The organism is Thiomicrospira cyclica ALM1 (genome assembly GCF_000214825.1).
GTDB lineage: Bacteria > Pseudomonadota > Gammaproteobacteria > Thiomicrospirales > Thiomicrospiraceae > Thiomicrospira > Thiomicrospira cyclica.
This window is the reverse complement of the sequence record NC_015581.1, coordinates 922,744-980,414: the sequence shown is the minus strand read 5'-3', so window position 1 is coordinate 980,414 and position 57,671 is coordinate 922,744. Positions and strand designations below refer to the sequence as shown.

56 protein-coding genes (2 of these 56 only partly in view) are annotated in these 57,671 nt (G+C 44.8%); 32 read left to right on the top strand and 24 right to left on the bottom strand.

Annotated features, from left to right (window positions below; translation table 11 throughout):
- The 3 genes from THICY_RS04295 to THICY_RS04285 all read left to right on the top strand — a co-directional run.
- A protein-coding gene (locus THICY_RS04295) for a SulP family inorganic anion transporter (protein ID WP_013835382.1) crosses the window boundary here: on the top strand, positions 1–1,077 show its 3' portion. Its footprint begins 417 nt before the window's first position; the window shows 1,077 of its 1,494 coding nt (coding positions 418–1,494); its start codon lies off the left edge, out of view; its stop codon occupies positions 1,075–1,077.
- Positions 1,077–1,955: a universal stress protein gene (locus tag THICY_RS04290; RefSeq protein ID WP_013835381.1), complete on the top strand. Its 879-nt coding sequence runs from the start codon at positions 1,077–1,079 to the stop codon at positions 1,953–1,955. Before THICY_RS04295 ends, THICY_RS04290 begins: the two co-directional genes overlap by 1 nt.
- Positions 1,956–2,059: 104 nt before the next feature.
- Positions 2,060–2,605, top strand: a complete 546-nt coding sequence (locus THICY_RS04285; protein WP_013835380.1) for a hypothetical protein — start codon at positions 2,060–2,062, stop codon at positions 2,603–2,605.
- A 27-nt stretch (positions 2,606–2,632) separates the two neighbouring features.
- Here the strand turns inward: THICY_RS04285 and THICY_RS04280 are convergent, their stop codons facing one another.
- On the bottom strand, positions 2,633–3,148 hold the full coding sequence (locus THICY_RS04280) for a DUF5610 domain-containing protein (protein ID WP_013835379.1): 516 nt from the start codon (positions 3,146–3,148) through the stop codon (positions 2,633–2,635).
- A gap of 259 nt (positions 3,149–3,407) precedes the next feature.
- On the opposite strand from THICY_RS04280, the gene prfB reads away from it, so the two are divergent.
- The 5 genes from prfB to THICY_RS04255 all read left to right on the top strand — a co-directional run bounded on the left by prfB (position 3,408) and on the right by THICY_RS04255 (position 9,205).
- A protein-coding gene (prfB, locus tag THICY_RS04275; protein WP_013835378.1) for a peptide chain release factor 2 occupies positions 3,408–4,503 on the top strand; the annotation gives its coding sequence in 2 pieces (ribosomal slippage) (positions 3,408–3,479 and positions 3,481–4,503; 1,095 coding nt in all).
- A gap of 138 nt (positions 4,504–4,641) precedes the next feature.
- The gene (gene lysS / locus THICY_RS04270) at positions 4,642–6,162 is read left to right on the top strand and encodes a lysine--tRNA ligase (protein WP_013835377.1); all 1,521 of its coding nucleotides are present in this window, start codon (positions 4,642–4,644) and stop codon (positions 6,160–6,162) included.
- An 87-nt stretch (positions 6,163–6,249) separates the two neighbouring features.
- The gene (locus THICY_RS04265) at positions 6,250–8,571 is read left to right on the top strand and encodes a Tex family protein (RefSeq protein ID WP_013835376.1); all 2,322 of its coding nucleotides are present in this window, start codon (positions 6,250–6,252) and stop codon (positions 8,569–8,571) included.
- A gap of 74 nt (positions 8,572–8,645) precedes the next feature.
- Complete coding sequence (locus THICY_RS04260) at positions 8,646–8,891, top strand: type II toxin-antitoxin system CcdA family antitoxin (RefSeq protein ID WP_013835375.1); 246 nt, start codon at positions 8,646–8,648, stop codon at positions 8,889–8,891.
- Entirely contained in the window at positions 8,891–9,205 is a 315-nt protein-coding gene (locus THICY_RS04255) for a CcdB family protein (protein ID WP_013835374.1), read from the top strand. Before THICY_RS04260 ends, THICY_RS04255 begins: the two co-directional genes overlap by 1 nt.
- A gap of 38 nt (positions 9,206–9,243) precedes the next feature.
- Here THICY_RS04255 and THICY_RS04250 read toward each other — a convergent pair whose 3' ends face one another.
- From THICY_RS04250 to ubiG, 3 genes are read right to left on the bottom strand one after another with little or no spacing between them, the layout of a single operon-like run.
- A complete protein-coding gene (locus tag THICY_RS04250; protein WP_013835373.1) occupies positions 9,244–9,975 on the bottom strand; it encodes an SDR family NAD(P)-dependent oxidoreductase in 732 nt (243 codons plus the stop codon).
- Entirely contained in the window at positions 9,975–10,643 is a 669-nt protein-coding gene (locus THICY_RS04245) for an HAD family hydrolase (RefSeq protein ID WP_013835372.1), read from the bottom strand. The genes THICY_RS04250 and THICY_RS04245 overlap by 1 nt, the downstream gene beginning before the upstream one ends.
- 9 nt (positions 10,644–10,652) lie before the next feature.
- Positions 10,653–11,372 carry a bifunctional 2-polyprenyl-6-hydroxyphenol methylase/3-demethylubiquinol 3-O-methyltransferase UbiG gene (ubiG, locus tag THICY_RS04240; RefSeq protein ID WP_013835371.1) on the bottom strand — a complete coding sequence of 240 codons (720 nt, stop codon included), beginning with the start codon at positions 11,370–11,372 and terminating at the stop codon, positions 10,653–10,655.
- A 147-nt stretch (positions 11,373–11,519) separates the two neighbouring features.
- Here ubiG and gyrA point away from each other — a divergent pair, with 147 nt between their 5' ends.
- From gyrA to THICY_RS04140, 20 genes are all read left to right on the top strand, one after another.
- Entirely contained in the window at positions 11,520–14,156 is a 2,637-nt protein-coding gene (gyrA, locus tag THICY_RS04235) for a DNA gyrase subunit A (RefSeq protein WP_013835370.1), read from the top strand.
- A 2-nt stretch (positions 14,157–14,158) separates the two neighbouring features.
- Positions 14,159–15,232 (top strand): 3-phosphoserine/phosphohydroxythreonine transaminase, encoded by a 1,074-nt coding sequence (serC, locus tag THICY_RS04230; protein WP_013835369.1) that lies wholly within the window; start codon positions 14,159–14,161, stop codon positions 15,230–15,232.
- A gap of 10 nt (positions 15,233–15,242) precedes the next feature.
- Entirely contained in the window at positions 15,243–16,337 is a 1,095-nt protein-coding gene (pheA, locus tag THICY_RS04225; RefSeq protein WP_013835368.1) for a prephenate dehydratase, read from the top strand.
- A gap of 18 nt (positions 16,338–16,355) precedes the next feature.
- Positions 16,356–17,447: a histidinol-phosphate transaminase gene (gene hisC, locus THICY_RS04220; protein ID WP_013835367.1), complete on the top strand. Its 1,092-nt coding sequence runs from the start codon at positions 16,356–16,358 to the stop codon at positions 17,445–17,447.
- Entirely contained in the window at positions 17,448–18,323 is an 876-nt protein-coding gene (locus tag THICY_RS04215) for a prephenate dehydrogenase (RefSeq protein ID WP_013835366.1), read from the top strand. It begins immediately after the preceding gene.
- 37 nt (positions 18,324–18,360) lie between these two features.
- Positions 18,361–19,695, top strand: coding sequence for a 3-phosphoshikimate 1-carboxyvinyltransferase (aroA, locus tag THICY_RS04210; RefSeq protein ID WP_013835365.1), 1,335 nt, complete (start codon positions 18,361–18,363; stop codon positions 19,693–19,695).
- Positions 19,695–20,354: a (d)CMP kinase gene (cmk, locus tag THICY_RS04205; RefSeq protein ID WP_013835364.1), complete on the top strand. Its 660-nt coding sequence runs from the start codon at positions 19,695–19,697 to the stop codon at positions 20,352–20,354. Before aroA ends, cmk begins: the two co-directional genes overlap by 1 nt.
- Before the next feature lie 109 nt (positions 20,355–20,463).
- The gene (gene rpsA, locus THICY_RS04200) at positions 20,464–22,122 is read left to right on the top strand and encodes a 30S ribosomal protein S1 (RefSeq protein WP_013835363.1); all 1,659 of its coding nucleotides are present in this window, start codon (positions 20,464–20,466) and stop codon (positions 22,120–22,122) included.
- Between the two features lie 99 nt (positions 22,123–22,221).
- A complete protein-coding gene (locus THICY_RS04195; protein ID WP_013835362.1) occupies positions 22,222–22,527 on the top strand; it encodes an integration host factor subunit beta in 306 nt (101 codons plus the stop codon).
- A gap of 13 nt (positions 22,528–22,540) precedes the next feature.
- Entirely contained in the window at positions 22,541–22,900 is a 360-nt protein-coding gene (locus tag THICY_RS04190) for a LapA family protein (protein WP_013835361.1), read from the top strand.
- 46 nt (positions 22,901–22,946) lie between these two features.
- Complete coding sequence (pyrF, locus tag THICY_RS04185; RefSeq protein WP_013835360.1) at positions 22,947–23,666, top strand: orotidine-5'-phosphate decarboxylase; 720 nt, start codon at positions 22,947–22,949, stop codon at positions 23,664–23,666.
- 146 nt (positions 23,667–23,812) lie between these two features.
- Positions 23,813–24,160, top strand: coding sequence for a 30S ribosomal protein S6 (gene rpsF, locus THICY_RS04180; protein WP_013835359.1), 348 nt, complete (start codon positions 23,813–23,815; stop codon positions 24,158–24,160).
- An 18-nt stretch (positions 24,161–24,178) separates the two neighbouring features.
- On the top strand, positions 24,179–24,406 hold the full coding sequence (gene rpsR, locus THICY_RS04175; RefSeq protein ID WP_006460283.1) for a 30S ribosomal protein S18: 228 nt from the start codon (positions 24,179–24,181) through the stop codon (positions 24,404–24,406).
- A 14-nt stretch (positions 24,407–24,420) separates the two neighbouring features.
- A complete protein-coding gene (locus THICY_RS04170) occupies positions 24,421–25,317 on the top strand; it encodes a DUF2232 domain-containing protein (protein ID WP_013835358.1) in 897 nt (298 codons plus the stop codon).
- An 11-nt stretch (positions 25,318–25,328) separates the two neighbouring features.
- The gene (gene rplI, locus THICY_RS04165; RefSeq protein WP_013835357.1) at positions 25,329–25,775 is read left to right on the top strand and encodes a 50S ribosomal protein L9; all 447 of its coding nucleotides are present in this window, start codon (positions 25,329–25,331) and stop codon (positions 25,773–25,775) included.
- Between the two features lie 97 nt (positions 25,776–25,872).
- Positions 25,873–27,306 (top strand): replicative DNA helicase, encoded by a 1,434-nt coding sequence (dnaB, locus tag THICY_RS04160; RefSeq protein WP_013835356.1) that lies wholly within the window; start codon positions 25,873–25,875, stop codon positions 27,304–27,306.
- 11 nt (positions 27,307–27,317) lie between these two features.
- Positions 27,318–28,397 carry an alanine racemase gene (gene alr / locus THICY_RS04155; protein ID WP_013835355.1) on the top strand — a complete coding sequence of 360 codons (1,080 nt, stop codon included), beginning with the start codon at positions 27,318–27,320 and terminating at the stop codon, positions 28,395–28,397.
- Entirely contained in the window at positions 28,387–28,980 is a 594-nt protein-coding gene (locus THICY_RS04150; RefSeq protein WP_013835354.1) for an NUDIX domain-containing protein, read from the top strand. Before alr ends, THICY_RS04150 begins: the two co-directional genes overlap by 11 nt.
- A gap of 3 nt (positions 28,981–28,983) precedes the next feature.
- The gene (locus THICY_RS04145; RefSeq protein ID WP_013835353.1) at positions 28,984–29,382 is read left to right on the top strand and encodes a hypothetical protein; all 399 of its coding nucleotides are present in this window, start codon (positions 28,984–28,986) and stop codon (positions 29,380–29,382) included.
- 2 nt (positions 29,383–29,384) lie between these two features.
- On the top strand, positions 29,385–30,737 hold the full coding sequence (locus THICY_RS04140; RefSeq protein ID WP_013835352.1) for an MATE family efflux transporter: 1,353 nt from the start codon (positions 29,385–29,387) through the stop codon (positions 30,735–30,737).
- Here the strand turns inward: THICY_RS04140 and THICY_RS04135 are convergent.
- From THICY_RS04135 to THICY_RS04115, 5 genes are all read right to left on the bottom strand, one after another.
- The gene (locus tag THICY_RS04135) at positions 30,734–30,952 is read right to left on the bottom strand and encodes a hypothetical protein (protein ID WP_013835351.1); all 219 of its coding nucleotides are present in this window, start codon (positions 30,950–30,952) and stop codon (positions 30,734–30,736) included. The two genes, THICY_RS04140 and THICY_RS04135, sit on opposite strands and share 4 nt — an antisense overlap.
- Positions 30,953–31,027: 75 nt before the next feature.
- Positions 31,028–32,575 (bottom strand): sensor histidine kinase, encoded by a 1,548-nt coding sequence (locus THICY_RS04130; RefSeq protein ID WP_245534988.1) that lies wholly within the window; start codon positions 32,573–32,575, stop codon positions 31,028–31,030.
- Positions 32,576–32,598: 23 nt separating this feature from the next.
- Entirely contained in the window at positions 32,599–33,312 is a 714-nt protein-coding gene (locus THICY_RS04125) for a response regulator transcription factor (protein ID WP_245534987.1), read from the bottom strand.
- Positions 33,313–33,320: 8 nt separating this feature from the next.
- Positions 33,321–34,253 (bottom strand): cupin domain-containing protein, encoded by a 933-nt coding sequence (locus THICY_RS04120; protein WP_013835348.1) that lies wholly within the window; start codon positions 34,251–34,253, stop codon positions 33,321–33,323.
- 32 nt (positions 34,254–34,285) lie between these two features.
- Entirely contained in the window at positions 34,286–35,821 is a 1,536-nt protein-coding gene (locus THICY_RS04115; protein WP_013835347.1) for an RNA polymerase factor sigma-54, read from the bottom strand.
- 153 nt (positions 35,822–35,974) lie between these two features.
- Between THICY_RS04115 and THICY_RS04110 the strand changes: the two genes are divergently transcribed.
- Positions 35,975–36,424: a hypothetical protein gene (locus THICY_RS04110; protein ID WP_013835346.1), complete on the top strand. Its 450-nt coding sequence runs from the start codon at positions 35,975–35,977 to the stop codon at positions 36,422–36,424.
- 116 nt (positions 36,425–36,540) lie between these two features.
- Here the strand turns inward: THICY_RS04110 and xseB are convergent, their stop codons facing one another.
- The 3 genes from xseB to dusA are packed head-to-tail and all read right to left on the bottom strand — an operon-like array spanning position 36,541 to position 39,404.
- The gene (gene xseB, locus THICY_RS04105; protein ID WP_013835345.1) at positions 36,541–36,765 is read right to left on the bottom strand and encodes an exodeoxyribonuclease VII small subunit; all 225 of its coding nucleotides are present in this window, start codon (positions 36,763–36,765) and stop codon (positions 36,541–36,543) included.
- A 13-nt stretch (positions 36,766–36,778) separates the two neighbouring features.
- A complete protein-coding gene (gene xseA, locus THICY_RS04100) occupies positions 36,779–38,362 on the bottom strand; it encodes an exodeoxyribonuclease VII large subunit (RefSeq protein WP_013835344.1) in 1,584 nt (527 codons plus the stop codon).
- Positions 38,349–39,404 carry a tRNA dihydrouridine(20/20a) synthase DusA gene (gene dusA, locus THICY_RS04095; protein WP_245534986.1) on the bottom strand — a complete coding sequence of 352 codons (1,056 nt, stop codon included), beginning with the start codon at positions 39,402–39,404 and terminating at the stop codon, positions 38,349–38,351. Before dusA ends, xseA begins: the two co-directional genes overlap by 14 nt.
- Before the next feature lie 152 nt (positions 39,405–39,556).
- Between dusA and THICY_RS04090 the strand changes: the two genes are divergently transcribed.
- From THICY_RS04090 to THICY_RS04080, 3 genes are read left to right on the top strand one after another with little or no spacing between them, the layout of a single operon-like run.
- A complete protein-coding gene (locus tag THICY_RS04090; RefSeq protein WP_013835342.1) occupies positions 39,557–39,847 on the top strand; it encodes a (2Fe-2S)-binding protein in 291 nt (96 codons plus the stop codon).
- Entirely contained in the window at positions 39,847–41,217 is a 1,371-nt protein-coding gene (locus THICY_RS04085) for a ribonuclease J (RefSeq protein ID WP_013835341.1), read from the top strand. Before THICY_RS04090 ends, THICY_RS04085 begins: the two co-directional genes overlap by 1 nt.
- Positions 41,217–41,729, top strand: a complete 513-nt coding sequence (locus THICY_RS04080; protein ID WP_013835340.1) for a flavodoxin domain-containing protein — start codon at positions 41,217–41,219, stop codon at positions 41,727–41,729. Before THICY_RS04085 ends, THICY_RS04080 begins: the two co-directional genes overlap by 1 nt.
- On the opposite strand, the gene mobA is transcribed toward THICY_RS04080, so the two are convergent.
- From mobA to THICY_RS04020, 12 genes are all read right to left on the bottom strand, one after another.
- Complete coding sequence (gene mobA / locus THICY_RS08595; RefSeq protein ID WP_013835339.1) at positions 41,698–42,339, bottom strand: molybdenum cofactor guanylyltransferase; 642 nt, start codon at positions 42,337–42,339, stop codon at positions 41,698–41,700. The genes THICY_RS04080 and mobA overlap by 32 nt on opposite strands.
- Positions 42,336–43,637 carry a molybdopterin molybdotransferase MoeA gene (locus tag THICY_RS04070; RefSeq protein WP_013835338.1) on the bottom strand — a complete coding sequence of 434 codons (1,302 nt, stop codon included), beginning with the start codon at positions 43,635–43,637 and terminating at the stop codon, positions 42,336–42,338. The genes mobA and THICY_RS04070 overlap by 4 nt, the downstream gene beginning before the upstream one ends.
- Positions 43,630–44,607 carry a glycosyl transferase family protein gene (locus THICY_RS04065; protein ID WP_013835337.1) on the bottom strand — a complete coding sequence of 326 codons (978 nt, stop codon included), beginning with the start codon at positions 44,605–44,607 and terminating at the stop codon, positions 43,630–43,632. Before THICY_RS04065 ends, THICY_RS04070 begins: the two co-directional genes overlap by 8 nt.
- Positions 44,600–46,024, bottom strand: a complete 1,425-nt coding sequence (gene cysG, locus THICY_RS04060) for a siroheme synthase CysG (protein WP_013835336.1) — start codon at positions 46,022–46,024, stop codon at positions 44,600–44,602. The genes THICY_RS04065 and cysG overlap by 8 nt, the downstream gene beginning before the upstream one ends.
- A gap of 1 nt (position 46,025) precedes the next feature.
- Positions 46,026–48,719: a nitrate reductase gene (locus THICY_RS04055; RefSeq protein WP_013835335.1), complete on the bottom strand. Its 2,694-nt coding sequence runs from the start codon at positions 48,717–48,719 to the stop codon at positions 46,026–46,028.
- Positions 48,701–49,036, bottom strand: coding sequence for a nitrite reductase small subunit NirD (nirD, locus tag THICY_RS04050; RefSeq protein ID WP_013835334.1), 336 nt, complete (start codon positions 49,034–49,036; stop codon positions 48,701–48,703). Before nirD ends, THICY_RS04055 begins: the two co-directional genes overlap by 19 nt.
- A gap of 8 nt (positions 49,037–49,044) precedes the next feature.
- The gene (gene nirB / locus THICY_RS04045) at positions 49,045–51,576 is read right to left on the bottom strand and encodes a nitrite reductase large subunit NirB (protein WP_013835333.1); all 2,532 of its coding nucleotides are present in this window, start codon (positions 51,574–51,576) and stop codon (positions 49,045–49,047) included.
- Positions 51,573–52,805: an NAD(P)/FAD-dependent oxidoreductase gene (locus THICY_RS04040; protein WP_013835332.1), complete on the bottom strand. Its 1,233-nt coding sequence runs from the start codon at positions 52,803–52,805 to the stop codon at positions 51,573–51,575. Before THICY_RS04040 ends, nirB begins: the two co-directional genes overlap by 4 nt.
- Positions 52,806–53,062: 257 nt before the next feature.
- Complete coding sequence (locus THICY_RS04035; RefSeq protein ID WP_013835331.1) at positions 53,063–53,851, bottom strand: ABC transporter ATP-binding protein; 789 nt, start codon at positions 53,849–53,851, stop codon at positions 53,063–53,065.
- A gap of 15 nt (positions 53,852–53,866) precedes the next feature.
- Entirely contained in the window at positions 53,867–54,859 is a 993-nt protein-coding gene (locus THICY_RS04030; RefSeq protein WP_013835330.1) for an ABC transporter permease, read from the bottom strand.
- Between the two features lie 47 nt (positions 54,860–54,906).
- Positions 54,907–56,301: a CmpA/NrtA family ABC transporter substrate-binding protein gene (locus THICY_RS04025; protein WP_013835329.1), complete on the bottom strand. Its 1,395-nt coding sequence runs from the start codon at positions 56,299–56,301 to the stop codon at positions 54,907–54,909.
- 312 nt (positions 56,302–56,613) lie between these two features.
- On the bottom strand, positions 56,614–57,671 hold the 3' portion of the coding sequence (locus tag THICY_RS04020) for a nitrate regulatory protein (RefSeq protein WP_013835328.1). 172 nt of this gene lie beyond the right edge of the window; 1,058 of the gene's 1,230 nt are visible here — the last part of the coding sequence; the start codon falls outside the window, past its right edge — the gene reads right to left on this strand; the stop codon is at positions 56,614–56,616.

Sequence of the window (57,671 nt, the reverse complement as noted above, 5' to 3'; positions counted from 1 at the left end):
CTTACCAATGTGACTTGGCATGTCTATGCATTAACGGCATTAGGTTTGGTCATTGTGTACTTGTTCCCTTATATTCCGCGTGTAGGTCAGATGGTACCATCGCCTTTAATTGTCATTATTGTTTTGACAGCGATTGTATTTGCAATGGGAATCGATGTTCGAACGATTGGTGATATGGGAGATTTGCCAGATAGTATTCCAGTCTTTTTGATTCCTAATGTGCCGTTTAATTTTGAAACCTTATGGATTATTTTGCCTTATTCGGTGGCGATTGCGATAGTTGGCTTGTTGGAATCGTTAATGACCGCACAGGTTTTAGATGAAATGACCGATACGGATTCCGATAAAGCACGTGAATGTAAAGGTCAAGGTGTTGCCAATATTGCCTCTAGCTTTACTGGCGGTATGGCGGGCTGTGCGATGATTGGTCAGTCGGTCATTAATATTAAATCGGGAGGGCGAGGGCGTTTATCAACCTTTACCGCCGGTGTTGTGTTATTAATCATGGTCGTTTTTGTCGCCGATTATTTGTCCTTGGTGCCAATGGCTGCGTTAGTCGCGATCATGATTATGGTGTCTATTGGTACCTTTAGTTGGGTTTCAATTCCTGAAATGCGCACCAACCCCTGGTCGGCTACAGTGGTGATGCTAACTACCGTTATTATTACGTTATGGACCCACAATCTTGCCTTTGGTGTCATTGCAGGTGTGATTTTAGCGGCACTCTTTATGGCTTATCGTATGACCCAGTTTATGAGCGTTGCTAGTGATTTTGATAGTGACACTAATACTCGCACCTATTATGTCATTGGTGATGTATTTTTTAACTCAACTGATAAGTTCATTAGCTATTTTGATTTTAAGGAAGCCGTTGATAAGGTTATTATTGACGTTAAGAACGCGCATTTTTGGGATATTAGTGCCACCTATGCATTGGATAAAGTGGTGATTAAGCTGCGTCGAGAAGGGGCGGATGTTGAGGTGATCGGTTTAAACGAGGCTAGCCAAAGTTTGGTTAATCGTTATGCGGTTCACCAGGATCCAAAAAAATCTGCAAAACTAATGGGAGATCACTAATGGACGCCTTAAAAACAAAATGGGTTATGGCCTGCGTTGATGGCTCACCTTTAACCGACACTGTCGTCGATTATGCCGCTTGGATTGCCGAAACAGTCGGTTCACCATTGGAACTAATGCATACGATTGAACCTACAATGCTGTTGGATAATGTAAACTTTTCCGCACGCCAAACCCCGAATATGCGTGAAGCCACGATGCAAAACTTGTCGGAGCAAGAGCGAGCTGAGAACAAGCGTCAGATTACTCTGGGCAAGGATTTGTTAGAGGCACAAAAAAACCGTTTGGTAGGCAAGGTATTACCAGATATTCTGCTAAAACAACGACACGGTGATTTAGCCACAGCCTTAACCGATATTGAGGATAGTATCCGCGTATTAGTGATTGGCCTGCGTGGTCAGGGGCATCAAGACTCTGATCACCAAGACGGTGCCGTTATCGGTGAACAACTAGAAGCTACCATTAAAGCATTGCACAAGCCCATTTTTATAGTAAACGGCGATTTTGTTATTCCTAAACAAGTAATGCTGGCTTATAACGATACGGCGGCGGCACGTAAAGCCTTAGCGTTTATATGTGAAAGTCCGCTCTATGCTGATATGACAATTCATCTTGTGCATGTTAACGATAAACCCCATATAGGTCAGCCTATCTTGGATGCGGCCGCGGTGTCTTTACAGCGTGCTGGGCGAACTTATCAAACAACCTTGTTATCAGGCGATGCGCAAACCGCTCTGTTGACCTATCAACAAACTCACAATATTGAACTTATTGTGATGGGCGCATTAACTCACGGGGCTCTGCACCAATTATTTTTTGGTAGCATGGCATTAAAAATTTTGCAGCATACAAAAACATCGGTGCTTTTAATCCGCTAATAATTTGAGGTGTCAGTATCTACATTATTAAACATTTAGTAAAATTTAAGATTGTTCAGAGTATTTATGACTCACTGGTAGGCGGTTTTTTCCTGATTTTAGCATTGTATTATGTAACAAATCCTAATATTGCAGACGAAAACAATCTATACGAGAACATTCAACTAGCCTTTCTTATTATTGCTTGGTTTTTGAGTTTGATAGGTTTAATCAAGGCTAAAAGCTTTGAGTACAGGTATTTATTGGTTGGTTTTTTCCTTTTGACCTTTGCATTTTTATTGCGAGAGATGGACTTCAGAGACACCCAAATTACTGGTATTCTTTATTATCTAACAACTCCTGATGGCGCTTTATATACAACGTTAATCGTTTTTTTTCCCTATATAATATATAGCTTTTATCGTATTTCATCTATATTTCCTGTTGTAGTAGCGTTTTTACAAACTTATAACTTCTATAGATTTACCTTAGCAGCTATATTGTTGATTATTGCTGGTATCTTTGATCGTGGCTGGATTACATCCGTGCATAGTTTATTTTTAGAAGAGTTTCTTGAGACCATCGCTTGGTATGTTTATTTGATCGCAATGTATTACATGTTACCTCATAAAAACTTTATGCAATACTCAGTATTTTATAAGGCAAATTGAAATTAGAAGACTTGAATGACTATTAAGTTATTCAGTCCGCATTTTATCAAGCTGCTGCGCTCTAAAGTCTTGCAAACCCTGCTGCACCAACTTATAAGTTTTTTCCGCATTATCTTTAATGCCAGCATCAAAAACGCCAAAACCAGTTAAGATGTCTCTGGCTTGTTGAAAGCCTTGTTCAATACCACCACCAATATCCTTTATAAAACGGTCGAGGGCTGCCTCATCATCCAATTTAGGATTAGTCGTTCTAAAAGCTTCAAACATGGCGGTGGTGCCTTGTACAATTCGTCCAGCGGTATTTTCCGGAGACCAATAGTCCTTGCAACCTTGTTCAGCCAGCTTTTCGGCACTAATCGCATCAGGTCCTAAATCTGCTTCAAGGGCTTGGTTAATTTGATCAATCGCCTCTTGAAATAGAATTTTTAACGCGTTCTGATCAACTTTGCTTTTATCGCCAAACAAGTGTTGAACAATGCTTACTTGTGCTTGAATACGCGCGTTTTCTTTTGAGGCTTGTTGCTCCATATCGCCAACATTCATAACCAGGCCTGGTGCTTGACCAGCGGATTTTTCTTGTGCTTGATTTAAGCTTTTTTTGCTGGACTGTTGGCGCTAGCACTGGAATTATTTTGTGCTAAGCTGGGAAGAGCTTTTGAAACGGGATTAATACTGGTCATTTTTCTATCCTCAGCAATGAATTTGGTCTCTAAGGATTACGGTCATTCCGGTTGAATCCTTAGGACAAAATAGCAGAAAAGTGCTATCATTCGCGCTTTAAAAATAGTTATAAAGTTAAGCTATGGAACTGAATCCGCTATACAACCGCATTCAAGATTACACCGACCGCAGTCAAGTGCTTAGGGGGTATCTTTGACTATGAAACCAAGTCAGAACGCCTGGTAGAAGTGAGTCGCGAACTCGAAGATCCCAAAATTTGGGATAACCCAGGGCGTGCCCAATCCTTGGGTAAAGAAAAAGTTCAGCTAGACAATATTGTTGGCACTTTAGATGATCTCATCGGTGGTTTGGACGCTTGTAAAGAGTTGCTTGAAATGGCTCAAATGGATCAAGATGAAGCCATGGTTGGCGAGGTTGAAAACGAGCTTGCTGATTTACAGCAAAAACTCGATGAATTAGAGTTTCAGCGTATGTTCTCCGGTGAAATGGATGCCAATAACTGTTATTTGGAAATCCAGTCAGGTTCAGGTGGTACCGAAGCGCAAGATTGGGCGAGTATGTTGTTACGCATGTATTTGCGCTGGATTGAGTCAAAAGGCTTTAAGGCAGAGGTGTTAGAAGTGTCTGACGGTGAAGTGGCCGGCATTAAAGGCGCGACCATTCATGTGGTGGGTGACTATGCCTATGGCTGGATGCGTACCGAAACCGGTGTTCATCGTTTGGTGCGGAAATCCCCGTTTGACTCGGGCAATCGGCGTCATACCTCGTTTGCATCGGTGTTTATTTCACCAGAAGTGGACGATAACGTAGAGATCGATATTAACCCGGCTGACCTGCGCATTGATGTTTACCGCGCCAGTGGCGCGGGTGGTCAGCACGTTAACAAAACCGAATCTGCAGTGCGTATTACCCATTTGCCAACCAATACCGTGGTGCAATGTCAAAATGGCCGCTCGCAACATCAGAATAAAGACGAAGCTTTCAAACAATTGCGTGCCAAGCTGTATGAATTGGAAATGCAAAAACGCAATAGTGAAAAACAGACGCTGGAAGACTCGAAGTCGGATATCGGTTGGGGCAGTCAAATTCGCTCTTATGTACTCGATTCTGGACGGATTAAAGATCTGCGCACCAGCGTTGAAACCGGCAATACCACGGCCGTACTGGATGGCGATTTAGATCAGTTTATTGAAGCCAGCTTAAAGGCCGGTTTGTAGTTAAATAGGTAACTAGAGCGATACGAGGTCAGACTTGTGCTTCCATTTTGTACTTTCGCCTTACTCAAGGCGAAAGCACCAAAGATTGAATATCATCGTATCCCTGTAGTGAACAACAGACAAAATTAGGAATGGAACATGTCAGAACAGCAATCAACATCTTCAAACACGCCTGAGCTAGACGAAAACAAAATCATTGCCGAGCGCCGCGCCAAATTAGACGGCTTGCGTCAAGCAGGGCAGGCTTATCCGAATACCTTCCGTCGTGATGTGTTAGCACAGGATTTACAAAGCACCTACGGCGATAAAACCAAAGATGAGTTAGCCGCCATGGAGCCGGTGCGTGTAAAGGTTGCCGGCCGCATGATGTTGCGTCGCATTATGGGTAAAGCCAGCTTTGCCACCTTGCAAGATATGAGCGGTCGTATTCAAGCCTATGTTACTCGTGATGAATTGCCGGAAGGTTTTTACAACGAGCAATTTAAAAGATGGGATTTGGGCGACATCGTTGGAGTGAGTGGGTATTTGTTTAAAACCAATACTGATGAATTATCGATTCACGTTGAATCGATTGAGCTGATAACCAAGGCTTTGCGCCCACTACCGGATAAGTTCCATGGTTTGCAAGATCAAGAAGTCCGTTATCGCCAGCGTTACCTAGACTTGATTATGTCTGAGCAAAGCCGCAGAACCTTTGAAACCCGCTCAAAAGTGATTCATGCGATGCGTGAATTTTTTGTGCGTAAAGGCTTTATGGAAGTCGAAACCCCAATGATGCAGGTGATTCCGGGCGGCGCATCGGCGAAGCCCTTTGTGACCCACCACAATGCGTTGGATATGCCGCTGTATTTGCGTATTGCGCCAGAGCTTTACCTTAAGCGTTTGTTGGTCGGTGGCTTTGAAAAGGTGTTTGAGATTAACCGTAATTTCCGCAATGAAGGCTTGTCCACCCGCCATAACCCGGAGTTCACCATGGTCGAGTTTTATGAGGCCTATGCCGACTACATCGATATGATGGATTACACCGAAGAGATGTTTAAAGAATTGGCTCAGATGGTACTGGGTTCTGGCCAGGTTCCTTATCAAGGTCAAGTATTTCACTTTGATAAGCCGTTTGCCCGAATCACCATGAAAGATTCGATTGCCCTGTATAACGAAGGTGTGAAGGTTGAAGACCTTGATGACATCGAATATTGCATTTCGTTAGCGGAAAAACTAAAAATCGACATCAGGCCTGGTTATGGCTTAGGCAAAATTCAAACCGAGATTTTCGAAGAAACCGTTGAACATCGTTTAATGGACCCGACCTTTATCACCGAGTATCCAGCGGAAGTATCACCGCTTGCACGTCGTAATGACGCGAATCCGTTTGTTACCGACCGTTTTGAATTGTTTATCGGTGGGCGTGAACTGGCCAATGGGTTCTCTGAATTAAACGATGCCGAAGACCAAGCCGAGCGTTTTATGGATCAAGTTCGCGCTAAGGATGCCGGCGATGATGAAGCCATGCATTACGATGCCGACTTTATCACTGCATTAGAGCACGGTATGCCACCGGCGGCCGGACAGGGCATCGGTATCGACCGGCTGGTGATGCTGTTCACCGACGCGGCGAGCATCAAGGATGTTTTATTATTTCCGCATATGCGTCCGGCTTAATAGTCGCATTACGCTGAACAGAAACGACGCAGATTGCGTTAACTTAAAACCCCGTTTTTACGGGGTTTTTGTTATCAAAGGACACCTATGGACCATTTAAATTTTGCGCAAATTATTGCCGAGGAATTAAAGGTAAAACCCAATCAAGTGGCGGCAGCGATTGCCTTACTCAGCGAGGGCGCAACGGTGCCGTTTATCGCGCGCTATCGTAAAGAAGTCACCCAAGGCTTGGACGATAATCAGTTACGTCAGCTCGAAATTCGTTTGGGGTATTTAACCAGTCTGCATGAGCGTAAACAAACCATTCTCAAAAGCTTGGCGGCGCAACAAAAACTCACCCCGGAACTGCAAAGTGCGGTGGAAAACACCTTTAGTAAAACCGAGTTGGAAGACATTTATCGCCCTTACAAACTCACCCGCAACTCGAAAGCCTTAAAAGCCAAAGAAGCGGGGCTTGACCCGCTGGCGCAGGCATTATTGGCCAATCCGCAACTTGATCCGCTAAACGAAGCGCAGGCCTATATTAACCCTGAGAAGGGCATCGAAACCGCTGAAGCGGCATTAAGCGGTGCGCAGGACATCTTAACGGAACAGTTGTCGCAGGCACCAGGCCTGGTAGCCGAGTTACGCGAAACCCTATGGCGTGAAGGTGTGGTCACCAGCCAGTTAGTCAGCGGAGCGGTGGACGAAGGCGAAAAATTTAAAGATTATTACGACTATCTTGAGCCGGTTCATAAAATCCCATCGCACCGTGCGCTGGCGTTATTTCGTGGTGAGCAAGCCGGGGTTTTGCGCCTTAAATTGGATTTGCCTGATGTTGAGTCTTCGGCATCGCATCCGTTTTTAGCCAGAATTCAGCAATTCCATCAGTTGCAGTTTGAACGTTTGCCCAGCCAGATCTTTTTTAGTCAAATTATTCACCAGGCCTGGCGATTAAAATTGGCGAAGTCATTGGAAAACGAATTGTTTAGCCGCTTGCGTGATCAAGCCGAACAGGTCGCGATTGAGGTCTTTGCACAGAACTTAAAAGACTTGTTACTTGCCGCACCGGCGGGTGCTAAAGTCACGCTGGCACTGGATCCGGGTTATCGCACCGGGGTGAAATTAGCGCTGGTGGATCAAACCGGTAAGTTTCTCCATCAAGCGGTGATCTATCCGCACGCACCACAAAACCAATGGGATCAAAGTAAACAGCAGTTGGCTAAGTTGATTAAAGACTATGGGGTTGAATTGGTGAGCATTGGTAATGGCACGGCGTCACGCGAAACCGAGCAGCTGGTGTCGGAAACCTTAAAAGACTTTAAATTAAGCCAGACCCAAAAAGTGGTGGTATCGGAGGCGGGAGCGTCGGTCTATTCGGCATCCGAGATCGCGCAGCAGGAATTCCCTGAGTTGGATGTGACGATTCGTGGTGCGATTTCGATTGGTCGACGCTTGCAAGACCCATTGGCGGAGTTGGTGAAAATCGATCCGAAAGCGATTGGCGTCGGGCAGTATCAGCATGATGTCAATCAAGCTGCGTTGGCGCAATCCTTGCAAACCACGGTTGAGGATTGTGTCAACTCGGTCGGGGTGGATTTAAATACCGCTTCCAGTGCCTTGTTGAGTTATGTGTCCGGTTTATCATCGACTTTGGCCAAAAATATTGTGGCTTGGCGCGATCATAACGGTTCGTTTCGTAATCGTAAGCAACTGAAAACAGTGCCGCGATTGGGGCCGAAAGCCTTTGAACAATGTGCCGGGTTTTTACGCATTCGACAGGGTGAGCATCCGCTGGATCAATCGGCGGTGCATCCGGAATCCTATGCGATTGTTGAACAAATGGCGCAGCGTTTAGGGGTAAAAGTCGGTGATTTGATTGGTCAAAGCGCGTTGATTAAACAAATTAAGATTCAGGATTTTGTCACTGATAATATTGGCTTGCCGACGTTACGTGATATTTTAGTTGAACTGGAAAAACCGGGGCGTGATCCTCGGCCGACTTTTCAAACCGCACAATTTAATGACGCGATTACTGAAATAAACGACTTAACACCAGGCCTGGTGTTGGAAGGTGTGGTCACCAATGTGACGCATTTTGGCGCTTTTGTAGATGTCGGGGTGCATCAAGACGGGCTGGTGCATATTTCGCATCTGTCGAACACCTTTGTCAGCGATCCACGTGAGGTGGTGAAAGCGGGGCAGATAGTGAAGGTGACCGTATTAGAGGTTGATGCCGCCCGTAAGCGCATTAGTTTGTCGATGAAGACTAGTCCGGTGGTCAATCAAACGGCTAGTTCTCCGGGTCTGGTGGCGCAAGCTGCATCGGCGAAAAAAACATATCAACAACACGCCAAGTCACCTGCAACAACACCCAATAACAGCTTCGGTACCTTAGCGGATAAATTCGCACAATTAAAACGCAAGTAGGCTAGCTTACTGAAGTAGAATCTGTTAATTTAGCTAGTGCGCATATTTTATGCGCATTAGTATGTGAGGTTTGTATGTCTTATTTATTTGACGAAACAGCGGTAAAAAAACCAACGAATGTGAGTTTAAATGCTGATTTGTTAGCCAAGGCACGCGCTGAAAATATCAATATTTCTGCAACCTTGGAACAAGCTTTGTTAGAGAAGTTGAAACAAAAAGCACGCGATAATTGGTTAAATCAAAATCGTTCTGCTATCAATGCGATGAATGACTTTACCGATAAACACGGCTTATTCTCCGACGAGCATAGGGTGTTGTGATGGGGCAATTCATTCTTTATAAAAATGAAAACCAAACTTCAAACATTGTTTATCCTTTTTTTATCGATATCCAGCATGAGTTATTGGCTGATTTGAATACGCGAGTTGTTATTCCATTATCGCCACTTGAGTTGGTTAATAAATGTTTAGAGCGACTCACGCCTGTTATTCAGCTTAATCAAACCGATTATGTATTGATGACTCACTTGTTAACTTCGGTTTCAAAAAAGCAATTAAGTGAGTCTGTCATTTCAGTTGAAAGCTATCGAGATGTTATCTTGTCAGCTGTCGATATGTTGGTTGCAGGGATTTAAATCTCACAGCATAATTGCGAAATCGATAATATTCATGGTTAAAGCACCTCGATATCGGCATGCTGCGCCTGCTTTGAGCAGCTCAAGATAATTCGTTCCGCAGCCGATTCAACCGTTTCATTTTGGCAGGGCGGTTCACCAGGAAATAGTTTGCTACGGAAATGACCGGCTAGTGGCGGTAGGCGAGCGATGATGCCTTGAATACGGTCGTTTTCTTTGGCGGTCATTTTCACCAATTGCTCTAAACCGGCTTTTGCGACGGCATAGGCACCATAGTAAGCTTGCGGCTGGCTAATCGCTTGATCAGAAATCGCCACCAACCACGCCTGGTTAGCCGGATTATTAGGCTGATTAACGGCTTGTAACTTAGGCAAACAAGTTTGAATGAGATGGAAGTTGGCATTTAAATTGGTTTGCAGCACTTCATACCACTGTAGCGGGTCAAAGTGTTCAATAGGGGTCAGTGCAGGAAGAATGCCGGCATTCAAAAACACGCCATCCAGTGAGGCAAATGATGTTAAGCCTTGTTGTAACTGTTCAAACTCTGCCTGAGCCGAACCGGCGAGATCCATTGGAAATAAATACACATTGTTCCAACCAGCCGTATCTAATTCATCATAGAGCGCGTTTAAGGCTTTTAGGTCCTTATCAATTAGGATTAACTGATGCTGTTCGTTGTGCAAGTGTTGCGCGAGTGCGCGACCTAAGCCATGCGCGGCACCGGTAATTAAAAATGTCTTCATAGTTTCTGAATGTTGTTGTAAATCCATTACTTAACCCGTTCTGTTAAAAATTTTGTTATGTCGTAAGGAGTGCGAAAAATATGATCGGCTTGCGCCAAGTTGGTCATTTTTTCTGCCGACATATAGCCAAACAAGACCGCACCGGTTTGCATGCCGGCATTCATACCTGCTTCAATATCTCGAGGATGGTCACCAAGATACAAGCAACGCTTGGGATCGACACCACATTCTTGCGCTGCCAACCACATAGGCTCCGGATGGGGTTTGCGCACCGCTAAGGTATCGCCACAAATCACGGTTTTGGGTGGCGTAGGAAATTCGAAAAAACTCAACAGGTGTTCGGTTAAACCTTGCGGTTTGTTGGTGACAATGCCCCAGGGCATATTATGCTTGGTAAGGTGTACCAGGCCTGCTAACAAGCCAGGAAAAATATGGGTATGTAAATTAATGTGCTGTTTGTAGAGCGCAAGAAACGCTTGTCGTTGTTGCTCAAATTTCGCTGGGTTATCAGGGCTAAAGGCGAGGGCTGTCACTGCCGCACCGCCCTGAGATACGGTATTGCGTACCACATCATAACTTGGCGGAGTCAATTGATGTTGCTCGCAGAGCAGATTTAAGGCATAACTAAAGTCATACGAGGTATCTAACAACGTACCATCGAGGTCAAATAACACACAATCAAAAGGTTTACTCATTCGTTAGCTCTAGGATGCTGGGTTAAGAGGCTTTTGAAAAGCCATTAGATAGTTAATACTTAAATCATCATTAAGACGATAGCGTTTTAAAATAGGATTAAATTCCATTCCTGCGGTTTTTTGCATCACCAGGCCTGCTTCACGACCCATTTGCGTTAACTCACTGGGCTTAATAAACTTATCATGGTGATGTGTGCCGCGTGGTACAAGATTTAACACGTACTCGGCAGTAATGACGGCTAAAAGCAAGGACTTGTTGGAGCGATTAAGCGTGGAACAAAATACCCAGCCGCCTGGTTTAACAGCTTGTGCACAGGCATGAAGAATAGCTTGTGGGTCGGGGACGTGTTCGAGCATTTCCATGCAGGTGACCATATCGTACTGTGCTGAATTGCTTTGGGCATGTTTTGCAACATCGTCTAATACATAATGGACGTTGACACCCGTATCTAGTGCATGAAGCCGCGCAATTTGCAATAGGTCGGCCGCTAGGTCTAGTCCAGTGACTTCTGCCCCGGCTTGCGCCATGGCTTCAGAGAGGATGCCGCCACCGCAACCGACATCTAAAACCTGTTTAGCCATTAAGGTCTGATGCTGTTGAATAAAATCCATCCGCAAGGGATTGAGCTTATGTAAGGCGTTAAACTGGCCATTTGGGTCCCACCATTGATGGGCTTGTTGATTAAAATGATTAATTTCTTGCTCATCAACATTCACTGAATGTGGCATATTCGCATCCTTCAAAGCGTTAAGCGAGCAGATAGTTTAGCGAAACTCAGCTAACTTGTCTTTTTTTCTGGCTCTAGAGCTGGGGATATTGTGAAGAAATAGGTTATAATTCATATTTATGTCAAACTAAATCAAAATGGATGCGGCATGTCGGAATTTGCACGTGAAATACATCCCATTTCCTTAGTAGAGGAAATGCAACAATCCTATTTAAGTTATGCCATGAGTGTCATCATTGGCCGAGCGTTACCCGATGTTCGTGATGGGCTTAAGCCTGTGCATCGGCGCGTGCTATTTGCCATGAATGAGTTGCACAACGATTACAATAAACCTTATAAAAAATCGGCGCGTGTGGTTGGTGATGTGATTGGTAAGTATCACCCACATGGTGATACCGCGGTTTACGACACTATTGTTCGTATGGCTCAGCCTTTTTCATTGCGTTATATGTTGGTCGATGGCCAAGGTAACTTTGGTTCGATTGATGGCGATAACCCTGCGGCTATGCGCTATACCGAAGTACGTATGGCGAAAATTGCTCATGAGTTGTTAGCAGATCTTGATAAAGAAACCGTTGATTTTACGCCTAACTATGATGGTTCAGAATCGGAACCCAACGTACTGCCAAGCCGTATTCCTAATTTATTGGTTAATGGTTCAGCTGGTATTGCGGTGGGGATGGCAACCAATATACCTCCTCATAACCTTACCGAAACGATTAATGCTTGTATTGCTTTTATTGATAACCCAGATATTGATATTGCCGGTTTGGTTGAGCATTTACCAGGGCCTGATTTTCCAACCCATGGCATTATTAATGGTACGCGCGGTATTCGCGAAGCTTATGAAACAGGGCGCGGTCGTGTCCAGATTCGCGCAAGAACCTTGATTGAAACCGATAAGTCCGGCAAACAAGCCATTATTGTTAATGAAATCCCGTACCAGGTTAACAAAGCGAAGCTGATTGAACGCATTGCAGAGTTAATCAAAGAAAAGAAAATTGAAGGGATTACGGCGCTGCGTGATGAGTCAGACAAAGATGGTATGCGCATTGTTATTGAACTTCGTCGTGGTGAAAATGCCGATGTAATGATTAACAACCTTTATAAATTAACGTCTATGCAAACCGTGTTTGGTATCAACATGGTGGCGTTAATCAATGGTCAGCCTAAGCTATTAAATTTACAAGAAATTATTCAAGCCTTTGTGCGTCATCGTCGTGAAGTTGTCACCAGACGGACGATTTTTGAACTGCGTAAAGCCCGTGAAAAAGCGCATTTATTAGAAGGTTTGGCGGTCGCGCTGAGCAATATTGATGAAATGATTGAGTTGATTAAATCATCAGCTACATCTCAGATTGCTAAGGAAGGCATGTTAGCTCGTGATTGGCCAGCAGGTCATGTGTTACAACTCTTAGAACGTGTTGATCCGAAAGACACCCGACCTGAGGATTTGGACGCCGGTTTTGGGATGGTGTCGGATGATACCTATCGTTTGTCTGCGGTTCAGGCTCAAGCGATTTTGGATATGCGTCTTAATCGTTTAACAGGATTAGAGCAGGACAAAATTCTTGAAGAATACAAAGCATTGATTGCGAAAATTTTTGAATTCTTGGAGATTTTACGCAATCCGGATCGTTTAACCGAAGTGGTACGTGAAGAACTAATCGCGGTGAAAGACGAATATGGCGATACCCGTCGTACCGAGATTGACCATGCTTACCTAGATCTTGATGAAGAAGATTTAATCGCTGTTGAAGAACGTATCGTGACACTTTCACAAGATGGTTACATCAAAACCCAGCCATTGAGTGATTATCGTGCTCAAAAACGCGGTGGTCGCGGCAAGTCAGCTACTGCGATGAAAGAAGAGGATGAGGTTGGTCAAATTTTGGTTGCCAGCACCCACGATATGTTGTTGTGCTTCTCTAATCGTGGCAAGCTCTATTGGAAAAAAACCTGGCAGTTACCATTGGCGGGGCGGGGTGCGCGTGGTAAGCCGATCGTAAATGTCTTCCCATTGGATGAAGGTGAGAGTATTTCATCTATTTTGCCGGTTAGTGAGTTTGACGAACAACATTCTGTATTTATGGCGACTAAACATGCCATCGTTAAACGGGTCAAATTAATCGATTTTTCTCGTCCACGCGCAAATGGCATCATTGCCCTTGATTTGCTAGATGGTGATGAACTCGTTGGCACAGCCTTAACCAATGGTGAACAGGATGTGATGTTGTTTGCCGATGGTGGTAAAGCTATTCGTTTTAATGAAAATGATGTCCGGGTGATGGGGCGTCAAGCACGTGGTGTGCGCGGTATGAAACTGGCTGAAGGTCAGTCTGTGATGTCGATGCAAATTGCCCAAGCAAATACCCTGATTTTGACTGCGACAGAACATGGTTTTGGTAAGTGTACGCCTGTTGAAGATTACTCAACCATTAATCGCGGTGGTCAGGGGGTTATTTCAATTAAAACTAGTGAACGTAATGGTAAGGTTGTTTCGGCCGTGTCCGTTACAACTGATCAGGAAGTGGTCTTAATCACCAACAAAGGCACGCTAGTAAGAACGCGTGTGGCGGAAATTTCGGTCGTAGGTCGTAACACCCAAGGTGTAAAGCTAATTAATGTTGGCAAAGATGAATGGGTGGTTGGTATTGCGGTCGTAAATATGTCTGATGACGAAGACGATATCGAGCTTGAAGACGTAACTCTCAGTGACGAAGGTAACCCAGATGAAGCCGTTGCCAATATCGAAGAATCCACGCAACAACAGGAAAATGATTAATAATGACGCGTACCTTTAATTTTAGTGCGGGTCCGGCAATGTTGCCAGAACCTGTGATGCAGCAAGCGCAATCGGAATTTCTCGATTGGCATGGCACTGGTATGTCGGTGATGGAAATGAGTCATCGCTCACAAGATTATATGGCAATGGCACACCACGCTGAACAAACATTGCGTGAAATTATGGCTATCCCCGATAACTATAAAGTGTTGTTTGTTCACGGTGGCGCTTCAATGCAGTTTAGTGCCATTCCATTAAACCTAGCCGATACCGGTGATGTAGTTGATTATTTTAATACGGGTGTGTGGTCGGCTAAGGCGATTAAAGAAGCCAGCCGCTACGCGCAGGTTAACGTGGTGTGTGATAATCACGCCATGATTCCAGATGAAAGTGAATGGAAGTTTTCGGCCAATGCCAAGTATATTCACTATACGACCAATGAAACTATTGGTGGTGTAGAGTTTTTAAATCAGCCTAATGTGCCTGAAGGCATTCCATTGATAGCTGATATGTCTTCGACCATTCTCTCTCGGCCGATTGATGTTTCGCAGTTTGGAATGATCTATGCCGGTGCGCAAAAAAACATCGGACCAGCCGGTCTGGCAATTGTAATTGTTCGTGACGATTTAGTAGGCTCTGCGCGGGATATTACGCCAACCCTGCTTAATTGGCAAACCTATGCCGAAAATGACTCGATGTTTAATACGCCGTCTACCTATTCTTGGTATTTAGCTGGTCTGGTGTTTGACTGGATTAAAGAGCAAGGTGGCGTTGCCGCCATGGCTGAACACAATCAAACCAAAGCTCACCGCCTTTATCAAGCGATTGATTCGATTGATTTTTACACTAACCCTGTGCCCAAGTCTCAGCGTTCTTGGATGAATGTCCCTTTTACATTGCAAGATGCGTCTCTAGATAGCACTTTCTTAAAAGAATCTAAAGATGCAGGCCTGCTTAATTTGAAAGGCCATAAGCTTGTTGGTGGCATGCGCGCCAGTATTTATAATGCGATGCCACAAGAAGGCGTTGATGCGCTGATTGATTTTATGCGTGATTTTGCAAATCGATACGCTTAAGGGGGAAAGGGTGTCAACGGAAGCCGAGCAACTTCAGCAAATTCGTCAGCAAATCGATGCGATTGATGAGCATATCCAGGCCTTAATTACCCAGCGTGCTTTGTGTGCCAACCAGGTCGCCGATATCAAAACCCAAGGTGGTCGAGTTGAGGCGGTTTTTTATCGTCCTGAACGCGAAGCCCAAGTATTACGAGCCGTGAAAGCCCGCAACACCAGTGTCCTATCTGATGATGATATGGCACGCTTATTTCGTGAAATCATGTCAGTGTGTTTAGCTTTAGAACAGCCTTTACGGGTTGCTTATTTGGGACCAGAAGGTAGTTATACTCATGCCGCTGTACTGAAGCAGTTTGGAAGTTTTGCGCAACCTGTACCTGTATCAACCATTGAAGATGTATTTAAGGTGGTTGATACCCAGCAGGTTGATTACGGTGTAGTTCCATTAGAAAACTCAACGGAAGGCGCAGTAACCACCACTCAAGACTGCTTAATATGTACGCAGGCAACCGTGACCGGCGAGGTGGAATTACCGATTCATCATTGTTTATTGGGGCAATCTAAAAACTTGCAAGGCATAACCAAGGTTCTTGCCCATCCTCAGGCGTTAGGACAGTGCCGCACTTGGTTGCGTAATAACTTGCCTGGTGTGAAGTTGGAAGCAGTTGACTCTAATGCCTTAGCGGCTCAAATGGCACAAGAGCAAGCTGATGTGGCAGCTATCGCATCTGAGCAAGCGGCGTCACTCTACCAGCTACATATTCTAAAGTCGCATATCGAAGACGCGCAAAATAACACCACCAAATTTTGGGTCATAGGCCGTCACGCGCCGACCCCTAGTGGTGAGGACAAAACCGCGATGATTTTATCTTTAGCCAATGAGGCAGGGGCCTTGTTGCGAATCTTAGAAAGTTTTGCGAAACGCAACATCAGTATGACCCGCATCGTATCGCGTCCAGCCAGTGATCAAAAGTGGGATTACATGTTTTACATAGATATTACCGGTCATCAACAAGATCCAGCTGTTGCTGAGGCCTTAGCGGAAGTACAAGCGAATGCGCGATTTTTCAAACTGTTGGGTTCTTACCCAGTGTCGCCTCTTAACTAATTTCAGGAGTTTTAGAAGATGGCTATTGTTGACCAAGCCTTACCGCATATCGCGAAAATTAGCCCCTATATTCCTGGTAAGCCGGTTTCTGAATTACAGCGTGAGCTCGGCTTATCTCGTGTAACCAAGCTGGCTTCTAATGAGAATCCGCTTGGAGTCAGTGCCAAGGTCGAGCAGGCTGCAAAACTGGCTTTAAAAACACTTGGACGCTATCCCGATGGCAATGCCTTCTATCTTCGTGCAGCGATTGCCGAGTTTACGTGTCGGACAATGCCTGAAGTGATGGTAGGGAATGGCTCTAATGAACTGCTGGAGTTTGTGGGTCGGGTTTTTGCAGGCCCAGGCGATGAGGTTATATTTTCGCAGTATGCCTTTGCGGTTTATGCCATTACGGCACAAATTATTGGCGCAACGCCCATTCAAGTAACGGCTAAAGCCTATGGTCATGACTTAGATGCCATGGCGGCGGCGATCACCTCAAAAACCAAGCTGATTTATTTAGCCAATCCCAATAATCCAACCGGTAGTTTTTTCAGTGCAGACGCGTTAACCGCCTTCATGCAAAAAGTCCCTGCTAATGTCGTTGTTGTTTACGATGAAGCCTATTTGGAGTATGTGGAGCGTGATGATGCGCCATCAGGCTTAGCGCTATTAGATCAATATCCAAATGTTATTGTCACCCGTACTTTTTCTAAAGCCTATGGTTTGGCGGCATTACGAGTCGGTTATTTGTTAGCGCATCCAGATATTGTGAACTTGTTGAATCGCATCCGTGCGCCATTTAATGTCAATGAGTTATCCCAGGTTTGTGCCGTGGCTGCTCTAGCCGATCAGGACTTTGTAGCGGCATCAGTTGCTTTGAATAAACAAGAACGTAGCAAAGTGATAACGGCACTTACACATATGGGTTATACACCTTTGCCTTCAGAGGGTAACTTTGTGTGTGTCAATATGGGGCCTGAGGCTGCTAGCATTAATCAACAGTTATTACAGCTTGGGGTGATCGTTCGTCCAGTCGCTAATTATGGTATGGCAGATTTCTTACGTATCTCTATCGGTACCGAAGCTGAAAATCAGCACCTTATTACGGCATTAGCGCAGGTGAAGTAATTGCAAACCCTTCAACGTTTAACAGTCATTGGTGTCGGATTAATTGGTAGCTCTTTTGCACTAAAGCTTAAACAGCTCGGTTTGGTTGATGAGGTGGTAGGCTGTGGTCGAAATCGCGTCAATTTAATCCGTGCCATTGAATTAGGTGTAATTGATCGCGCAGAGTCGGACCCAACTTTGGCAGTGGCTGACGCTGATTTAGTACTTTTGGCCGTGCCGTTAGGTAGCATCGCACCTATATATAGGCGTATTCAACCCTACTTGAGCCGTAATGCGATAGTTACGGATGTAGGTAGTGCGAAAGCGAGTGTTATTTCCGAGATAGCAGGCTTGCTGGGTGAATGTCCTGCTAATTTCGTACCCGGTCATCCTATTGCTGGTCGGGAGCGAAGTGGGGTAGAAGCGGCCGACAGTGAGTTGTATCAACAGCACCGAGTTATTTTGACTCCACTGACCCATACCAACACAGAGGCTATAACCCGGGTCAGTCAATTATGGCAAGCCGTAGGCGCGCAGGTTTCTATGATGACGGCCAGTTATCATGATGAAGTATTTGCGGCAACCAGTCACCTCCCGCATCTGTTGGCATTTGCTTTAGTCGATATGCTCAATGAACATCCTGAATTAGGCAATGTATTTCAATATACCGCAGGTGGTTTTCGTGACTTTACTCGAATTGCGTCAAGTGATGCTGCTATGTGGCGTGACATTGCCATACAAAATCATAGTGCCATTCTAAAATGGCTTGAGGCCTATCAGGCCGAACTCGATAAGTTAGCTGAGTTACTAAATAAGCAAGATGCGACCGAGTTACATCAATTATTCACGGCAGCAAAAACGGCGCGTGATGCACATATCGTTAATCGCGCACCATAAAATTCTCAATTTTATTTTAAAAGTATAGATTAAGACTATGAAAAATATACGTTTTATTGTTCAGCCAGGCGGAAAGTTAAGCGGTCGTATTCGTGTACCCGGTGATAAATCAATCTCTCACCGTAGTATTATGCTCGGCTCGCTTGCCGAAGGTGTTACAGAAGTCACCGGCTTCCTTGAGGGTGAGGATGCATTGGCGACTTTAAAAGCCTTTCAGTCGATGGGTGTGAGCATCAGCGGTCCAAACCAGGGTAAAGTGATTATTCAAGGGGTTGGAATGAAAGGCCTAAAGCAACCCAAAGAGGCTTTAAATATGGGTAATTCCGGCACGTCCATGCGCTTATTAAGTGGTATTGTGGCTGGCCAAGATTTTACTTGTACCCTAACGGGTGATGCTTCACTCAGTAAGCGCCCAATGAAGCGGGTGATTGACCCTTTGACTCAAATGGGCGCTCAAATTACCAGTCAAGATAAAGGTTTACCGCCATTAACTATTGAAGGATCTTCACAGCTAAAGGCGATTGACTATAACTTACCTATGGCAAGCGCGCAGGTGAAATCTTGTGTATTGCTGGCCGGTCTTTATGCCGAAGGTGAGACGCGCGTGGTTGAACCAGCGCCGACTCGTGATCATACCGAGCGTATGCTGCGTGGTTTTGGCTATGAGGTGACCAGTCGAAAATTGGATGATCTGGCCACAGAAGCTCGTATTACCGGTGGCGGTAAGCTAACAGCAACCCAGATTGATGTGCCATCCGATATTTCATCCGCAGCCTTCTTTATGGTTGCGGCATCCATTGCACCCGGATCAGACCTGGTTATTGAACACGTGGGTATTAACCCTACGCGCACCGGCATTATTGATATTTTAAAATTAATGGGTGCCGATATTCTGCTTGAAAATGAACGTGAAGTAGGTGGCGAACCCGTTGCTGATATTCATGTTCGCGCTGCGCAGTTAGAGGGTGTTGTAATCCCTGAGCATTTAGTACCTTTGGCGATTGATGAATTTCCAGTACTATTTGTGGCCGCATCAGCCGCGCAAGGGCAAACGGTGCTTACGGGTGCTGAAGAACTGCGTGTGAAGGAATCGGATCGTATTCAAGTGATGGCTGATGCCTTACAAGCCGTTGGGATTGATGCGCAACCCACACCTGATGGCATGATTATCACTGGAGGCGAACAGCAGGCACAATCAGCGGCCATCATTAGTCATCATGATCACCGTATCTCTATGGCCATGACGGTTGCTGGTCTGCGAGCGGTGGCACCCATTGCAATTGATGACTGTGCGAATGTGAATACGTCATTTCCAGGTTTTGTGAGTCTGGCTCAATCCGTTGGCTTGATGGTGACGGCAGAGGAGGCTTAGTGTTGAAAATTATTACCGTGGATGGTCCGAGTGGGGTTGGCAAAGGAACACTTTGTGAGCGTTTATGTCAGATGACCGGTTTTCATTTTTTAGATAGCGGTGCCATTTATCGCAGTCTGGCCTATGGTGTCATTCTCGAAAAGCTGTCACTGGATCATGAGGCCGATTTGGTTGCATTGGCGGCAAGCCTGCCAGTGCAGTTTCAAACCGGAAAGATTTATTATACGCAGGATGATATTACCCAGCAGATTAGAAATGAAGAAGTCGCGGCTATGGCCTCGCAAGTCGCAGCTATTCCGTCGGTTAGAGCGGCGTTATTACAACGCCAGAAAGACTTTGCTCAGCCACCAGGCCTGGTAGCGGATGGTCGCGATATGGGTACGGTTGTTTTTCCACAGGCAGATTTAAAACTATTCTTAACCGCATCGGCACAAATTCGTGCAGAAAGGCGTGTTAATCAGTTGAAAAATCAAGGTCTTACTGCTAACATAGATCAGATAATTTCAGACATCGAGGCTAGAGATGAGCGTGATCGCAACCGTAGTGTCGCACCGCTTATCCCTGCAGATGATGCCTTTGTGATTGATACTACGTCGTTAAATATCGAACAAGTGGTTGAAAAATCAACAGAAATTATGCAACAACGCGCAATACTTTAATCTGATTGATGTTTGGGGAATCAATCTAGACTAACTGACCCGACTAAACAAATTTGTCCCCAATTGATTGTTTAATCGGCTATGTAAATTAAATTTTGGTAATCCACTAATGAGCGAAACTTTTGCACAATTATTTGAAGAATCCCTTCAACTTGACCGCTTCCAATCGGGTGCGTTAATCATCGGCACCGTTGTTGGCATCGATAAAGAAACCGTTATGGTTGATGCTGGCATGAAATCTGAATCGGCTATTCCTAGAAAACAGTTTGAAGATGCCCAAGGTAACCTAGAAGTTGCTGTTGGCGACGAGGTTGAGGTTTGTCTTGAATCTCTGGAAGATGGTTTTGGTGAAACGCGTCTATCGCGCGAAAAAGCGAAACGCGCTAAAACCTGGGATCGTTTGGAAGCGGCTGTTGAGAAGAATGAAACGGTTGTTGGCCTTGTTACTGGTAAGGTAAAAGGCGGCTTGACCGTTGATGTTGAAGGTGTTCGTGGTTTCTTACCAGGTTCATTAGTGGATACACGTCCTATTCGTGATTTCGGCTTCCTTGAAGGTAAAGAAGTTGAAATGAAGCTTGTTAAAATTGATCGCAAGCGTAACAACGTGGTTGTGTCACGTCGTGCGGTTATCGAACAAGAAAGCAGTGCCGAGCGTGAAGCGCTTCTTGCGAATATGGAAGAAGGTTCAGTCCTTAAAGGTATCGTTAAGAACCTTACCGACTACGGTGCGTTCATTGACTTGGGCGGTGTAGATGGTCTATTGCACATTACTGACATGGCATGGCGTCGTGTTAATCACCCATCTGAAATCGTTCAGGTTGGTGATGAAATCGAAGTTAAAGTGCTTAAGTTTGACAAAGAGCGTAACCGTGTGTCACTAGGCTTGAAGCAAATGGAAGAGGACCCTTGGTCAGATATGGTAGCTCGTTACCCAATCGGTTCTGAAACTGGCGGTAAAGTGGCTAATATTACGGACTACGGTGCGTTCATTGAAATCGAAGACGGCATTGAAGGTCTGGTTCACACATCCGAACTGGATTGGACTAACCGCAACATTCACCCATCAAAAGTGGTTCACTTGGGTCAAGAAGTGCGCGTGAAAATTCTTGATGTTGATCAAGATCGTCGTCGTATTTCATTAAGTATCAAACAGTGTACTGTTAATCCATGGGAAGGTTTTGCTGCAACCCATAACAAGGGTGACAAAATCTCTGGTAACATCAAGTCAATCACTGACTTCGGTATCTTTATCGGCCTAGATGGTGGTATTGATGGTTTGGTTCATTTAACTGACATTTCTTGGGCGCAAAATGGTGAAGAAGCCATCCGTGATTTCAAGAAAGGCGATGAGTTAGAAACTATTATTCTATCTATCGACCCAGAAAGAGAGCGTATTTCATTAGGTCTTAAGCAATTAGAGCAAGATCCTTTCTCTCAGTATGTTGCAACCAATGGCAAAAACAGTATCGTAACCGGTACAGTAAAATCTGTTGACGAAAAGGGTGCTGTTATCGATTTAGCCGACGAAGTTGAAGGTTACCTTCGCGCGTCTGAGCTTAACGAAGATACCCGTGATGCATCAAGCGTGTTGAAAGTAGGTGACGAAGTGGAAGCTAAAATCACTAATATTGACCGCAAGAGCCGCAGTCTTTCGTTATCGGTAAAAGCTAAAGATGCCCAAGAAGAAGCTGATGCGATTAAGGGGTATACCTCTAGTCAAGATACAGCATCTAATACCTTAGGTGACTTATTGAAGGGTCAGTTATAATTCTGACGCTGTTCGCTAACAAACCAGCTCATATTATGAGCTGGTTTTGTTTTAATGACAGTCAATCTATATTGATTAACTGTTTGGAATGTCTGTAAGATGACCAAATCAGAATTAATTGAACTTATTTCTCGTAAACAAACGCAACTCAGTCATAACGATGTTGAATTAGCGGTAAACCATATTGTTGATGCTATGATTGCAGCTATGGCTGCTGGTGATCGTATTGAGATTCGTGGATTTGGCAGCTTTTCTTTGCATCACCGCCAAGCTCGTTTAGGGCGTAATCCTAAAACGGGTGAAACGGTAGCTTTATCAGACAAGCGTGTTCCACACTTTAAGCCTGGTAAAGAATTGCGTGAACGTGTCGACGAATCTAAGTTTCATGCCGATATATTGTGTTAATTAGGATGATGCCATGCGCCGTATTGTAAGTTTAATTAGCTTTGCCATTTTTTTATTGTTCGGCGTTGCTATGGCATTACTTAATCCACATTTAGTGATGTTTGATAGCTTTTTTTACCAAACATCACTTCCTTTATCGATCCTTCTTACATTAAGCTTTTTAGTCGGTTTATTTTTAGCGGGTCTATTAATGAGTACTAAACTCTGGTCGGTCCAGTGGCATTTAAAAAAATCGAATAAAAAGCTTAAATACCAAGAAGCTGAAATACTTCAACTGAAAAAAAATCTTAACCACCTAGAAGCTCAGGCTGAAGTTCAACAAACCCCTACAACTGCAGAAAATACGCCTAATCCTTTGCTGAGCATACGTTAGTTCACGCAAAACCCAAAACCACCTTGATTACTTGGATGTGTCTAGTATGTCTACCTCTATAAAATCACCTGTCATTGTTGCATTAGATTTTCCATCAACTCAATCGGCATTAACTCTGGTAGATCAACTTGAACCTTCGCAATGCCGACTCAAAGTTGGTAAGGAGCTGTTTGCTCTAGGTGGGCCTGAACTGGTAAAAACTCTACAACAGCGTGAGTTTGATGTTTTTGTAGACCTTAAATATCACGACATACCAACTACTGTGGCTAAAGCTTGTCGTGCATTAAGTGATATGGGCGTATGGATGCTCAATGTGCATAGTTTAGGTGGTCCTAAAATGATTGCAGCGGCAAGAGAAGCCATCGAACAATCAGGTCATCCAACGTTATTAATAGCCGTTACAATCCTGACAAGTTTTGATGAAGAACAGCTTGCGGCAATTGGTCTGCAAGGTAGTATTGCCTCTAATGTTAAACGCTTGGCACAGCTCGCTAAAGGAGCGGGTGCCCATGGTGTAGTTTGTTCAGCACTTGAAGCTGAGATGTTACGCCAGTCCTGCGGTCTAGATTTTCGCTTAGTTACGCCGGGGATTCGCTTGAATAGTCATGCCGTGGATGATCAGCATCGTATAATGACACCTGAAAAGGCTATCCTGGCAGGTTCTCACTATTTGGTGATTGGGCGTCCCATTACACAAGCTAAAGAGCCACTGTCCGTTTTAAATGAAATTAACCATCGTTTGTCTTCCCTCAAAAACGCTTTGTAGTTGAAACCAATCAATACCTTGTTTTGCCTTGCAAATGGGGCACTAAGCTTTTATAATCTCGCCTTTCGGGTAAATTGCTCGAATTCCTTGCTTCACTCAGACAATTATTATTTTGAGGAAGCTCTTTAGACCCATAAGGAGAGACCATGCGTCATTATGAAGTAGTATTTTTAGTTCATCCGGATCAAAGTGAACAAGTACCTGCAATGATTGAGCGTTACCGCGCCATTATTGAGCAGGACGGTGGCAAAATTCACCGTTTAGAAGATTGGGGCCGTCGCCAATTAGCTTACACCATTGAAAAAGCACACAAAGCGCATTACATTTTGATGAACATCGAATGTACTCAAGCGGCACTAGATGAGCTTGATAGCGCATTCTATTACAACGACGCCGTATTACGTAATATGTTTGTTAAGCGTAATGAAGCTATTACTGAGCCATCAGTAATGGCAGGTAAGAAAGAAGACCGTAACGAAGCGGTTAGCGCTTAATAATTAAGGAGTTGTAACATGGCTAGAAATTTTGGACGTAAAAAGTTTTGTCGCTTTTCAGCGGAAAACGTAAAAGAGATTGACTATAAGGATTTAGATACCTTGAAAGCGTATATTACTGAAACAGGTAAAATTGTACCTAGCCGCATTACCGGCACGAGTGCAAAATACCAGCGTCAGCTAGCGACAGCGATTAAACGCGCTCGTGTATTAGCTTTGTTGCCATACACTGATCAGCACAAGTAATAACGGGTAAACCGATGATTGCCTTAGCCAATTTCATAATGCGAGGACCGCTACAAGCCTATGGCGTAGCGGTTATTGCGGCGATTTTGGCGATATTTTTTAGTCCGATTGGGGTTTTAGCAGGCATAGTTATTGCGCTAATTACCTTACGAATTGGAGTGGTCGAAGGTGCGAAGACCATGGCTGTCGCAGCTATTGTTCATTTGCTCCTAACCTTCTTGATGAGTGGTAGTTATGCGCCGGGTTTTGTAGTTATCATTGAGTTTATGTTGCCCATTTGGGTGATTGCCGTGGTATTGCGAAATACAAATTCATTGGGTATGGCTCTTCAGGCAACTGCTTTATTAGCCGGTGCTGGTTTGGTTTTCGCGCATTTGATGATCGGTGATCTTGCTCAATGGTGGCTCAATTTGTTTAACGAAATTGCTGGTCCTATCCTTAAAGAGGCTGGGGTTAATTATAGCGTGGAAACGATTGAGCAAATGACACACATGATCACTATGCTAATAGCAATGTTTGCGGCTTTGCTATGGTTTGGTCAGGTACTGGTTGCGCGTTGGTTGCAATCATCTCTGTACTATCCAGGCCAATTCCAGAAGGACTTTCACCGTTTGACACTTCCTAAGTCAATTGCTTGGGCAACATTCGGGGTTGCGACACTCAGTTTGTTTATGAATGAGTGGTCTGGTGGCTTATTAGGCAATCTGTTTGGTTTACTCACGGTTATTTTAATGTTTCAAGGTATTGCAATTATCCATCATGCGGTGGCTGTTAAACAGGCATCAAACGGGTGGCTAATTGGCATGTATATTTTATTGCTTGTGTTTCCACAAGCGGTTTTAGTATTAGCGATCATTGGTATGGCGGATTCCTTTAGTGATTTCCGTAGCCGATGGGAGCCGAGTAATTAAAGGATTTCAGAATGAACGTTATTCTGCTAGAAAAAGTACAAAACTTAGGTGGTTTAGGTGAGCAAGTAACTGTTAAATCAGGTTACGCGCGTAATTTTTTAATTCCACAAGGTAAGGCAAAGCCTGCAACCAAAGACAACGTAGCTGAGTTTGAAGCTCGTCGTGCCGAGCTTGAAAAACAAGCAGCAGCTACTTTAGCCGCAGCACAAGCCATTTATGAAAAAATTAATGGTATGGTTGTTAAGGTTGAAGCGAGCGCCGGTGATGAAGGCAAATTATTTGGTTCTGTTGGCACCCAAGACATTGCTGATGCATTAAGTGCATCAGGTTTTAATGTTGAACGTCGTCAAGTCCGTTTGCCACAAGGACCTATGCGTACCACTGGTACCTTTGAAATTGACATTCAATTGCACACAGATGTTGTCGCAGCAATTAATGTTGAAATCACAGCTGTATAAATAATCAGTAATCTGATTAAAAAGCCGAGCTTAGCTCGGTTTTTTTTTGCTATGTCTTTATAATAGTCTCAACTTGAAGGAATGTTAAATCTATCTCATGACCAAAACACCCGCTAACGAAATCTTTAAAATCCCACCACACTCTGAAGAAGCTGAGCAATCAGTTCTTGGTGCTTTAATGCTCTCCGGTGATATTTTCGATGAGGTTTTTGGTTTAATTAATGAACAAGATTTTTATACTAAACAACATCAGCGTATTTTTTCAGCGATCCATACCTTAGCTCAGCGAAGTACAGCGGTGGATTTAGTCACGCTTACCAGTCATTTAGAAGCACAGAACCAATTAACTGATTGCGGTGGACGGCATTATTTAATTGATTTAGTAACCAACACACCAGGTCCAAGTAACGCATTATTTTATGCTCGAATTGTTAGAGAGAAGGCGATCCTTCGTCAATTAATAGCGGCTTCAAATGACATTGCTAATCGTTGTTATAACAGCAAAGGCGCAACCACCCGTGATATCCTTGACCAGGCAGAGTCTAGCGTTTTGGCTATTGCAGAGCATGGTGCCGGAAAACAGCGTCAATATATGACAATTGATGATTTGCTTGGTAGCGCCATGATTCGCTTAGATGAGATTTTTAATACCGAAGGGAATATTACCGGTATCGCCACACATTTATCCGCCTTTGACGATATGACCGCAGGCTTGCAGCGGGGTGATTTATTAATTGTTGCTGGACGCCCCTCAATGGGGAAAACCACCTTCTCGATGAATGTCGCTGAAAATGTCGCTACGCGCTCAAAAGAACCTGTTGCGGTGTTTAGTTTAGAAATGCCAGGAGAACAGTTAGCTCTAAGGATGCTAAGTTCGATTGGTCGCATTGATTCAAAAAAAATGCGGACCGGTGACTTAGGTCCTGAAGATTGGAGTAACCTGAATGCGGCTGTAGCAAAGTTATCATCAGCACAAATTTTCATTGATGATACGCCGGCACTATCAATCAATGAGTTACGTGCACGAGCAAGGCGTATCGACAAGGATGTGCGTGAAAAACAACGTCGTGAAGCGATTGCAGAAGGGGTAGATTTAGATGCTATTAACGCAAAAGGACTAGGATTAATAGTTATTGACTACTTACAATTAATGCGCGGCTCAACACAAACTGATAACCGTGTTAACGAAATTTCTGAGATTTCACGCGGTTTAAAAGCATTAGCGAAAGAATTAAATATTCCTGTTATCGCTTTGTCGCAGTTAAATCGTAGCCTTGAACAACGCCCTAACAAACGCCCGGTAATGTCGGATTTACGAGAGTCAGGTGCTATTGAGCAAGATGCCGATTTAATCATCTTTATTTATCGCGATGAGGTTTATAATCCTGATAGTGAAGATAAAGGCACCGCCGAAATTATTATTGGTAAGCATCGTAACGGTTCTATTGGAACGCTAAGACTGACCTTTATTGGTCAATATACTCGCTTTGAAAACTTCATTAACCTTCCTGATCAAGATAATCATTTTTAAAGAAGTCTCTTATGTCGCGACCGATTGAAGCGCATATTAATTTAGGCGCACTTCAGCATAATCTAGCTCAAACCAAGGCGCTTGTTGGACACTCACGAATTTGGGCTGTCATTAAAGCGAATGGTTATGGTCATGGGTTGCTGCGTGTAGCTGGCGCACTTAATAGAGCAGATGGTTTTGCGGTGGCCTCTGTAGATGAGGCATTGCAACTCAGGCAAGCTGGATTTTTACATCCTATTTTGTTGCTTGAAGGTTTATTTGATGCATCGGAATTAAGTCTGGTTCTTCAGCACCGTTTGGACTTGGTGGTGCATAGTCATCATCAAGTTGATTGGTTGTTAGCACAAACGATTAAAGAGCCGCTGCATTTGTGGTTGAAACTTGACACAGGCATGCACCGATTGGGTTTTAATGAAGAAGGATTACACCAAGCGCTATTCCGTCTTAAACATCATGCACCGCGCTTCAAATGCCATTTAATGTCGCATCTCGCATGCGCCGAGGACGACACGCCTTTCAATCAGTATCAGTATCAACAATTATTAGCAGCCAATACTAACTATCAATATAAGTTGAGCCTTGCCAATTCGGCTGCAATACAAACAGCACCTCAAACTCACCTGAACTGGGTAAGGCCCGGTATTATGCTCTATGGTGCTGGCATTTTAGCATCTCAAAAAGAACGTTTTAAGCCGGTAATGACGCTTACTAGTCGTGTTATTGCCCTCAAATGGATTGAAGCTGGAGAAGGGGTAGGGTATGGGCAAACTTGGCAGGCCTCACAGACAACTTGCCTAGCAATAGTTGCTGTAGGTTATGGCGATGGCTATCCACGTCATGCGACTAACGGGACACCAGTCTTGATTAGTGGCATGCGGTTTTCGCTAGTTGGACGCGTATCCATGGATATGATTACCGTTGATGTCACTGCAAATGCGCAGCAAATAAAGCTTAATGATCCTGTAGAGCTTTGGGGGCCAAATTTATCGGTTGATGAAGTCGCAGAACACGCTAATACAATCGGTTATGAACTTTTATGTGGGATTACGCAACGGGTGAAAATTAAAGAGTTAACCCAAGATGAACTATAACGTGCAATTAATCAGTGCTGAGCGCGTCTACGATGGTTTCTTTCATTTAGACCAACTCCATTATTGCCATAGCCTCTATGAAGGGGGCATGAGTAAGCCAATAACCCGTGAGCTGTTCCAACGCGGCGAAGCCGTGGTAGTACTCCTCTATGATCTCGCTACACAAGAACTGGTGTTGGTTGAGCAATTTCGAGCGGGGGCTTTAGCCCATTTTCAAGATCAGCAGGCTTGGTTACTCGAACCCGTTGCAGGAATGATTGACGAAGGTGAGACGCCACTGGATGCGGCGGTGCGTGAAGTACTTGAAGAGGCTGGTGTTACTTTAGCGCCAGACTGTTTTGAATTTGTTGGACAGTTTTTTCCCAGTCCTGGAGGTTCGAGTGAGATTTTGCATTTATTTGTTGCACCCGTTAATACTCAAGATTTGCCAGCTTTTGCAGGTAACAGTCATGAGGTTGAAGATATAAAATTAATTCGTTTAAATTTTACTAAGGCCAAACAGGCTGTTGCTGAGGGGCGGTTTAATGTTGCCAGTACCTGGATTGCGATACAGTGGTTTATGAGCCAAAAGTGGGGTCACTAGGATATGCTGGAACGCTTTCGTTATGCTAAACCGGGCCCATTACTTCATAAGCTCATGTCGATTGTAGCCTGGACTGCAGCTATTGGTTGGTTATACTTCACACTCATCAACCAGGCATTTATTCAGCGTATTTTTACGGGCCAAACAGATTTATTGGACCTGATTCTCGGCTTACCGTTGATTTTGTCGCTCGCTGTGGTGATTTATGCCATGGCCTATTGGGCCACTAAATTGGTGGTTATTGTTTGGAAGCCGCATTGGCTAGCGTTTCCAGATGATCATTATGATGAATACTGGCCAGATCCGAATGCACCTGAGCAAGACATACTTCCAACAGAAGAAACGGATCAGCCAATCAATAAAAGCGTCCCCTCAAAAAATAACAATAACGAAAAAAAATAATAATGAATACAACTTCTTACTGGTTTGAGGTGAGGTCTATTCTTCGCCTGGCATGGCCAATTTTAATCGCACAGCTTGCTTTGACCGGACTGGGCGTTGTGGACACATTGATGTCTGGCTGGGTCGGCGTGGAGGATTTAGCCGCCATTGGTTTAGGTACCAGTATTTTGCTTCCCGTGTTTATGTTTGCTACGGGTATTCTATTAGCTTTAACTCCGCTAACAGCCAAAGCTTTAGGGGCTAATCAACCTGACAGAATCGCATCACAACTGCATCAGGGCTTATGGATTGCCATACCCATCGGTTGGGTATGCGCACTAATTCTTTGGTTTCCGCATCCGTTATTAAATCTATTACAGCTCGATTCACGAGTTTATGAACTTACCGTTGGTTATTTGTTTTGGGCAGCCTTTGGTTTGCCAGGTGTTGCCCTATACCAAGTCTATCGTTTTTATTGGGAAGGCCTGGGTAAAACCCTGCCAACTTTAGGCTTTAGTTTGGCCGCATTGCTTTTTAATATTCCACTAAATGCGCTATTTATTTTTGGTTGGGGGCCGATCGTGGGCATGGGCGCTGTTGGAGCAGGGGTCGCAACCGCGATTGTAATGTGGTCGATGCTTATCGGAGCACTCATTTATGTACGTGTACATCCTGCCTTTGCAGCCTATAGACTCAACAGTATCTTGCGACCCCGTTGGCAGCAAGGCATAAAACCGATTCTATGGTTAGGTGTACCGATGGCGTTTGCGTTACTTTTTGAAGTAGGCATGTTTACCTTTATCGTGTTTTTTATTGCACCCTTAGGCACAGTTATTATTGGTGCACATCAAATTGCAATTAGCTTTACATCACTCTTGTTTATGTTTCCGTTGAGCTTTGCCATGGCTTTAACCATTCGCGTTGGTTATGCTTACGGACAGCAAGATTTAAGACTTTTAAAGGTTCTATTACGTGTTGGATTGATGAGCGCTATGGTGCTGGGCATATTACTGTCAATTTTTACCCTTGCGAGTAGCTCGTTCATTGTACGCGCATATACACAGAACACAGAGGTTATGAGCATTGCCTTGACTTTGTTCATTTTTGCGGCCGCCTATCAAATTTTTGATGCTATCCAAGTGACTGCCGCTGGCGCATTGCGAGGGCTTCAAGATACACAAGTCACTATGTGGGTGACCTTATTAAGCTATTGGATTATTGGGCTTGGGTTGGGTTATTGGTTAGCATTCAGTTCATTCTGGTTTGAACCTATGGGCGTTTATGGCTTTTGGATTGGTATTGTGATCGGATTATTACTGGCTGCGATTTTGTTATATTGGCGGCTTCGTTGGTTAAGTCGCCGCATTATGTATTAAAGCGTTTTCGATTGGGTCGAGACTTCGTGGTTTTCATCTTGTTCCTGTTGTAGCTTTTCGGATTGCGCAACCTTATTCTTTTCACTGGGATCATTTTTAAAAAACCGATGTAACCCTATCATGACTAGCGTCACTATTGTAATTGCAATGATGGTACCAATGACCATGATACCCATTGCTTCAAAAACATTGCTTAACGTTATCGATGTACCCATATATAGTAAGAGTCCTTGTAAATAGAGTTTAATGTGGCTATTTTACAATAAAATAGCCACAAATATATTAACGGATCACAGCCTTAAGCGTGGAAGCACAAGCGCTACACAAACGCCGATTGGATCTTTAGAGTGGGAAGAACTGGTGGTTATATAATCTGTTAATAACAGATGCCCGTTATGGCGTTTAGCGATCAGGTCTGCTAAATGTAATCCCAGACCTAAGTGTGGTTTATCAGTGTCTAAATGGTCAGCATTATGACTTATTGAAATTTTGTCGAAGGATTCTCTCATACTAAAAAACTCGGTTCTTGGATCAACATGAGTTGGCCAAGCCGGTCCCTGGTTACAGATTCGAACAACTAACGCAACGTCATGATGCTCCCTAACCGTTAATTCACATGAAATACGAATCGGTGCCGGATCGGCATTAAATGCCACCGCGTTATCAATCAGCTTATCAAACAACTGTTCAATTAAGAAACTGTCGGCCATAACCCAGGCTGTTTGGGCTTGGAAAGGCTGATAAATAACCTTATCTTGGCCAATATAATCGATCACCTGTGAAAAATAGTCATTCAGTCGGGGCACAAGATTTGTGCGTTGTAACTGAGTGTTAGCAATGCTCGCTTTGAGGTTCTGTGCCTCAGTTAAGCGCTGGGTAATATCGGTGATTTGTGCGATCGCTTGTTCAAACGGCTGTTTTTGTGCCGCATCAATTGGTAATCGTGCTAAGGCTAAATTGAGTCGGTTGAGCGGATTATGTAGTTCATGGTTGAGAGTGCTCGGTAAACTCGCCAAATAACGTTGGTAATCACTAATTTGTTTAAAAAGTTGTGCAATATCATCATTAAGTTGTTGAATTTCATCGTTAATGGGTAATAGGGGAGGCTGATAGCAGGCCTGGTTATAAGTCTTAAGTGACACAACGCCTTGTTTCAAGGCTTGTTGTAGGCGACCGATGCGCCATGACACATGAGCCGCTAGAGCAATAACCGCCAATCCCCAAATCACCAGTAATATCATCAGTGCTAACAAGAATGCAAACAACCCGCCTATCGAACGATCAATTAATGTTGTTAGTGTTTGCTCAAAAATAATCACCCCAAGGTGGCTTGTGCCTTCAGCGTCAGCAAGTTGAAGTGGGGTGCTGGTCATTAAACTGGCTGGAAACAGCCCCTCCTGTCGAATCGCTTGTACGGTTTGACCGCTAAGGCTATCTTCAATGAGTTGATCAAACGCATCATCTTGCACTCTTGGTGTCTGCTGAATAATGGGCTGCCAGCGTAATAAAAATCGTTGCCAAAGCCCATATAAACCTAACGAAAGCCTAGGTGTTAAATCACCATAAACATAAAACACCTGGCCATGATCATTTAACAACCATATGGTTTGGTGTTCGGAGTCTAAGTTAAGTGTTTGATCTAAAAAGGTTAATTGCTTAGCCCATGTTTCAGTGGAGGTTTCTGACAAGCTATTATGTGTTGCCGTTAAAAGCAGACTCAGTGCTTTAGCACTTTGTAGATCATTTGACATTTGGTTTTTAAGTTCTTGATTTTGTACATCTAAACTAAATTTAAATACCATAATAGGTAGTAGCAACAGCAGTAATACAACGAGCATAAATTGCTGTTTTAATGAAATTTTTAGCGGCGCCACTTATAACCTCGACCGTAAACGTTTTGAATATGATCAAAGCTGGAATCCTGTTTACGAAACGCATTGCGAATACGGCAAATATGAGTGTTAATGGTATTTCGTTCGACCACACCTTGCGTCGCTTTTGTTAAGTCGGCATAGCTGATTAAAGATTCCGCCGGTTGTTGGGCAAACTCAAACAGCATTTCAAATTCCGTCAAGGTGAGGTTAATCGGCTGGTCTTGCCAATGGACTTTGGCATGGGTGGGGTGGAGATATAATTTTAGATCTACAATTGCAGCGAACCCTTCGGATTTTGTGGTTTGACGTCCTTGCGTAATGCGCAATAAATTTTGCAGTTTTTGAATGAGTAATGGAATATGTAGCGGCTTCGCCAAATAATCGAGCGCACCGAGCTGATGGCCTTGCCAAACATCTTCAGCTTCTCTACGTTCTGACAAAAAAATGATAGGAAGTTGAGGGTACTGCTTACGCACATAATTTGCCAGCTTAAAACCAGCATCAAAATCACCATGCAAAATAATATCACTGGCAAGAATATCAATCGGGTATTGGGTTAACTGCGCAAGAGCTTCGTCTAAGTTGGTTGCCAAAATAACATCAAACTTCGCCTCCTCCAGCGCAGCCGAAAGGTTCGTCAATTGGCTGGGGTCGTCTTCAACAAGCAACACCCAACCCTGTGAACAAGACGTTTTAGCCAACACGCGACTTATTTAACGTATTGGAAATCAAGAATCTGCATATTCATAATTAAACCGGCATCTTGAATTGGCAATACCACAGCATCTTCATCGGAAAGGTTGTGATGAGAGTGCCACCAGCCCGGCGGAGTAATAAATACGGATCCAGCAACCCAAGGTGCTTTAATCGGATCAACAATCTGACCGTTTTCATCCAAAGACTTGCCAATCAGCGTATAAGTATCCGGACCCGCTGATACAACATAGTCCACCGCAATCGAGTTGTGACGATGTGGTTTTTGTGCAATACCCGCTGGTAGGGCATTATAAAGTGACCAAAGCGTGTGGGTTAGTGTCATGGTTAATGGGAAATTGGGGTTGGAGAGTAGCACACCAGTGCGGTTACGTCCGGTACCTTCAGCGCGCACCTTCGCTAGTTCATTGTCTAACACATCTTTGGTATAGAGCACGGGTTCAAAATGCTGTTGCTTGGGCATAACACCAAGGTAATCCAGTAACGGTTGATCATGAACCCAATAAAGAGCGGAATCACAACTGGCACTATGCAAAGCATCAGGAACCGCGGGGAGGGTAAAGAGGTCACCTTCCTTCCACTCGATTGTGCCATTTTGCATTTGCGTGCGACCACAACCTTTAATCACATAAAACATGTGTGAGGTAGCCTGGGCGTCGGTACGTAATGAAGTGCCATCAAGAATACGGATAAAATTAGCCATCAAATTAGGGGTGCTGGCTGGGTAAGCCGTTTCAAGTTGTGCGCTTAAGTCGAAAGGAATAACGCGGGTTGCCCCTTGCTCATGTAGAGTGTGATCAAAAAAGTTCACCTCAATTTTGGGCATGGGTGGGTTTACCGCCGACATATATTCTTTAAATTGCGCATGGCGTTGCCATTGCTGTTGAGATTGCTGTTGAATTTGTTCAATGGGCTGACGACTTAGCATAATTATTGTCCTCGATATAAGCTTAAAAGTAGTTAGCGTAATCCTACGCGTTTTTTGCGGTCACTGGAAGAGGGGATGCCCAGCGCTTCGCGATATTTTGCAATCGTTCGTCTGGCAACATTAATATCCTTTTCACTTAATAAATCCATCAGTTTATTATCACTAATCGGCTTTTTAGGATCTTCTAGCGCGATGAGTTCTTTGATGTGGGCTTTGATGGCAATGGAAGATTGATCTTCATTACCAAATTGGCTGACACCACTCGAGAAAAAATACTTTAACTCAAAAACGCCCCTTGGGGTTTGTATATATTTTTGACTGGTTGCTCGTGATATTGTTGATTCATGCAACTCCAAAAACTCGGCAACTTCTCGCAACACCAGGGGTTGCATGGCTTGCTCACCTTCTTCAAAAAAACGATATTGGCGCTCGACAATAAAACGTCCCACGCGAAGAAGCGTTTCACCACGATGGTGAACGCTTTTAATTAAATTACGTGCTTCATTAAGCTGTTCTTTAATTTGTCTTATCGCATCTTGATCCTTAATAGAATCACTTAAATTAATATAAGCTTGATTGACCTGCAAGTTAGGAAAGGCTTTGGTATTGAGCTCTACTAACCATCCTTGGGCACGACGTTTAAGTATCAAATCTGGAATAATCACTTCAGATTCAGTGCTTGCAAACTGACGGCCAGGTCGAGGATCTAATGATTGAATTAGCGCTATCAAGGTTTCTAGTTGGGCATCTGTGAGACCATAACTTTTCTTAATGCGTTTAAAATCGTGATAAGTTAGCCAATCAAAATGGCGTTGAATTAACTGCATCGCGGTAACATGAAAAGGAGTTTGCTTTTGTGCTTTTAACTGTAGAACCAAGCACTCCGCGAGATCACGCGCCCCCACACCGGTCGGCTCAAACTGTTGAATAACCGCCAAAACAGCTTCGAGGTCTCGCAAACACAGCGACGCATTTTCTAGCTGACCTTGTAGTTGCATGAGCATATCACCCAAGGGCGTTCGTAAATAGCCTTCATCATCAATTTCATCAATCAAATAGGAGGCAATGTAAGCTTCAATGTCAGATGACCAAGCATAAGTATCAGTCTGCCAGGTTAGGTGATTATGCAAGCTTGTATGCGCTGCGGTGTAGTTTTCGGGCGCAATAAACTCATTATTATCACGAGTAACCGAGCAGGGAGAATCATTCGCCATTTGACGGTCGGCATAAATATCTTCCCAGGCATAATCGGTACTGAATGCATCATCATTAGCACTCGTGTTGTTTTGTAAATCGAGGTCAGCTGGTTCGCTATAATCACTATCGTTTGGGTCTTTATCTGCGTTGCCATTGTCATTGCGAGAAGCGATATCTTGCTCATAGTCTGTTTCAAAGTCAATGGAGTCCTCTTCAGCTACTTCAAGCATAAAATTACTTTCCAACGTAGTTGCAATCGTTTGCTGTAATTCTAGGGCTGAGTACTGCAAAATCTTTATTGATTGCTGTAACTGTGGCGTTAACCTAAGCTGTTGGCCAATGTTTATTTGTAAACCTGGCATCATGGCCATTAAATCTGTCTCCTCAGCAGAACATCATGTTTTGTAATTTTTGTATATTTTACCAAGAACACTAACACTTTAGTTAAACTCTAAGTCAATTTAACGCAAGCCCGATATTTATGGCTATAATAACAAATAGTAGCAAACAAAAAGGAGACTAGAATGAGTGTGAGCACAAAACAACAAGCCGCTGAAATGATTAACAATTTACCCGATAATGCGAATTGGGATGATGTCGTCAAAAGCTTAATAAAACAGCGTAGGTTAAGCTTTGGGATGTCTGATGCTGAATTACTCGCTGAGGGTGAGTTAACTGATGCGGAAGTCAGTGCCATTGTTTCACGTTTAGAAACTAGTCGTAGCTTACAAGATGATATGCGTAATACTAAGAGCTATAAACCTGGTAATGCGACCACTTTAGGGATGATTGCCGGTATTATTGCAATTTTCTTTGCATTTGTGATGCCACCCATTTCATGGATTGGTGCCGTATTGGCGGTGGTAGCTGGGGGCATTGGTTTGTCGCGTGGTGAAGAGAAAGCTTGGATTCCATTGTTAATGGCGTTTATTTCTGTGTTTGCGTATTTTGTTGTCTTTAACCAGATGGGTTAGTAGTACAAAACGGCAATAGTTGAAAAGCGTAAAGCGGTAATAGGATGTCTATCTACCGCTTTTTTTAGATGATCGAGTGTTCGCATAATGTATATTATGTTAAATTCAATATTGATCTACTTATCACCCTGATCTTCCTGCTCAATCCGTTGACTTAAAGCCGCTTCAACCGCATCTAAGCGAGATTTACATAGTTGGTAAGCTTTGCTCGCCTCATCGACCATCGGCACTAACTGATCAATATCAACCGCATCGGATTGGCTCAACTGTTGAGCGATTTCTTGTAAACGTGCATAGTTATCTTTAAAACTTTGGGCTTCTTTATTATTTTTCGTCGTCATAAATTACTCCTAATTAATCTTTATTCGTCTGTAGGTTCACGCTAACCAATCCATCGGCAAATTCAAGATCAAACTGCTGAGCTTGTTGGGCTGCTTTAGCAGTTAAGATGGGTTGTCCATTAGCGGTTTTTGCCAAGGCAAAGCCCCGTTTTAATTGAGTTTGTGGTCCGGCACTTAAAATAAACCCAATCCACTGCTGACAGGCATGACGTTGTTGTCTTACTTGTTGCAGGGCTTGCGTGTTCAATTGCTGGTGCCAATTCGCCAATTGAATTTTAAGGGGCTGAATCGGTCGCCAGGCCTGCTGGCGCATTTGGGTCATGTGGTTATCAAGCTGAATGCGTACCACGTTAATTTGACGCAAACTGGTATAGTGAATCTGTTGATATAACGGGGTTAACTGTTGTTGCCAATGGCTAATTTGTCGAGTCTGCTGAAAATTAACCTGTTGTTTTAATTGATTTAAATGCGATTTTGCTTGTTGTAACTGCATCAAACTGGTTTGTTGAATCTGCTGCCAGGCCTGGTTCGTCTGTTTGGCTGAATGCACGAGTTGTTGGCAAATAGCCGCAATCACCTTACTCGGTGTATCAAAACGACGATTCGCCACTTCATCCAAGATGGTGTTATCCCGTTCGTGACCAATCCCTGTAAAAACCGGTAAAGGCGCTTGTGCAATTAAACTTGCCAATGACCAGGTGTTCAGTGGGTTAAGATCCAATTTAGCGCCGCCACCGCGAATAATGACCAACGCATCAAAAGCCTGATACTTGTGGCGTGCGATAACCGCTTCAAATGCCGTAGCCAGTTCCTCAGCGGTATTTTCACCTTGAAAACTGCTATAAAAATAACTGAATTCACAAAGCTGATGCTTAGCGAGATGATCGGCTTCGGTTCTAAAATCCCCTAACCCAGCGGCTTTCGGTGGTGCAATCACCGCTATTCGAAAAAAATCACTCGGCCAAGCAAAGCGCTTGTTGTGTTGATAGATGCCCTGCTTAATTAAGGCTTGTCGAATCGCAATCAGATTGGCTTCAATAGCACCTAAAGTAAAACTCGGATCAATACCCACAATGACCAATGAAAAACCGAAGCGTTCATGAAAATTAACCTGCACCTGAACCAACACCTGTTGACCATCGGCCAAGGAACTGCCGGTTACCTGCTCAAATGACGCTAATAATGAGTCGGCTTGAGAAGCCCAAATCATCGCACGACAACTGGCCAAACTTTGCCCCTGGTCATTGGTTTCGCTCAATTCTAAATACCAATGCCCTCTTCGCTCAGATAAATTGGCAATCTCGGCCTTAACCCACAAAGGCTGATTAAAGCTGAGCTGCAATTGTTGCTGCACTTGACCGAGCAGTTCGCTCAGGCTAAGGGCAGATTGATCTTTCGCATCGACGGAATCGACAGCAACAGGTGTTGGAACCAGCCCTGCCCCCAATAACTGACCGGTTGGCAACCAGGCCTGGAAAGGCGTTAAATCTTTATGTTCTGCTTCTGGTAAATACCACTTTTTCTTTAAGGGATCCCAACGCGCGCCCAAAGACTTGGCCTGTTCTTTTTGGGCAAAAGGTACTTCAAGATACAGCACGCCGCGCCTCCTGTTCCGCCATCCGCTCGGTTTCTATTTGCACTCGTTGATAAGCCTGTTGCAAAACCTCAATACCCGCATTAGGCAAGCAGGCCTGCTCGGATAAGCTCCGTCGCCATAAGCGTCCGCCAGGACAGCCGTGAAATAAGCCCATCATATGCCGAGTAATATGATTTAAGCGACCGCCGTTTTGCAAGTGCTGTTCAATATAAGGATAGATGGCCATTAAAACGTCACCGCGTGATAAAGCCGGACGCTGATCAGCATAAAATTCACCATCGACATCGGCCAGCAGATAAGGATTTTCATAAATCGCCCGTCCCATCATCACGCCATCGACGCCAACCAAGCCATCACATTCACATAAATGTGACTGGGCATCGGCTAGAGTTTTTAAACCACCATTGATACTAATCGCTAACTGGGGAAAATCCGCTTTAATTTGATGAACCCAGGTGTAGTTGAGGGGTGGCACATCGCGATTTTCCTTTGGCGATAAGCCTTGTAGCCAGGCTTTACGTGCATGAATGATCACCCCATCGACACCGGCCGCTACCAGGCCTGCTATAAATGCCGCTAAGGTTTGATAATCTTCTTGATCATCAATCCCAATCCGACATTTCACGGTCACCGGAATCGTCACTGCGTCCTTCATCGCAGCAACACCGTCAGCGACTAAAGCCGGATGCGCCATTAAACAGGCACCAATGAGATTATTCTGCACCCGATCACTGGGACAGCCGACATTCAGGTTAATTTCGTTATAGCCCCACTCTTCTCCCAGCTTAGCGCACTGAGCCAGTTCGTCAGGTTTTGATCCCCCCAACTGCAATACCACGGGCTTGTCAGCCGGATCGCGACCAATAAAACGCGGTAAATTATTGCCATAAATCATCGCTCCAGTGGTCACCATTTCAGAATAGAGCCACGCCTGCTGAGTCATTAAACGATGAAAATAACGGCAATGGCGATCCGTCCAATCGAGCATGGGCGCCACCGAGAATCCGTTGGCGCTGTTTGAATAAGAAGATGATAGTGTCACAAGGTTCTCAATAGTTCTCGTAATTAACAAGCTGGTTCCATTATAAACAAGTTGATTGCGCATAAAAGATCACTATTGCTAGTTTTTATCGCCATTTTTTGAGTGGAGTTCGTATAATAATTGCAATTTAAACCGAGTCATTGAGTAGGTTAATGCGACCGCACCGTTTTGACAGTATTGAATACGATTTTAGCCAACTGGCGAATCGCTTCACTTATGAGGAATTAATCGCGCATCTTCCAGAAATCCTGACTCGAGATCTGGACGATAACCTCTGTGTCTGTAATAGTATTGCCAAAAAACGCGTCATCCGAGCCATGCACGAAGGTGCCGGCTCAATGGCACAAATTCGCGAAGCTTGCATGGCGGGCGATGGTACTGGCTGTTGCAAATTACAACTAAAACACCTACTCGATGCCATCCAAAAACTAAAAGACGCTTAATGAACCCAAGCACACCCTTGTTACAGCTCCCCATTCCCAATCCGCGTGATTTTTGGTGCCTACCTTTAGGTGGCGTTGGTGAAATCGGCCAAAATATGATGCTCTATGGTCATGATGGTCATTATCTTATGGTCGATTGCGGCCTAGGCTTTGAGCCGATTAAGGGCTCAAGTATGCAATTTCAGCGGGTGATTGCTAACCCTGCCCCCTTAATGCCCTTCATCAGCAAGCTCAGTGGCATTGTCATTACCCACGGGCACGAAGACCATATTGGAGCGCTGGTACACTTGTGGCCCAAACTGCGCAAACCTATCTATGCCAGTCCGTTTGCGATGGCACTCATTCGGCGCAAATTTGCCGAAGCCGAATTATTGGATAAGGTGGAGCTGATCACCATTACACCCCATCAACACTACCAAATTGGGCCTTTCAATGTTAATTGGTTGCAGGTGACTCATTCGATTCCCCAATCACACAGCTTGGTTATCAACACGCCTTTAGGTTATGTATTACACACCGGTGACTGGAAAATTGACGCGAAACCCTTGGTGGATCAACCATTTAATCTGGCGGCTTTTAAAGACCTCGCCGGCCAAGATTTATTAGCGGTGGTAGCTGATTCAACCAATGCGATCAAGCCCGGTCAGACCGCCTCTGAAAGCGCCTGCTTCCCCGATCTATTAAAGCTGGTGCAAAACCAACCCGGTCGGGTGGTGGTGAGTTGTTTCAGTAGCAATATTGCCCGTCTAATTACCCTCGCCCGCGTTGCCAAAGCCAGTGGTCGCTTTTTTGCCCTAGCTGGGCGGGCGCTCGAAAATATGGTCGCCACCGCTCGTCAGTTGGGCTATTGGCCACAGGAGTTACAACCGATTGCGCTCAAAGATTTAGGCTATTTACCTAAAGATGAAGTGCTGTTAGTGACGACGGGTTCGCAAGGTGAACCTAACGCAGGTTTATGGCGGTTAGCCAAACAACAACATCGATTTTTAGAGTTGGATCCAGGTGACACCGTGATTTTCAGTGCGATTCGGATTCCCGATAACATCACCCGCATTCGTCAGTTAGAGCGGGCACTGATTCGATTACAACTGACCGTGATCCATGCCGAAGATCATCCGGAGCTTCATTTGCATGTTTCGGGTCACCCCCGTCAGGGCGATATGATTAAGCTCTACGAAGCCCTGCAACCCCCATTACTCATTCCAGTGCATGGCGAAGCGGAACATTTGAAGGCTCATAGTCATTTAGCCGAAAACTTGGGAATTCCGGTGTTACAAGGCGAGAACGGCGACCTATTCCGCTTTAAACCCTTTGTAAGCCTTGATAATCAGAAAGTTGCCACCGGCGTGCTCATTTTGGATGATGACTAATGCTAAGTTGGTTGAAACGCTTTAAATCGCCAACGCCGGTTTTAACACCTGCATTAGCAGGTCTGCAACAAGCAGACTGGTTGATTGTCTATGCCTCTCAATCCGGTAAAGCCAAAAAATTGGCTGAACAAACGGCCGAACAACTAGCACCAGCCAAGGTAGCCTTGATCAATTTAGGTGAGCTAAAGCCGGCTGACCTGGTATTTTTTAAGCGTATTTTATTCATTGTCGCAACATTTGGGGATGGTCGCGCCCCTGATCCAGCACTCCCCTTTGCCAAAAAAATGTCAAAAGCTCATTTGGATTTATCCCAGCTAAATTACGGGCTAATGGGCCTCGGTAATCGCCAATATGATGTGTTTTGTGCGTTTGGAAAATCACTCGATACTTGGTTGGTGGCACAGCAGGCTCAGCCGCTTTTTGAATCGATTTGGGTAGATCAAATGGATAAACAGGCTGTTTCTGAATGGTTTGAAGCTATTAGCCAGCAATGCGGTCCTGGTCACTTATAGTAGCCAAGTCAGCAAGGTTATTCAGATTAATCGGCGCTGTGCCGGTTACATTATGCTGAATGCTATGCTGGGGATAGTTAGCGACCATAGCATTTGACCAGATTTTGACAGCTCGACCTCCAGATTGTAAATAATCGCGTAATTCAGCTGATAATTCACTAGCGACCGCCAAATGCAAAGGTTCTAACTGGCCTTGATAAAAGCTTTGCACTAATTGGGGTTGATACTGTGCGACTAAATTTTGCAAATCCTTGAAGTAATTTGTCGGTACAGATGGCACATCAACCGGCCAGCACACCCAGTTATCTGCCAGCCCCGATTCCATGCCGCCCAATAAGCCCACCAATGGCCCGGCATAATCGAGTGCCATCACTTCAGAATCGGCGATAACAGGACAGCCTAACTGGTGATAGCGACTTAGGTTACGATTGGCACTTATCACAACAGGACCGTCAAATTCAGCTTGAACATCCGCCAATAGCCGTTCAATTAAATAACGCCCTTGATACTCAATCCAGCCTTTATCTTGCCCGCCCATGCGCTGGCCTCGCCCGCCAGCCAAAATCACAACACCAATCCGAGCAGGCCTGCTTACACTATTTGAAATCATACCAACCCTAGCGCACGAAAGGGTAAATAGCGTAACCTTCGCCCCGATTGAAACGTTTGATGAGGCGGAATTTGCACCCAACCATCGGCTTGGCAGAGACTAAACAGATGGCTAGCACCCTGCTCGACCAACGGAATAATGCCATCGGACGTTTCTTGCACCAACAACCATTGCATCTTCTGCTGAGGTACCGGCCATTCAAATGCGGCTGGCTGATTTTGAAACTCTAACCGACGTGCTGGCTCGTTGGTTGCCATTAGATTATGAATAACGCGATGCCCAATTAATGCCATCGACACCATGGCCGCGACCGGATTACCAGGTAAAGCGATTAACCAGGCCTGGTGCTCGGCGCTTATTTGGTTGCGTGCCAGACTAAAGGGTTTTGCAGGTTTCATGTTAATTTGCCAGGCATAGGATTCAGTCCAATCGGATAGCGCAGGACGAATCCAATCTCGCTTACCTACGGATGCCCCACCACTGGTAATGATCACATCATAGACTTGAGCTTGTGCCTTCAAAAAATCAGCAAGTTGGATAAACTTATCCGGTAAGCAGGCCTGGTCACTATCTAAACCCCACTCTGTTTGCAACCAAGCGGACAGCGTAACGGCATTGACATCATAATGTTGCCCTTGCTGACAGGATTCACCAAGTGGCACCAGTTCATTGCCATTAGACAAAATTAGCACCTTCAGCGGCTTTATAACCGTTACTGCATTGATACCGGCTGATGCTAGCAACCCAAGCGCCCTAGCGTGCAACATCTGGCCTTTTTTGACCAATAATTGACCAGGCTTTAAATCACTACCAACGGATTTAACGTTCCAACCCGCAGGCCAATCTTCAATGACAAGTTGTTTATTGGTATTGAATCTTGCCTGTTCAATCGGTACCACAGCATTGGCGCCCAAGGGCATTAGCGCACCGGTAGCAATGGGCATGGCACAACCCTCTGCTAATGTTTGCAACGGATCGCCGGCCCAGCAAGCCCCAACCACTTTTAGGCTGGCAAATTTATTAGCTGATAGGCTATTAAGTGCAAAACCGTCCATGGCACTGGACGCGTGTACGGGTAGCGCATGATTGGCAATATAATCTTGTGCTAAAACCCTTTTATTGGCGGCATAAAGGGGAATCGTCTCGGTTTTTATTCTCGGCAGCACGAGTCGATCAATTTGCTCAATTAGGGCATCATAGTCAATCGACTCAAAACCGGAGGATTTACAGCTTGGTTTGTTAGCAGCCAAGTTAAGCTGAGTGGATTCACAAATTTTCGTTTGAACGGAATTAGACATATCGTTGCTCCCAGGCCGACTTTACGCGTGATACAGCGGTTGCATAATCCGCTGACTCTAAGCCCATTAAGGCGACCGCTGCCGTTGCGATAATCGCAGCCTGCCCATAAACATCCTGCTTTTTGCCCAACCACAAGGCGTGCATATCTGCCAAACTCCAAGCATCAGGTCGCTCCTGGCGTTCGATTAATGCCGTCAGCTTTTGCTCTAATAGCGCGTTATTTTGCCAAGCATAAACAGTCGATAATGCATCGGGGCGCATTTCCGCTTCACCGCCTTCGCCTTTAAAAACGAAATTGGTGCCATAACCCATTGCTTGCGAAGTTTGCAAATGTAACTGTTCAACGCCCTTATGGAAAATCCCTTGCATGGCTACCGGTGCATTAAGAGGGTTGAGCAATTTTACGGCGGTATTAAACACGGTTCGAACACCAATTTCTTCTTTTAAATGCAAAATAGCACGCAAGGGTTCGGCAAACTGGGTTAAGGGCAAATAAACCAATTGCGGTGTTGCTAATAGCTGATGTGCATGGTTAATAGACGTGGCAATCGGCACCTCGAGTTCGGTTAAGAAGGCTTGCGCATAATGACGATTCGCAAACTGGCCTTGGTCACCGTGCAGTAAAATACCATATCCCATAGCGGCCAATAATTTCAGGCTTAACAAGTAATAAGGCGGGTAGCGCCATTTACCGGCATAGGCCGCCCAATCTAAATGCAAACCACTTGGGCAGGCCTGGTTATCTAAACCAAAAGACTGGCGAGCGCCTCTCACAAACCCAATTAACTCATCCGGTGTTTCGCCATTCGCACGCATCAGTAACAAAAACGCCCCAAGTTGTTTATTCGTCACCTCGCCCGCCAAAATCATCGCCAACGCCTGCTCCGCTTCGGCTTGCGTTAGTGGACGGCGGGTTTTTGGACCTTTGCCGAGGATACGTAAGAATTCAGCAAAAGGATGATCAGCCATAGCGCACCGCCTGTTCTGGCGCAGACGTTTGCATGGCCAGCGTCGCCATATCAATACACACGCTCGGTTCAACACATTGAACCACTCGGCCAATGATCATTAAAGCTGGAGCTTGAATGCCTGCTAAGGCAACCTGCTCGGTCGCTTGATCTAGATCGGTTACCAACACCCTTTGATTAGAGCGTGTTCCGTTTTCAATGATAGCCATCGGTGTCGCAGGATCCATGCCGTGATCGATTAACTGCTGGGTGATAATCTCAACATTACTCAGCCCCATATAAATTACTAAGGTTTGATTTGGATCAACCAAACAATCCCAGTCTAAATCGACAATACCTTGGCGCGTATGACCGGTGACCAGCTTGACCGATTGCGCAAACTCACGATGGGTTAGCGGAATACCGGTCGAAGCCGCAATCCCCGATGCCGATGAAATTCCTGGCACCACCGTACAGGTTACCCCGTGCTCACGCAACAAGGCTTGTTCTTCGGCACCCCGGCCAAAAATATAAGGGTCGCCACCTTTTAAGCGAATCACCTTTTTGCCTTGCTTCGCCAAATCAACCAGCAATTGATTAATCTGATCTTGCGGCAAGGTGTGATTCGACATGGCTTTGCCCACATAAATTCGTTCCGCTTCTCGGCGCGTTAAATTGATAATATCCTCCGACACCAAACGGTCATAGACAATCACATCAGCGGTTTGCAAAATGCGCAGGGCTTTAATAGTTAATAAATCAGGATCTCCCGGTCCCGCCCCAACTAAAAACACTTCGCCGGTAGGCGTGGCATGGCCTGCAAAGGCTTGGGCGCAAATTTGTCTTGCCTCATCCCAGCGACCTTCTAGGGCGGTTTGATAAAACGCACTGTTTAATAGATTTTGCCAAAAATGCTTGCGCTCCTCTTCCTCAATCAGCGGATTGTATTGCTGTCGCAATTGGCGCAGTAATAGCGCCACTTCACCCAAGCGTGTTGGTAAAGCTTGCTCTAATTGCACGCGTAAATGACGTGCAAAGGTGGGCGAACGCCCGCCTGTAGACACCGCCACCGTAATCGGGCCGCGTTGTAAAATACTGGGAAGAATGTAATCGCACAACTTGGTTTGGTCAGCAATATTCACCGCGATGCCTAACTCGGTAGCTGAGGCATGCACCGCTTCATTGACAGCCTGATCATCAGTGGCAGCCAACACTAACTTTGCACCAATCAGTAAGCCCGGCTCAAATACGCAAGGCTGCCAGCTCACTAAGCCTGCTTGATGCATCCGTGCCATTTCGCCCTTCAGTTCTGGAGAGATAATTTCAACCTTGGCGCCCGCTTGGATAAATAAATCCGATTTACGAGCAGCAATCGTGCCGCCGCCAATCACGCAGACTTTTTCACCTTTTAAACGCATAAAAATTGGTAAATAATCCATCTCAGCCTCCTTGGGCGATCAACGCTTTTAATTCAGGGATACAGGAGCCACAATTGGTCCCGGCACCGGTTTTTTCGCCCAATTTGTCAAGCGTTGCGCCACCTTCTTTAATGGCGTCACAAAGGGTCTTTTCACCCACTTGAAAACAACTGCAAATCGTTGCGCCGGCATCGACCTTATCAACGGCCAAGCCACTTAATAATCCGTAGCGGTCGCTGTCATTTAATAAGGTTTGATTCAATAAACTACTCACCCAGTCATAAGGTGGCTGTAAACGCAGATTCGGTGCCACAAACAACGCGGCTACTAACCCGTCCTGCAGGTCCAACCAAGCAAAACGAACAACACCCAGTGCCTCATCCTCAAAACACAAGTCAGGTTCATTAAGCTGAGGCTGGTTAGATTGCCAAGTTGATAAGTCAAAGCCTTGGGTATCGGCTAAATGCCAAAACACACCATTTTCTTTTGGAACCTTGACCCAATAACCGAGGTTTTCTGCAGGTTGCCAATCAAAATCTTTGGTCCAATAGCCAGCACGAAATGCCGCTGGCCAGGCCGTAATATTCACCACCGCATGCTTACTTTCAGGCTGTCCTGATAAAGGGTCAGTATGGGCGGGAATTAATCGATCTACTCGACCATGTTTGGCATAAACGCCGGTCCAGTGCATAGGTACAAACACCTGTCCCTTCACGAGACCTGTATCACATTCAACCGGTAAAATCAGTTTGCCAAGGCGGGAGGTGACCATAGCTAAATCACCTGTAACTAAGCCGCATTGTTGTGCATCATCCGGATGCATACTTAATCGTGGTTCATCACGATGTTGCAGCAGTTTTGGCGTTTTTGCCGTTCGCGTCATAGTGTGCCACTGGTCACGATAACGCCCGGTATTTAATACAAACGGATAATCATTTGAGGGAGATTCTTTGGGTAACTGCGGGGTAATTGCGATAAATTTGGCGCGTCGATTAGGAGTAAAAAACTGACCATCCTCAAACAGGCGTTTTAGTCCGTTGGGGTAATCTGCCGTCACCGGCCATTGAATGGGTTGCAGGTTTTGATACTCCGGTTCAGTCAACGATTGCAAACCCGATAAATCAAAATCACGACGACTCAACAAACCATCATTCTCAAAAGCCGACAAGGCCACATGTTCCTTAAAAACACCAAAGGGCGAGACATAGTTAAACGCCTGTTCAAAGCCCATTTTTTGCGCCACCTGACAAATCCACCACCAATCAGGTTTGGCTTGACCAGGTGCGGATAAAAACGCACGCTGGCGCGAAATTGTGCGATCCGAATTGGTCACCGTGCCATCTTTCTCACCCCAAGCGGCGGCTGGCAAGAGGATATTGGCACAACGCGTGGTATCGGTATCGGCCACCGCATCAGAGACCACTACGCAAGCACATTTTTCGAGTGCGCGCCTTACAAAATCGGCATCCGGCATAGTCACCACCGGATTGGTGTGCATAATCCAAATCGCTTTGACTTTGCCAGCATCCACCGCTTGAAACAAATCCACCGCTTTTAAACCATTTTGCTGCGCCATGTTTTCAGCTTGCCAAAATCGCTCAACCCGATCAATGGCAGCTGGATCATTAAAATCCATATGCGCGGCCAGTTGATTGGCCAAACCACCTACTTCACGCCCGCCCATGGCATTGGGTTGACCAGTAATCGAAAAAGGGCCTGCGCCTGGCTTGCCAATTCGCCCCGTAGCTAGGTGCACATTAATAATGGCATTCGATTTATCAACGCCAGACGAAGATTGATTCACGCCCTGAGAATAAAAAGTCACCGTGCGTGGCGTTTGTGCAAACCACGCAAAAAATTTATTTAAATCGGATTCGCTAACGCCACAATCCGCAGCTAAAACGGCAAGATCGGTGTCGGCGGTTGCCTCAGCTTGAGCTAGCGCCAACACAAAGCCTTCGGTGTGCTCAATAATAAATCGCGCATCAAGGCAATCCTGTTTGGCAAGATAGGCCAATAACCCATTGAAAAGTAATGCATCAGTACCCGGTTTGATCGCTAAATGTAAATCAGCTAAATCACAGGTAGCGGTACGTCTTGGGTCAATAACCACCACTTTTTTATGCGGATTATCACGTTTAGCTTGGGTCATTTTTTGATACAAAATCGGATGCGCCCAAGCGGCATTCGAGCCGACCAACACTAATAAATCGGCAAGCGCCAAATCTTCATAACTGCAAGGCACAGCATCGGCACCAAAGGCACGCTTGTAACCGACCACCGCCGACGCCATACACAAGCGTGAATTCGTATCAATGTTGGCGGTACCCATAAAGCCTTTGATCAACTTATTGGCGACATAATAATCTTCAGTCAGCAACTGCCCAGAAACATAAAAGGCCACCGCATCGGGACCATGTTCGGCAATCACTTGCTTAAATTCGTCGGCTATGCGAGTGCAGGCTTGGTCAATAGAGACAGCAACACCATTAATCTGCGGTTCAAGCAAGCGTCCACGACTATCCAGTGTTTCAGCTAAGGCGCTACCCTTAACACACAGCTTACCGGCATTGGCTGGGTGTTGTTGGTCGCCACGACATAACCAGGCCTGGTTGTTACGCTGCATCTCAACCCCACAGCCCACTCCACAATAGGGGCAGGTTGTGTTGATGAGTGTCGCATCAGCAGGCCTGGTGGCTAAGGCTGCGCGACCCATACCGCCTCCTCACCCATAGCACCCCGAATGTCTACTGGATAGGTTTTTAATCGTACCGCTGGGTTTTCTAAACATTCGCCCGTGGCTAAATCATAGTGTTCTTTGTAAAGCGGTGAAGCCACTACCAGCTGACCTTTGATGCTTCCCACGATTCCACGCGACATGACACTGGCTTGGCCAATCGGGTCAAAGTTATCCAACGCGTATACTCGATCTCTTACATAAAACAGGGCAATTGGGATGCTATCTAGTAATGCAGGAACGCCCGCATCTTCAATTAAATCAGTAAGTTGGCATATCTTTTTAAAGTCTGACATACAACCTCCTACACCAATTCCAAGGCGATCGATTCCAATCGCTCTTGCGCGGTAGCTGGTCGTAATTGCCCACGTTCACGTACATAAACTTGATTCGGATCGCGTTCATCAGCATTGACAAAGTTATAAAATAATTTGGCTTTTTCAGGATCTTCCACAGCGCGTTTCCAGTCACATTCATAACTATCAATCAACGCTTGCATTTGTTCCTCAAGCTGGGCGGCAATCCCCAGTGAGTCGTCAATAACGACCTGTTGCACATAGGCTAGTCCGCCTTCGAGGTTTTCTAGCCAGGTCGAAGTGCGCTGCAAACGATCCGCGGTTTGGATATAAAACATAATAAAGCGATCGATGTATTTAAAGAGCGTTTCACGGTCGAGACCCACCGCAAATAAATCGGCATGGCGTGGTTTCATACCGCCGTTACCACAGACAAACAGATTCCAGCCATTTTCAGTCGCGATAACCCCAACATCTTTAGCTTGGGCTTCGGCACATTCACGCGTACAGCCTGACACACCCATTTTAAATTTATGCGGTGCGCGTACGCCTTTGTAGCGGTTCTCAATATCAATCGCCAGTTGAACCGAATCATCAATGCCATAACGACACCAGGTCGATCCAACGCAGGATTTAACCGTACGTAATGCCTTCGCATAGGCTTGGCCTGATTCAAAACCACCCGCAATTAACCGCGACCAAATAGCCGGAAGGTCACTTAATTGCGCACCAAATAACACAATACGTTGGCCACCATTAATTTTGGTATACAGGTTATAGTCGGTCGCAACCTGCCCCAACAAAACCAGTTTTTGTGGCGTAATTTCGCCACCGGGTACGCGCGGAATCACCGAATAGGTACCATCTTTTTGCATATTGCCTAAGTAGCGGTCATTGGTGTCTTGTAGTGGAATGTTTTTCTTATCAAAGGCATAGGCATTCCATACCGAACCTAAAATGGACGCCACGGCGGGTTTACAAACTTCACACCCATCACCTTCACCATGTGCGGCCAGTAATTCATCAAAGCTTTGGTAGCCATTGACCCGCACTAGGTGATAGAGCTCTTGACGCGTATAGGGGAAGTGTTCACAGATGGCTTTTGATACTGCAACACCGCGTTTTTCCAGCTCATTATTAAGGACGCTAGTAATTAGTTGCGTACATCCGCCACACCCAGTACAGGCTTGAGTACAGGCTTTAATGTCGGCTAGATTAGCGGCGCCATTATCTAGGGCGGTAATGAGGTCTTGTTTGGAAACATCGTAGCAAGAACAAAGCTGGGCGGTTAGCGGCAAGGCATCTGGACCTAAGCCAACTTTTTCACCCGAAAATGATGGCAAAATTAATTGTTCTGGGTGCTCCGGCAGGGCCATATCATTAAGCTTGAGTTGCAGCAGGTTGCCATAATCTTCGGTATCCCCTACTAACACAGCGCCTAAGAGTTTTTTACCGTCCGACGATACCACCAGCTTTTTATAAATTTCTTGCGGACCGTTTTCATAGATATAGGATTTGGCATCTTCATCCGTACCATGTGGGTCACCAATCGAGGCAACATCAACTCCCATGAGCTTAAGCTTGGTGGACATATCCGCGCCAACAAACTGTGCCGGCTTATGATTCAACTGATCAACCACGGCTTGTGCCATCGCATAACCTGGCGCCACTAACCCATAAATCATGCCTTCATGTAAAGCACATTCACCAATCGCATAGATATGTGGATCAGAGGTTAAACACTGATTATTGATGACAATACCGCCACGGGGTCCTTTCACCAGACCTGCGACATCGGCTAATTCATCGCGAGGACGAATACCGGCTGAGAATAATACAAAATCCGTTTCTAATGATTCGCCGTCGGCAAACACCAAGCGATGCCGCGACTGTTTGCCATCTTCAATGACCTGGGTGGCTTTAGAGGTATGCACGCCAACGCCTAATTGCATTATTTTGCGTTTTAGAACAGCCGCGCCGCCCTCGTCCAACTGGACAGGCATAAGCCGTGGCGCAAACTCCACTACATGACTTTCTAACCCCAAATCAACCAAGGCTTTGGCGGCTTCGAGCCCTAATAAACCACCGCCAATTACCACGCCCGTTTTCGAGGTTTGTGCCGCCGTTTTCATAGCTTCTAAATCTTCAATGGTACGATAGACCAAGCAGGCTTCGCGGTCATTCCCCGGAATCGGTGGCACGAACGCGTAAGAGCCGGTAGCTAAGACTAACACATCGTAATCCATAACCAGGCCTGCCTGAGTGGTTATCGTTTTAGCCGCATTATCAACACCAACCACTTTTTCATTTAAACGGATATCAATGCCGTTTTCGGCATAAAAACCCACGGGTACTAACGACAAGTCCTCGGCCGTTTTGCCCGAGAAATATGAGGATAAATGCACCCGGTCATAAGCCACGCGGGATTCTTCACCAAATACGGTAACATTAAAATCATGGAAGCCTGCCGACTTTACCATGCGTTCTAAAAAGGCATGACCAACCATGCCATTGCCGACTACCACTAATTTTGTTTTCATGCTGCTATCCTCTCAAAATAGGCCTGGCCAAATAACAAGGCACTGCGCTGTTGTGCTGCAACCTGCGTCTGTTGTTGATACAGGTCAAACAACCAATTGGCGTCTTGGGTGTTACCTAATAAAATGGCACTGGCGATACGCCCCTCGACCAACACCAGCTTGCGATAAATACCTTGGGTCGGATCTTGAAATACCAAATGATCCCCTTGTTGATTAGGTTCACCAAACGAAAACACCTCAACCCCCGATACTTTCAAGCGCGTAGCACTTAATTGATGTGCAAATGGCTGGGTTGGCTTATGCATTAACTGATCGGCCAAAATACTGGCTTGGCGATAAATGGGCGCAACAAGGCCAAAGGTTTGCTGTTCAAACTCACAACACTCACCTAACGCAAAAACACCTGCTGCCGAGGTTTGTAATTCACCATCAACCACAATCCCTTTGTTAACCAGCAGGCCTGCTTGGTTGGCCAGCGCGGTGTTAGGCACAATGCCCACTGCCATAACAATCGCTTTCGCTGAGAGCTCTTCACCTTTATTAAGACGAACGCCGGCCACCTCTGTACCACCGTGTATCTCATCAAGTTGACGATTCAGCACAAACTGAATCCCTTGTTTCTGCAAGGATCTTTGGAGTTGTTGGCCAGCATTGAAATCGAGCTGCTGGCTTAAAATACGATCTGAACGATGAACAACCGTTACCAGATGACCCTGCATGACTAAACCATAAGCCGCTTCTAAACCTAGCAGGCCTGCGCCTACGACCAACACGGGTCGAGAGTCATTAACATCAATCGATTGCAGTGCCTTGGCATCGGCACAATCACGAAAACAATAGGTACCGGGAATTTTGGCCCCAGGTATGTTTAACCGCTGAGCATTAGAACCCGTAGCGATAACGCAATAATCATAGGCAAGCACGTCACCACTAGCGGTGGTAACACAACGGCATATTGGGTCTAACTCGGTTACCTGACAACCCAAACGCATCTTAATACCCTGCTGATCAAACCAGGTCTGGTTGTGACTGGTGATGCTGTCCAAGGTTTTTTCACCACTGAGCACATAAGACAATAAGATACGGTTATAGCCAGCTGTTGATTCGCCACTTAATACTTCAATGGCATAGTGTTGCGTAGCATGGCGTTTAACCAGCTCATCGAGCAATCGCATGCTGGCCATGCCCAGGCCAATAATGATGAGTCTAGGTTTTTTGGCGTATTGCATTACGCCCTCCTTTTTTCAAAAACAAAAAAAGGCGTCCATTAATCCCGCATAGTGCGAAATTAATGGACGCCTTTGTCCAAAATTAAGATTGTCGTTTAAATTATAACTATTAATACTAAAGCAGGGTGCGTGCCAAACAAGCCACCCCAATTTTTGTTATATTAAACAATAACTTAAAAATTAGCAAATCTCCTAGAGCCGAGTATTTTGATTACTATTGGTGCACAGCTGCACCAATAAAATTAATTTTTTCGTTATTACAATTCTGTTTTAGCCTGTTTTTCATACAAAAAACTTAATACTTGTTGACGATAACGGTTGTAATCAGCATCTTCAGTTAAAACAACGCGATTTCTTGGGCGAGTCAATTTAATATCAGCTATTTCACCGATAGTTGCTGCAGGACCATTGGTCATCATCACAATCCGATCCGATAATAAAACTGCCTCATCAACGTCATGCGTAATCATAATCACCGTGTTATTTAACTCATTCTGAATCTCCATTAAAGAGTCCTGCAGATGCGCGCGTGTTAGGGCATCTAGTGCGCCAAATGGTTCATCCATCAACAATACTTTTGGTTGCATTGATAAGGCACGTGCAATACCAACACGTTGCTTCATACCGCCAGAAATTTCATCAGGGCGTTTATGCATGGCATGATCCATATGCACTAATTTAAGGTTGTGCTCAATCCAATCTTTGATTTCGCCTTTACTAGCATTTTTCATAACTTGTTTTACAGCTAATTCAACATTTTGGTAGGCCGTCATCCAAGGTAACAGTGAGTGGTTTTGAAACACAACAGCTCTTTCAGGCCCGGGCTGATTAACCTCTCGACCTTCAAGGATTACGCCGCCTTTTGTAGCTTGATAAAGTCCTGCGACTATGTTTAAAACCGTTGATTTTCCGCAACCAGAATGACCAATCAATGAAATAAATTCCCCTTTAGCTATCTTAAGATTTATGTTTTGTATTGCAACAAAAGGTACTGTTGGTGTTGGGAATGCAATTTCCACATCCGTTAATTCTAAATATGCGTCCATTCTTTTCTCCTAAAATTAACGAAGTACGGCTGATTTATCCCAAGAAACAAACTTTTGCAATACCAGCATCAGTCGATCTAACAAAAACCCTATCAGACCTATAACTAATACAGCAACCATGATACGTGACATAGATTCTGAGCTACCGTTTTGAAATTGATCCCAAATGAACTTGCCTAACCCGGGCGATTGAGAGAGCATTTCTGCCGCTATTAGAACCATCCAAGCAATACCTAAGGATATTCGCAAACCCGTAAAAATCATAGGAATGGCGGATGGGATAAGAATTTTTATGACATGGGTCCAGGGGTTAAGGTTGAGTACTTTAGACACGTTTAATAGGTCTTTACTCGCCGTAGCTACCCCTACCGCTGTATTAATAATTGTTGACCAAATTGAACTCAATAGAACAGTAATGGCTGAAACAATGAATGCCGTTTGAAATAATGGACTATCACTCACATAAACAGCACTCACAACAAGTGTTACCAATGGCAACCAGGCCAAAGGGGACACGGGTTTAAATAACTGAATAATTGGATTCACAGCACGATAAAGTCCGTCCGACATACCAATCATTATGCCAATTGGAATAGCAATCAACGAGCCAATTAAAAACGCGGTAAAAACGGTAAAAAGCGATGTCTTGATTTGGTCAATAAAAGTAGGCGCACCGGTATAGGGGCGTAAAGTTGGAATAAAATCAGGGTCCACTGCCATCCTGGCAGTGTGCCTTTCGGCTTGACGCTCATAAAAAGCTTCAGCCCTTTCTTTTTCAGTTCTATGCTCATCTAAAAGATTATTAAATTGCTGATAAACTTCAATAGGTCCAGGAAAGTTTCCAAGTGACGTCTCAATGTTTTTTGAAGCCCCCGACCAAAGCATCAAAAAAACCAACAATCCTATAACCGGGAGTCCAAGCTGTTTAAAAATTTGTAACACTTGCTGTTTTGGATTTTGACCTTTTGCTAAATTCGCATAAGGTTCAATAAATAAGGGAAGTTTCATATATTATCCTTATGGGTAAGTGTTAAGCTCACCCGTTCCTCCTGAATCTATACCTTATCGGCACCTTTTAAACCAATCTCGAACTGTTTAAGATAGTCATTAGGTTTAAGGCCATCGTAAGTAATGCCATCAATAAATTCATCAGTTGCTGGTTTGAAACCCGTCTCGATTGAAAAGTCTGGAAATTCAGACGCCGTAAACTTACCTTCTTTTATAAGCTCATTAGCTGCAATTTGATAAATATCTGGACGATAAACTTGTTGCGCTATTTCGTGATACCAGTCGTCTGATTTTTGCTCACTAATTTGACCCCAGCGACGCATTTGCGTTAAGAACCAAACAGCATCAGAATAAAAAGGATATGTAGCATGATTACGGAAGAAGATATTGAAGTCTGGTTCTGAACGTTGATCGCCTTTCTCATACTCAAACGTGCCCGTCATGGAGTTTGCAATAACTGCCTCGTCAGCACCAACGTAAATCGGTCTTGCAAGAATTTTGACCGCCTCTTTTCGGTTAGCATTGTCATTTTCATCTAACCACCGAGCCGCTCTTAATAATGCTTTTACCATACGAATAGTTGTGTTTGGGTACTGCTCATAAAAATCTTTGCGCATACCAAAAACCTTTTCGGGATTATTGCGCCAAATATTGTTATTTGAAATAACAGGTACACCAATGTTGCGAAAGACAGCCTGCTGATTCCAAGGCTCACCTACACAGTAACCATGAATCGTTCCGGCATCCATAGTGGCGGGCATCTGTGGCGGAGGAGTAACAGATAGCTGTGCTTGTGAGTCAATAGTACCAGAAGTATCGCCTCTATCAGGTGCGTAAAAACCTGGATGAATACCACCGGCTGCTAACCAATATCTCAACTCATAATTATGTGTTGAAACTGGAAACACCATACCCATTCGAAAGGATTCTCCGCGGTTGTTTAGGTTTTCTATGGCGGGAATTAAAGCTTTTGCTGAGATCGGATGAATGGGCTTATCATTTTCATCAAGTTTAATATATGGCCGCATATCATTCCAAATGCTATTTGAAACTGTTATTGCATTTCCGTTTAAGTCCATTGAAAAAGGTGTTATCAGCTCGGCGTTATTTCCATAACCTATTGTTGCAGCAATAGCTTGACCAGGTAACATATGAGCGCCATCCAGTGCGCCAGACACAACACCATCAACTAAAACACGCCAATTTGCCTGCGCCTCTAATGTGACATAAAGACCCTCATCTTCAAAAAAGCCTTTTTCATAAGCAATGGCGAGCGGTGCCATATCGGTTAACTTTATAAAACCTAGTTTTAATTCTTCCTTTTCAGGAAATCCAACACTTGCTTGTGCTACATTTATTAGGCTTGAGGCACTACTTGCGCCAATTGCACTTAATATAGCCGCTTTTAAAAGGTTTCTTCTAGAAATAGTCGTATTTTTCATGTCAATCGTCTCCAAGGTTGAGGCAAAAAAAAACGCCCATTCCTCCCAGCTAGAGCTGAGAAGAATGGACGCCTTTGTCCAGAAATATTCTATTGTAGAATCAATAGCTACTGAAATTTAAACACATTTCATGCCAATTTTACAAATTTAAAATAAAAATCTATAAAATCCTATAAGCCCATGATTTTAATTCTATTTCAAATTAAAGGACGTCTGTCAAAGTGGATGAATATAGAAAAATAACAGAATTATTGCACCATAATCGCAATAATGCACCACTTTTGAACGTATTTTAATTAGCCAATATGGCAGTTAGACGAGCTGCTGTAACAATTGCTTGGCAAGATCAACCATCTTTAAACCACTCTTCATTGCTTGATTACGCATAAATTGATGCGCTTGCTCTTCGGTAATATGTTTTTTAATCATTAACAAGGCTTTTGCACGCTCAATAAAACGTCGATCAAGCAAAGTTTGTTTTGCCAACATCAACTCGGCTTCTACGGCACCCAATTGAACCGCTTGTTCATGAAGTTGTTCAAGTAACAAGCGAGAAACACCCCTCACCCGCATGACCCGCTCATCCACCTGTTGCTTTAGTTGTGAATCTAGACCGCTAAGATGATTACTTGTTGTACTGGCACTCCCGAAGGCCTCATCGGCTGCCATTTTTTTGGCACAGATAATTTGCAAATAACTAATCAGGTCGTCTTCTAACGCTTGAAAGCCATCAATACGTTGAGTCATCAAATCAAACCAGCCTTCGGCCAGTGCTAAACTATTATGGGCGCTATTATGAGTAGACGCGCTAACTCGATCCCGCCATTGTTCAAGATGCGCTCGGTAAGGCTGTTGCTTAAGTTGTTCAAGCTGCGCTATTTGAGCATCGGTGGCAAAGCTACGCACTAACTGAAAGGCTTGCCATTGTTGATCAATTCTTGTCTTCAAGGCCGCTGTAAGTTGAGCGCTTTGGGTTCTGGCACGCGAACCGAGAACTACCACTCCCAAGGCCCGCTCTTGCCCTGCCAACTCCTTGGCCTGCATAAAATTAAATAAAGCCAACATACCACGGGCAATATCAGCATCCAGTGCCTGCTCTGCCAGTTCAAACACAAAAGCAAGCGCTGACGCAATAATGCTAGAAAAATCATCAATGGCTTGATCAGTTTTGATCTCACGCGTATCAATCTGTTCTCGCAAATTGACCAGATGATTTAATGTTTCCAAAAAATGCGCTAATTTAATATAGACACTGCTGGGTAGTGCGTGTTGCTCCATCTGCGCCTGCCAAACCTCAACGGCTTGCAAAAACCGCATTTGATCGTCAGCAAACTGCTTTCGATAGGCATCAACCCTTGACGCATAGAGTA

Coding starts and splice junctions, on each gene's coding strand:
- THICY_RS04195 (WP_013835362.1), top strand. CDS start 22,222: ATGACCAAATCAGAATTAATTGAACTTATTTCTCGTAAACAAACGCAA.
- mobA (WP_013835339.1), bottom strand. CDS start 42,339: ATGATTTCAAATAGTGTAAGCAGGCCTGCTCGGATTGGTGTTGTGATT.
- lysS (WP_013835377.1), top strand. CDS start 4,642: ATGTCAGAACAGCAATCAACATCTTCAAACACGCCTGAGCTAGACGAA.
- THICY_RS04110 (WP_013835346.1), top strand. CDS start 35,975: ATGAGTGTGAGCACAAAACAACAAGCCGCTGAAATGATTAACAATTTA.
- pyrF (WP_013835360.1), top strand. CDS start 22,947: ATGTCTACCTCTATAAAATCACCTGTCATTGTTGCATTAGATTTTCCA.
- THICY_RS04280 (WP_013835379.1), bottom strand. CDS start 3,148: ATGAATGTTGGCGATATGGAGCAACAAGCCTCAAAAGAAAACGCGCGT.
- THICY_RS04030 (WP_013835330.1), bottom strand. CDS start 54,859: ATGAAACTTCCCTTATTTATTGAACCTTATGCGAATTTAGCAAAAGGT.
- serC (WP_013835369.1), top strand. CDS start 14,159: ATGACGCGTACCTTTAATTTTAGTGCGGGTCCGGCAATGTTGCCAGAA.
- THICY_RS04265 (WP_013835376.1), top strand. CDS start 6,250: ATGGACCATTTAAATTTTGCGCAAATTATTGCCGAGGAATTAAAGGTA.
- THICY_RS04025 (WP_013835329.1), bottom strand. CDS start 56,301: ATGAAAAATACGACTATTTCTAGAAGAAACCTTTTAAAAGCGGCTATA.
- THICY_RS04070 (WP_013835338.1), bottom strand. CDS start 43,637: ATGTCTAATTCCGTTCAAACGAAAATTTGTGAATCCACTCAGCTTAAC.
- gyrA (WP_013835370.1), top strand. CDS start 11,520: ATGTCGGAATTTGCACGTGAAATACATCCCATTTCCTTAGTAGAGGAA.
- rpsF (WP_013835359.1), top strand. CDS start 23,813: ATGCGTCATTATGAAGTAGTATTTTTAGTTCATCCGGATCAAAGTGAA.
- rpsA (WP_013835363.1), top strand. CDS start 20,464: ATGAGCGAAACTTTTGCACAATTATTTGAAGAATCCCTTCAACTTGAC.
- THICY_RS04090 (WP_013835342.1), top strand. CDS start 39,557: ATGCGACCGCACCGTTTTGACAGTATTGAATACGATTTTAGCCAACTG.
- aroA (WP_013835365.1), top strand. CDS start 18,361: ATGAAAAATATACGTTTTATTGTTCAGCCAGGCGGAAAGTTAAGCGGT.
- THICY_RS04115 (WP_013835347.1), bottom strand. CDS start 35,821: ATGGCCATGATGCCAGGTTTACAAATAAACATTGGCCAACAGCTTAGG.
- THICY_RS04065 (WP_013835337.1), bottom strand. CDS start 44,607: ATGGCTGATCATCCTTTTGCTGAATTCTTACGTATCCTCGGCAAAGGT.
- dnaB (WP_013835356.1), top strand. CDS start 25,873: ATGACCAAAACACCCGCTAACGAAATCTTTAAAATCCCACCACACTCT.
- THICY_RS04040 (WP_013835332.1), bottom strand. CDS start 52,805: ATGCAATACGCCAAAAAACCTAGACTCATCATTATTGGCCTGGGCATG.
- THICY_RS04120 (WP_013835348.1), bottom strand. CDS start 34,253: ATGCTAAGTCGTCAGCCCATTGAACAAATTCAACAGCAATCTCAACAG.
- alr (WP_013835355.1), top strand. CDS start 27,318: ATGTCGCGACCGATTGAAGCGCATATTAATTTAGGCGCACTTCAGCAT.
- nirD (WP_013835334.1), bottom strand. CDS start 49,036: ATGTCAGACTTTAAAAAGATATGCCAACTTACTGATTTAATTGAAGAT.
- THICY_RS04290 (WP_013835381.1), top strand. CDS start 1,077: ATGGACGCCTTAAAAACAAAATGGGTTATGGCCTGCGTTGATGGCTCA.
- xseB (WP_013835345.1), bottom strand. CDS start 36,765: ATGACGACGAAAAATAATAAAGAAGCCCAAAGTTTTAAAGATAACTAT.
- THICY_RS04035 (WP_013835331.1), bottom strand. CDS start 53,851: ATGGACGCATATTTAGAATTAACGGATGTGGAAATTGCATTCCCAACA.
- THICY_RS04245 (WP_013835372.1), bottom strand. CDS start 10,643: ATGAGTAAACCTTTTGATTGTGTGTTATTTGACCTCGATGGTACGTTG.
- rplI (WP_013835357.1), top strand. CDS start 25,329: ATGAACGTTATTCTGCTAGAAAAAGTACAAAACTTAGGTGGTTTAGGT.
- THICY_RS04260 (WP_013835375.1), top strand. CDS start 8,646: ATGTCTTATTTATTTGACGAAACAGCGGTAAAAAAACCAACGAATGTG.
- hisC (WP_013835367.1), top strand. CDS start 16,356: ATGGCTATTGTTGACCAAGCCTTACCGCATATCGCGAAAATTAGCCCC.
- THICY_RS04080 (WP_013835340.1), top strand. CDS start 41,217: ATGCTAAGTTGGTTGAAACGCTTTAAATCGCCAACGCCGGTTTTAACA.
- THICY_RS04145 (WP_013835353.1), top strand. CDS start 28,984: ATGCTGGAACGCTTTCGTTATGCTAAACCGGGCCCATTACTTCATAAG.
- THICY_RS04150 (WP_013835354.1), top strand. CDS start 28,387: ATGAACTATAACGTGCAATTAATCAGTGCTGAGCGCGTCTACGATGGT.
- THICY_RS04190 (WP_013835361.1), top strand. CDS start 22,541: ATGCGCCGTATTGTAAGTTTAATTAGCTTTGCCATTTTTTTATTGTTC.
- rpsR (WP_006460283.1), top strand. CDS start 24,179: ATGGCTAGAAATTTTGGACGTAAAAAGTTTTGTCGCTTTTCAGCGGAA.
- THICY_RS04255 (WP_013835374.1), top strand. CDS start 8,891: ATGGGGCAATTCATTCTTTATAAAAATGAAAACCAAACTTCAAACATT.
- cysG (WP_013835336.1), bottom strand. CDS start 46,024: ATGGATTATTTACCAATTTTTATGCGTTTAAAAGGTGAAAAAGTCTGC.
- THICY_RS04170 (WP_013835358.1), top strand. CDS start 24,421: ATGATTGCCTTAGCCAATTTCATAATGCGAGGACCGCTACAAGCCTAT.
- THICY_RS04085 (WP_013835341.1), top strand. CDS start 39,847: ATGAACCCAAGCACACCCTTGTTACAGCTCCCCATTCCCAATCCGCGT.
- THICY_RS04055 (WP_013835335.1), bottom strand. CDS start 48,719: ATGGGTCGCGCAGCCTTAGCCACCAGGCCTGCTGATGCGACACTCATC.
- THICY_RS04140 (WP_013835352.1), top strand. CDS start 29,385: ATGAATACAACTTCTTACTGGTTTGAGGTGAGGTCTATTCTTCGCCTG.
- ubiG (WP_013835371.1), bottom strand. CDS start 11,372: ATGCCACATTCAGTGAATGTTGATGAGCAAGAAATTAATCATTTTAAT.
- THICY_RS04250 (WP_013835373.1), bottom strand. CDS start 9,975: ATGGATTTACAACAACATTCAGAAACTATGAAGACATTTTTAATTACC.
- nirB (WP_013835333.1), bottom strand. CDS start 51,576: ATGAAAACAAAATTAGTGGTAGTCGGCAATGGCATGGTTGGTCATGCC.
- THICY_RS04135 (WP_013835351.1), bottom strand. CDS start 30,952: ATGGGTACATCGATAACGTTAAGCAATGTTTTTGAAGCAATGGGTATC.
- THICY_RS04130 (WP_245534988.1), bottom strand. CDS start 32,575: ATGCTCGTTGTATTACTGCTGTTGCTACTACCTATTATGGTATTTAAA.